The organism is Exiguobacterium sp. s189 (assembly GCF_018617615.1).
Classification (GTDB): domain Bacteria; phylum Bacillota; class Bacilli; order Exiguobacteriales; family Exiguobacteriaceae; genus Exiguobacterium; species Exiguobacterium aestuarii_A.
Genome location: NZ_JACSKM010000007.1, coordinates 1 through 57,671 on the forward strand (window position 1 = coordinate 1; position 57,671 = coordinate 57,671).

General features: G+C 45.8%; 63 protein-coding genes and 2 tRNA genes (1 of these 65 running past the window's edge). 54 read left to right on the forward strand and 11 right to left on the reverse strand.

What is annotated here, in order from left to right:
- Positions 1-113: 113 nt before the first annotated feature.
- The 3 genes from KNO99_RS09715 to KNO99_RS09725 all read right to left on the reverse strand — a co-directional run bounded on the left by KNO99_RS09715 (position 114) and on the right by KNO99_RS09725 (position 4,075).
- Positions 114-284 (reverse strand): DUF1427 family protein, encoded by a 171-nt coding sequence (locus KNO99_RS09715; RefSeq protein WP_074033351.1) that lies wholly within the window; start codon positions 282-284, stop codon positions 114-116.
- Positions 285-377: 93 nt separating this feature from the next.
- A complete protein-coding gene (locus KNO99_RS09720) occupies positions 378-2,543 on the reverse strand; it encodes an RNA degradosome polyphosphate kinase (protein WP_214747931.1) in 2,166 nt (721 codons plus the stop codon).
- A gap of 2 nt (positions 2,544-2,545) precedes the next feature.
- Complete coding sequence (locus tag KNO99_RS09725) at positions 2,546-4,075, reverse strand: Ppx/GppA family phosphatase (RefSeq protein WP_214747934.1); 1,530 nt, start codon at positions 4,073-4,075, stop codon at positions 2,546-2,548.
- Between the two features lie 186 nt (positions 4,076-4,261).
- On the opposite strand from KNO99_RS09725, the gene KNO99_RS09730 reads away from it, so the two are divergent.
- Genes KNO99_RS09730 through KNO99_RS09745 form a run of 4 tightly spaced genes read left to right on the forward strand, consistent with a single transcriptional unit; the run spans position 4,262 to position 7,720 of the window.
- Positions 4,262-5,023, forward strand: coding sequence for a metal ABC transporter ATP-binding protein (locus KNO99_RS09730; protein ID WP_074033348.1), 762 nt, complete (start codon positions 4,262-4,264; stop codon positions 5,021-5,023).
- The gene (locus KNO99_RS09735) at positions 5,020-5,877 is read left to right on the forward strand and encodes a metal ABC transporter permease (protein WP_214747937.1); all 858 of its coding nucleotides are present in this window, start codon (positions 5,020-5,022) and stop codon (positions 5,875-5,877) included. The genes KNO99_RS09730 and KNO99_RS09735 overlap by 4 nt, the downstream gene beginning before the upstream one ends.
- Complete coding sequence (locus KNO99_RS09740; protein ID WP_214747940.1) at positions 5,870-6,295, forward strand: Fur family transcriptional regulator; 426 nt, start codon at positions 5,870-5,872, stop codon at positions 6,293-6,295. The genes KNO99_RS09735 and KNO99_RS09740 overlap by 8 nt, the downstream gene beginning before the upstream one ends.
- A 36-nt stretch (positions 6,296-6,331) precedes the next feature.
- Positions 6,332-7,720, forward strand: coding sequence for an NAD(P)H-hydrate dehydratase (locus tag KNO99_RS09745; RefSeq protein ID WP_214747943.1), 1,389 nt, complete (start codon positions 6,332-6,334; stop codon positions 7,718-7,720).
- Positions 7,721-7,759: 39 nt separating this feature from the next.
- Here KNO99_RS09745 and KNO99_RS09750 read toward each other — a convergent pair whose 3' ends face one another.
- A complete protein-coding gene (locus KNO99_RS09750) occupies positions 7,760-8,344 on the reverse strand; it encodes a hypothetical protein (protein ID WP_214747945.1) in 585 nt (194 codons plus the stop codon).
- A gap of 76 nt (positions 8,345-8,420) precedes the next feature.
- The gene (gene ispG, locus KNO99_RS09755; RefSeq protein WP_074033343.1) at positions 8,421-9,542 is read right to left on the reverse strand and encodes a flavodoxin-dependent (E)-4-hydroxy-3-methylbut-2-enyl-diphosphate synthase; all 1,122 of its coding nucleotides are present in this window, start codon (positions 9,540-9,542) and stop codon (positions 8,421-8,423) included.
- Between the two features lie 213 nt (positions 9,543-9,755).
- Here ispG and KNO99_RS09760 point away from each other — a divergent pair, with 213 nt between their 5' ends.
- Positions 9,756-11,456, forward strand: a complete 1,701-nt coding sequence (locus tag KNO99_RS09760) for a methyl-accepting chemotaxis protein (protein ID WP_214747946.1) — start codon at positions 9,756-9,758, stop codon at positions 11,454-11,456.
- Positions 11,457-11,473: 17 nt separating this feature from the next.
- On the opposite strand, the gene KNO99_RS09765 is transcribed toward KNO99_RS09760, so the two are convergent.
- Positions 11,474-11,932, reverse strand: coding sequence for a hypothetical protein (locus KNO99_RS09765; protein WP_214693050.1), 459 nt, complete (start codon positions 11,930-11,932; stop codon positions 11,474-11,476).
- Positions 11,933-12,112: 180 nt separating this feature from the next.
- On the opposite strand from KNO99_RS09765, the gene KNO99_RS09770 reads away from it, so the two are divergent.
- The 22 genes from KNO99_RS09770 to KNO99_RS09875 all read left to right on the forward strand — a co-directional run bounded on the left by KNO99_RS09770 (position 12,113) and on the right by KNO99_RS09875 (position 34,515).
- Positions 12,113-13,756: a Na/Pi cotransporter family protein gene (locus KNO99_RS09770; protein WP_214747948.1), complete on the forward strand. Its 1,644-nt coding sequence runs from the start codon at positions 12,113-12,115 to the stop codon at positions 13,754-13,756.
- Positions 13,757-13,863: 107 nt separating this feature from the next.
- Positions 13,864-13,937: transfer RNA gene (locus KNO99_RS09775), tRNA-Met, on the forward strand.
- Between the two features lie 7 nt (positions 13,938-13,944).
- Positions 13,945-14,018, forward strand: a tRNA-Ile gene (locus tag KNO99_RS09780).
- 113 nt (positions 14,019-14,131) lie between these two features.
- Positions 14,132-15,604, forward strand: coding sequence for an alpha-amylase (locus KNO99_RS09785; protein ID WP_214747950.1), 1,473 nt, complete (start codon positions 14,132-14,134; stop codon positions 15,602-15,604).
- 84 nt (positions 15,605-15,688) lie between these two features.
- The gene (locus KNO99_RS09790; RefSeq protein WP_074033338.1) at positions 15,689-16,297 is read left to right on the forward strand and encodes a superoxide dismutase; all 609 of its coding nucleotides are present in this window, start codon (positions 15,689-15,691) and stop codon (positions 16,295-16,297) included.
- A gap of 156 nt (positions 16,298-16,453) precedes the next feature.
- A complete protein-coding gene (locus KNO99_RS09795) occupies positions 16,454-18,517 on the forward strand; it encodes a peptidoglycan D,D-transpeptidase FtsI family protein (protein WP_214747952.1) in 2,064 nt (687 codons plus the stop codon).
- 153 nt (positions 18,518-18,670) lie between these two features.
- Positions 18,671-19,609: a PstS family phosphate ABC transporter substrate-binding protein gene (locus KNO99_RS09800; protein WP_214747954.1), complete on the forward strand. Its 939-nt coding sequence runs from the start codon at positions 18,671-18,673 to the stop codon at positions 19,607-19,609.
- 83 nt (positions 19,610-19,692) lie between these two features.
- A complete protein-coding gene (gene pstC, locus KNO99_RS09805; RefSeq protein WP_214747955.1) occupies positions 19,693-20,637 on the forward strand; it encodes a phosphate ABC transporter permease subunit PstC in 945 nt (314 codons plus the stop codon).
- Position 20,638: 1 nt separating this feature from the next.
- Positions 20,639-21,550, forward strand: coding sequence for a phosphate ABC transporter permease PstA (gene pstA, locus KNO99_RS09810; RefSeq protein WP_214747957.1), 912 nt, complete (start codon positions 20,639-20,641; stop codon positions 21,548-21,550).
- A 110-nt stretch (positions 21,551-21,660) separates the two neighbouring features.
- Positions 21,661-22,422 carry a phosphate ABC transporter ATP-binding protein PstB gene (pstB, locus tag KNO99_RS09815; RefSeq protein WP_224862754.1) on the forward strand — a complete coding sequence of 254 codons (762 nt, stop codon included), beginning with the start codon at positions 21,661-21,663 and terminating at the stop codon, positions 22,420-22,422.
- A gap of 16 nt (positions 22,423-22,438) precedes the next feature.
- Positions 22,439-23,101, forward strand: coding sequence for a phosphate signaling complex protein PhoU (gene phoU / locus KNO99_RS09820; RefSeq protein ID WP_074033333.1), 663 nt, complete (start codon positions 22,439-22,441; stop codon positions 23,099-23,101).
- A gap of 116 nt (positions 23,102-23,217) precedes the next feature.
- Positions 23,218-23,970 (forward strand): DUF4912 domain-containing protein, encoded by a 753-nt coding sequence (locus KNO99_RS09825; protein ID WP_214747960.1) that lies wholly within the window; start codon positions 23,218-23,220, stop codon positions 23,968-23,970.
- 15 nt (positions 23,971-23,985) lie between these two features.
- The gene (locus KNO99_RS09830) at positions 23,986-26,187 is read left to right on the forward strand and encodes a 1,4-alpha-glucan branching protein domain-containing protein (RefSeq protein WP_214747962.1); all 2,202 of its coding nucleotides are present in this window, start codon (positions 23,986-23,988) and stop codon (positions 26,185-26,187) included.
- Between the two features lie 84 nt (positions 26,188-26,271).
- A complete protein-coding gene (gene rpmG, locus KNO99_RS09835) occupies positions 26,272-26,436 on the forward strand; it encodes a 50S ribosomal protein L33 (RefSeq protein WP_255313299.1) in 165 nt (54 codons plus the stop codon).
- 54 nt (positions 26,437-26,490) lie between these two features.
- Positions 26,491-27,045, forward strand: a complete 555-nt coding sequence (locus KNO99_RS09840) for a 5-formyltetrahydrofolate cyclo-ligase (protein ID WP_214747965.1) — start codon at positions 26,491-26,493, stop codon at positions 27,043-27,045.
- A complete protein-coding gene (locus KNO99_RS09845; RefSeq protein ID WP_214747967.1) occupies positions 27,024-27,794 on the forward strand; it encodes a DUF92 domain-containing protein in 771 nt (256 codons plus the stop codon). Before KNO99_RS09840 ends, KNO99_RS09845 begins: the two co-directional genes overlap by 22 nt.
- Before the next feature lie 169 nt (positions 27,795-27,963).
- Positions 27,964-28,920, forward strand: coding sequence for an L-lactate dehydrogenase (locus KNO99_RS09850; protein WP_074033328.1), 957 nt, complete (start codon positions 27,964-27,966; stop codon positions 28,918-28,920).
- 122 nt (positions 28,921-29,042) lie between these two features.
- On the forward strand, positions 29,043-30,092 hold the full coding sequence (locus tag KNO99_RS09855) for a rhomboid family intramembrane serine protease (protein WP_251131025.1): 1,050 nt from the start codon (positions 29,043-29,045) through the stop codon (positions 30,090-30,092).
- A 12-nt stretch (positions 30,093-30,104) separates the two neighbouring features.
- Positions 30,105-31,127, forward strand: a complete 1,023-nt coding sequence (locus KNO99_RS09860; RefSeq protein WP_214747973.1) for a M42 family metallopeptidase — start codon at positions 30,105-30,107, stop codon at positions 31,125-31,127.
- On the forward strand, positions 31,124-31,318 hold the full coding sequence (locus KNO99_RS09865) for a YqgQ family protein (protein WP_012726602.1): 195 nt from the start codon (positions 31,124-31,126) through the stop codon (positions 31,316-31,318). Before KNO99_RS09860 ends, KNO99_RS09865 begins: the two co-directional genes overlap by 4 nt.
- Positions 31,319-31,411: 93 nt before the next feature.
- Positions 31,412-32,374: an ROK family glucokinase gene (locus tag KNO99_RS09870; protein ID WP_214747976.1), complete on the forward strand. Its 963-nt coding sequence runs from the start codon at positions 31,412-31,414 to the stop codon at positions 32,372-32,374.
- A gap of 224 nt (positions 32,375-32,598) precedes the next feature.
- Positions 32,599-34,515 carry an LTA synthase family protein gene (locus KNO99_RS09875; RefSeq protein WP_214747979.1) on the forward strand — a complete coding sequence of 639 codons (1,917 nt, stop codon included), beginning with the start codon at positions 32,599-32,601 and terminating at the stop codon, positions 34,513-34,515.
- A gap of 110 nt (positions 34,516-34,625) precedes the next feature.
- Here the strand turns inward: KNO99_RS09875 and KNO99_RS09880 are convergent, their stop codons facing one another.
- The gene (locus KNO99_RS09880) at positions 34,626-34,805 is read right to left on the reverse strand and encodes a DUF2759 domain-containing protein (RefSeq protein WP_214747982.1); all 180 of its coding nucleotides are present in this window, start codon (positions 34,803-34,805) and stop codon (positions 34,626-34,628) included.
- A 156-nt stretch (positions 34,806-34,961) separates the two neighbouring features.
- On the opposite strand from KNO99_RS09880, the gene KNO99_RS09885 reads away from it, so the two are divergent.
- The gene (locus KNO99_RS09885) at positions 34,962-35,582 is read left to right on the forward strand and encodes an MBL fold metallo-hydrolase (protein WP_214747985.1); all 621 of its coding nucleotides are present in this window, start codon (positions 34,962-34,964) and stop codon (positions 35,580-35,582) included.
- 31 nt (positions 35,583-35,613) lie between these two features.
- Here KNO99_RS09885 and KNO99_RS09890 read toward each other — a convergent pair whose 3' ends face one another.
- Positions 35,614-35,877 carry a DUF2626 domain-containing protein gene (locus KNO99_RS09890; protein ID WP_012726597.1) on the reverse strand — a complete coding sequence of 88 codons (264 nt, stop codon included), beginning with the start codon at positions 35,875-35,877 and terminating at the stop codon, positions 35,614-35,616.
- Positions 35,878-36,126: 249 nt separating this feature from the next.
- Here KNO99_RS09890 and KNO99_RS09895 point away from each other — a divergent pair, with 249 nt between their 5' ends.
- From KNO99_RS09895 to gcvPB, 13 genes are all read left to right on the forward strand, one after another.
- A complete protein-coding gene (locus tag KNO99_RS09895; RefSeq protein ID WP_074033321.1) occupies positions 36,127-36,513 on the forward strand; it encodes a Spx/MgsR family RNA polymerase-binding regulatory protein in 387 nt (128 codons plus the stop codon).
- Between the two features lie 58 nt (positions 36,514-36,571).
- Positions 36,572-37,378, forward strand: coding sequence for an ATPase, T2SS/T4P/T4SS family (locus KNO99_RS09900; RefSeq protein ID WP_214747988.1), 807 nt, complete (start codon positions 36,572-36,574; stop codon positions 37,376-37,378).
- A complete protein-coding gene (locus KNO99_RS09905; protein WP_214747991.1) occupies positions 37,360-38,337 on the forward strand; it encodes a type II secretion system F family protein in 978 nt (325 codons plus the stop codon). The genes KNO99_RS09900 and KNO99_RS09905 overlap by 19 nt, the downstream gene beginning before the upstream one ends.
- Before the next feature lie 14 nt (positions 38,338-38,351).
- Positions 38,352-38,654, forward strand: coding sequence for a prepilin-type N-terminal cleavage/methylation domain-containing protein (locus tag KNO99_RS09910; RefSeq protein WP_214747994.1), 303 nt, complete (start codon positions 38,352-38,354; stop codon positions 38,652-38,654).
- Positions 38,651-39,082, forward strand: coding sequence for a prepilin-type cleavage/methylation domain-containing protein (locus KNO99_RS09915; protein WP_214747997.1), 432 nt, complete (start codon positions 38,651-38,653; stop codon positions 39,080-39,082). Before KNO99_RS09910 ends, KNO99_RS09915 begins: the two co-directional genes overlap by 4 nt.
- Positions 39,069-39,305: a hypothetical protein gene (locus KNO99_RS09920; protein ID WP_214748000.1), complete on the forward strand. Its 237-nt coding sequence runs from the start codon at positions 39,069-39,071 to the stop codon at positions 39,303-39,305. Before KNO99_RS09915 ends, KNO99_RS09920 begins: the two co-directional genes overlap by 14 nt.
- A gap of 13 nt (positions 39,306-39,318) precedes the next feature.
- Positions 39,319-39,723, forward strand: coding sequence for a hypothetical protein (locus KNO99_RS09925; protein WP_214748003.1), 405 nt, complete (start codon positions 39,319-39,321; stop codon positions 39,721-39,723).
- Positions 39,699-39,998, forward strand: a complete 300-nt coding sequence (locus tag KNO99_RS09930) for a hypothetical protein (RefSeq protein ID WP_214692997.1) — start codon at positions 39,699-39,701, stop codon at positions 39,996-39,998. The genes KNO99_RS09925 and KNO99_RS09930 overlap by 25 nt, the downstream gene beginning before the upstream one ends.
- Positions 39,991-40,488, forward strand: a complete 498-nt coding sequence (locus tag KNO99_RS09935; protein WP_214748006.1) for a shikimate kinase — start codon at positions 39,991-39,993, stop codon at positions 40,486-40,488. The genes KNO99_RS09930 and KNO99_RS09935 overlap by 8 nt, the downstream gene beginning before the upstream one ends.
- Positions 40,475-40,813 (forward strand): hypothetical protein, encoded by a 339-nt coding sequence (locus KNO99_RS09940; protein ID WP_214748009.1) that lies wholly within the window; start codon positions 40,475-40,477, stop codon positions 40,811-40,813. The genes KNO99_RS09935 and KNO99_RS09940 overlap by 14 nt, the downstream gene beginning before the upstream one ends.
- Positions 40,814-40,961: 148 nt before the next feature.
- Positions 40,962-42,038, forward strand: coding sequence for a glycine cleavage system aminomethyltransferase GcvT (gene gcvT / locus KNO99_RS09945; RefSeq protein ID WP_214748012.1), 1,077 nt, complete (start codon positions 40,962-40,964; stop codon positions 42,036-42,038).
- 25 nt (positions 42,039-42,063) lie between these two features.
- The gene (gcvPA, locus tag KNO99_RS09950) at positions 42,064-43,401 is read left to right on the forward strand and encodes an aminomethyl-transferring glycine dehydrogenase subunit GcvPA (RefSeq protein ID WP_214748283.1); all 1,338 of its coding nucleotides are present in this window, start codon (positions 42,064-42,066) and stop codon (positions 43,399-43,401) included.
- Positions 43,401-44,876, forward strand: coding sequence for an aminomethyl-transferring glycine dehydrogenase subunit GcvPB (gene gcvPB / locus KNO99_RS09955; protein WP_371743085.1), 1,476 nt, complete (start codon positions 43,401-43,403; stop codon positions 44,874-44,876). Before gcvPA ends, gcvPB begins: the two co-directional genes overlap by 1 nt.
- 34 nt (positions 44,877-44,910) lie before the next feature.
- Here gcvPB and KNO99_RS09960 read toward each other — a convergent pair whose 3' ends face one another.
- Positions 44,911-45,291 carry a rhodanese-like domain-containing protein gene (locus KNO99_RS09960; RefSeq protein WP_083600098.1) on the reverse strand — a complete coding sequence of 127 codons (381 nt, stop codon included), beginning with the start codon at positions 45,289-45,291 and terminating at the stop codon, positions 44,911-44,913.
- 163 nt (positions 45,292-45,454) lie between these two features.
- On the opposite strand from KNO99_RS09960, the gene mntR reads away from it, so the two are divergent.
- Both mntR and hpt read left to right on the forward strand, forming a co-directional pair.
- Entirely contained in the window at positions 45,455-45,883 is a 429-nt protein-coding gene (mntR, locus tag KNO99_RS09965; RefSeq protein ID WP_074033309.1) for a transcriptional regulator MntR, read from the forward strand.
- A 176-nt stretch (positions 45,884-46,059) separates the two neighbouring features.
- The gene (hpt, locus tag KNO99_RS09970) at positions 46,060-46,587 is read left to right on the forward strand and encodes a hypoxanthine phosphoribosyltransferase (RefSeq protein ID WP_214748018.1); all 528 of its coding nucleotides are present in this window, start codon (positions 46,060-46,062) and stop codon (positions 46,585-46,587) included.
- A 24-nt stretch (positions 46,588-46,611) separates the two neighbouring features.
- On the opposite strand, the gene KNO99_RS09975 is transcribed toward hpt, so the two are convergent.
- Entirely contained in the window at positions 46,612-47,022 is a 411-nt protein-coding gene (locus tag KNO99_RS09975; protein WP_214748021.1) for an SA1362 family protein, read from the reverse strand.
- Positions 47,023-47,036: 14 nt separating this feature from the next.
- Positions 47,037-47,978, reverse strand: a complete 942-nt coding sequence (locus KNO99_RS09980; protein WP_214748024.1) for a DUF1385 domain-containing protein — start codon at positions 47,976-47,978, stop codon at positions 47,037-47,039.
- Positions 47,979-48,119: 141 nt separating this feature from the next.
- On the opposite strand from KNO99_RS09980, the gene aroQ reads away from it, so the two are divergent.
- The 11 genes from aroQ to dxs form a co-directional block, all read left to right on the forward strand.
- Entirely contained in the window at positions 48,120-48,557 is a 438-nt protein-coding gene (gene aroQ / locus KNO99_RS09985) for a type II 3-dehydroquinate dehydratase (RefSeq protein WP_214748027.1), read from the forward strand.
- Positions 48,553-49,620, forward strand: a complete 1,068-nt coding sequence (locus KNO99_RS09990) for a M24 family metallopeptidase (RefSeq protein ID WP_214748286.1) — start codon at positions 48,553-48,555, stop codon at positions 49,618-49,620. The genes aroQ and KNO99_RS09990 overlap by 5 nt, the downstream gene beginning before the upstream one ends.
- A 29-nt stretch (positions 49,621-49,649) precedes the next feature.
- Positions 49,650-50,216 (forward strand): elongation factor P, encoded by a 567-nt coding sequence (gene efp / locus KNO99_RS09995; protein WP_214692975.1) that lies wholly within the window; start codon positions 49,650-49,652, stop codon positions 50,214-50,216.
- A gap of 117 nt (positions 50,217-50,333) precedes the next feature.
- Entirely contained in the window at positions 50,334-50,783 is a 450-nt protein-coding gene (accB, locus tag KNO99_RS10000) for an acetyl-CoA carboxylase biotin carboxyl carrier protein (protein WP_214748030.1), read from the forward strand.
- A 7-nt stretch (positions 50,784-50,790) separates the two neighbouring features.
- Entirely contained in the window at positions 50,791-52,134 is a 1,344-nt protein-coding gene (gene accC, locus KNO99_RS10005; protein ID WP_214748033.1) for an acetyl-CoA carboxylase biotin carboxylase subunit, read from the forward strand.
- Between the two features lie 112 nt (positions 52,135-52,246).
- Positions 52,247-52,633, forward strand: coding sequence for a transcription antitermination factor NusB (gene nusB / locus KNO99_RS10010; RefSeq protein WP_214748037.1), 387 nt, complete (start codon positions 52,247-52,249; stop codon positions 52,631-52,633).
- A gap of 63 nt (positions 52,634-52,696) precedes the next feature.
- Positions 52,697-53,533 carry a bifunctional methylenetetrahydrofolate dehydrogenase/methenyltetrahydrofolate cyclohydrolase FolD gene (gene folD, locus KNO99_RS10015; RefSeq protein ID WP_214692965.1) on the forward strand — a complete coding sequence of 279 codons (837 nt, stop codon included), beginning with the start codon at positions 52,697-52,699 and terminating at the stop codon, positions 53,531-53,533.
- Complete coding sequence (gene xseA / locus KNO99_RS10020) at positions 53,526-54,872, forward strand: exodeoxyribonuclease VII large subunit (RefSeq protein WP_214748040.1); 1,347 nt, start codon at positions 53,526-53,528, stop codon at positions 54,870-54,872. The genes folD and xseA overlap by 8 nt, the downstream gene beginning before the upstream one ends.
- A complete protein-coding gene (gene xseB, locus KNO99_RS10025) occupies positions 54,847-55,071 on the forward strand; it encodes an exodeoxyribonuclease VII small subunit (RefSeq protein WP_214748042.1) in 225 nt (74 codons plus the stop codon). The genes xseA and xseB overlap by 26 nt, the downstream gene beginning before the upstream one ends.
- A complete protein-coding gene (locus KNO99_RS10030) occupies positions 55,068-55,946 on the forward strand; it encodes a polyprenyl synthetase family protein (RefSeq protein ID WP_214692961.1) in 879 nt (292 codons plus the stop codon). Before xseB ends, KNO99_RS10030 begins: the two co-directional genes overlap by 4 nt.
- A 123-nt stretch (positions 55,947-56,069) precedes the next feature.
- Positions 56,070-57,671, forward strand: the 5' portion of a protein-coding gene (dxs, locus tag KNO99_RS10035; protein ID WP_214748045.1) for a 1-deoxy-D-xylulose-5-phosphate synthase. It continues 291 nt past the right edge of the window; 1,602 of the gene's 1,893 nt are visible here — the first part of the coding sequence; it begins with the start codon at positions 56,070-56,072; the stop codon falls past the right edge of the window.

Below are 57,671 nucleotides of genomic sequence, written 5' to 3' on the forward strand. Positions count from 1 at the left end.
GGCTCCCTGCTTGCCCCTAGGAAAGCGAGCCGTGCCCGGCTTGGGCATAAAAAAAGACCGTAGACCTATATTTTGTCTACAGTCTGAAACGATGCCTGAGAGGCATCGTTTTTTTAGAATGGCCAATTTGCCACGACGAATTGATATACTTTCATCCCGAGGAAGACCCCGAAGATTCCGACGACACCTGGTAATACAGGCGGGGCTGGCAATGGCAATTTGAGTGCTGTAAAGATGGCACCACAGATTAAGCCAGCGAGTAATGAAAGCAGAATTTCTTGCATGTATGATTCCTCCGTCTCTTCTAATGAAAGCGCTTTATAATGACTGAACCGCATTCATTATACAATGACTTTCTCTTTTTGAGAAGTCTAACATCAGTCATCCGTCATTTTCTCATTTTCAGCTCGGAGTCGTAAAACTTCCCGCTCAGCCCAGTTTGAAGGTTCTCGTTCGAACACGCTAGGGATGTTGTTCCAGCGTCCTCCCGTATATTGGTGAATGATGATTTGAGACTGAATCTCTTCTTCATTACTTTCGCGTTTCACATATACATAACGACCATCAGAACGTTGCCTTCTCGCCTTCACGTTATCGACAAGTTGAAGTGCCATCATATCTTTGATGTACGTTTTATGCGATGCATTAAGGATTGGAAAGAGAATTTCAATCCGCTTCTTCATGTTGCGTGTCATCCAGTCTGCGGAAGAACAATACAAGTCTTCTTTTCCGTTTTGATAAAAATAAAAGATACGTGAATGTTCGAGATAGCGATCAATGATGGAGATGACTCGAATGTTTTCAGAGACACCTTTAATTCCGGGGCGTAAACAACAGATTCCTCGAACAATCAAGTCGATTTTTACACCTGCAGAGGAAGCATCATACAATTTTGTGATGATGGCCCGGTCTGTAATCGAATTCATCTTCGCAACGATTCTACCATTCCCATACTTCTCGTGTAGTTTGATTTCATCTTCAATTTTGTTGAGGAAGAAGTCTTTCATATCATCAGGTGACGTCTCGAATTGGTGCCAAGATGGTCGCTCTCCATAACCGGAGAGCCAGTTGAAGAAGTTCGTGGCATCCTCGGCAAGTTCCTCGTTTGTCGTCAAGAGCCCAATATCTGTGTACAGTTTTGCTGTAGAGTCATTATAGTTGCCCGTTCCGAGGTGAATGAATCGTTGCAACACACCACCTTCTAAAATACGTACGACGAGTGTGATTTTTGAATGCGTCTTAAGTTCTTTATAACCGTAAATGACGTGGGCGCCCGCTTTTTCAAGTTGTTTGGCCCATTGAATATTTTTCTCTTCGTCAAATCGTGCTTTCAATTCGACGAGGACGGTCACTTGTTTACCGCTCTCGGCTGCATCGGTCAAGGCCTTGATAATCGGAGAGTCCCCAGAGACCCGATACAGCGTTTGTTTGATCGCCAGTACGTTCGGATCTTTAGCGGCTTGGACGATGAATCGTACGATTGGGTCGAACGAGTGGTACGGGTGGTGAAGAAGATAATCTTGTTTGGCGATACTTTGGAATAAATCTTTTCCGGATTCGAGACCTTCCGGGATAAATGGGATCAACGTCTCATTGATCATGTCGTCATATTCTATCCCGATTTGACTATATATACCGAACAGGAAGGTCAAATCAATCGGACCATCCACAATGAAAATGTCACGGTCGTGCAAATCCAGCACGTCCTGTAGCATGAATAACAGTTCTTTTCGTAATGAGCGTTGCTGCACTTCGAGCCGGATGGCGACCCCATAGCGACGTTTTTTCAGCTCTTTTTCAATTTGTTTCAACACATCGCGACTCCCTTCCTCATGGAAAGGCATATCCGCGTTACGGGTAATCCGGAACGGCATCGTCGATTCGACGACAAACCCTTTAAATAAGGAATCGATAAATTGAATGATCAAATCTTCAAGCAAAATCAAATCGGTATGTTCCTCGTCATCTGTAGGCAGTTCAAGATAACGGGGTAGGACAGAAGGTACTTGAACGAGGGCGAGTCGCTTTTTCCCTTCGCCATTCGAAGCGATTTCGACGGCAATATTTAATGATTTTGATAACAGCATCGGGAAAGGACGGTAGGCGTCGACGGCAATCGGTGTGAGAACCGGGAAGACGTGTGTACGGAAATACTCTTTCACGAATTCTTGTTGTGTCTTGTTCAAATGTTTCGTGCGCAAAAAGCGTACGTTTTGATTGGATAATTGTTTCGTGATTTTCTTATACGTCGCATATTGTGTCTCGACAAGTTCTTGAGCACGCATCGAGATGGCTTTAATCTGTTGCTTCGGAGTGAGTCCTGTCTTGTCTTCCGGACGGTTAAACCCTGCGAGCACCTCATCTTTTAAACCTCCAACACGAACCATATAAAACTCATCTAAGTTTGAACTGAAGATTGCTAGGAACTTCAAGCGTTCCATGAGCGGATTTCGATCATCCACCGCTTCTTCGAGGACACGTTCGTTGAAATCGAGCCAGCTAAGTTCCCGATTGTTGAAATGTTCGTACGTATAGTCGGACATGTTTATTCCTCCTCGTTCAAGACAATCTCAATCGATTGGTCGATTGCGCGTTCTAAGTGTTTTTTATGTCGGGTGCTTCGTTGCAACTCAAAGCGGGCAGACCCGTTCGTATCAAGTGAGAGTGTAAGACCATCTTTTGAGCTAGAGACGTGGATGTCCGTGACGATTTGACGCTCGGTCAAATCGAGCGCGTCGACAAGTTTGACAATTGAACCAAGTAATTCAAGACTCTTCAACAACTTGTGGTCAAACCACTTCGGAAAAGCCTCGATATGTTGTTCTAACACGCGTTTTGATTTAAATGATGTAACGAGCGCGAGTGCGAGTCGATCTTCATTATTCAACCCTTTGAAATCATTCGTTGTGATCAAATGGAACGTGTGGTCGCTCTTATTGTTATGGTCGATATATTCACCGACATATGCGAGACGACAAGCACCCTCGAGTAGACCTGGTTCGAACGGTTTCGGTTTGATGGCCTTCTCTTCAATCAGTCCGGTATACAGCTGACGAGCCAATCGAATCAAGTGTTGGTGACGGGTCGGGTTCACATCATATTGTTTTTCAAAATGTCGAAAGCTTTCTTCTTTCACATCAGCAAATCGCACTTTATCATGCTCATGTAAATAGTTCTCATAAAACAATCCTTCTCGAAGTCCGTTATTGCTCATCGTGAATTCCGGAACTTTCAAATATTTCGCAAGCTCACCGATGGCTGTGACAGCCGGGGCGATGATGTCGACCCGATCTTTTGACAGTCCATCCATTCGCCCGAGTTGCTTGCTCGACATGCCGACGAGCTCATCCACGACTTCTTCGAGTTGATCGGAAGAAATCGTATATTGATGGATTCCTTCAAGTGGGAAATTCGACATGGTCTGTTCGACGCGAACTAAGTTACGGGCTGTCCCTCCGACGCCGACAAGCGGGACACCATGAGGTTCTAACCATTCGATTTCCTTAAATGCTTTCTTTAAGTATGAGGTCAACGCTTTGCGTTCGTCTTTTGTCATCGTATCGTCTTTCATGAACTCTTTCGTCAAGGTGACAGCACCAAACGGGAAGCTATGATAAAAGACAAGCTCACGATTCTGGAAATAGGTGACCTCCATTGATCCCCCACCGATGTCGACAGAGTAACCGTCTTCAACATACGTCGAATTGACAATGGCAGAGTACCCATAGAATGCTTCTTCATAATCACTTAGCAAGCGAATCGTCATACCCGTAGCGTTTTTCACTTGCCGTAAGATATCATCCGAATTGTTTGCATTTCGGATGGCCGCTGTCGCGACAGGAAGAACATCGGTAACGGTATGATAATCGTTCAATTCTTTAAAATGGCGTAGCGTATCGATCAAAGCAGCGATTCCGTCCTCTGTCATTTCATTCGAGTCACTTATATGACTAGATAAACGAGCTACTTCTTTCACGTTTAGTCGCTCGAAATATTGTCCTTCCTCGTTGACTTCAAAGATGACATTCCGAATCGAGTTGGACCCGATATCGATGACTGCTAGTTTCTTTTCCATAAAACCATCCCCTTCATATCTTTAGTGTAATCGACAAGGTTTTGGACGAACATATGATTTACGTGATTTTTAAACATTTAGATTAGCGAAAACGGTCTCGCTTGAAGGCGTGTCGGATATTCTGTATAATACAAACGCCTAGAAAGTAGAAATGATTACGATTTATCAAATGAGAGAAGGGATTAGATGACAGCATCCGTCGTCAAATTAAATGATGTGTCTTATTACTATGATGGGACACCGGCCTTACAACAAGTTTCGATTGATATTCGACAAGGGGACTTCGTCGCCATCGTTGGAGAAAACGGTTCTGGGAAGTCGACATTGATTCGAACGATTCTTGGTTTACTACAACCACAACAAGGGTCCGTTGAACTGTTCGGTAAGCCAATTTCGCAGTTTAAAGACAAGTCTCGTATCAGTTACGTTTCCCAAAAAGCGGCTTCATTTAACTCGGGATTCCCGGTTACCGTTGAAGAAGTTGTGGCGATGGGGAGATATGGCCGCCTCGGTTTATTTAAGCGTCTAAAAATGGAGGACCGGGCAGCGATTCAAAATGCGCTTGAGACGGTCAACATGTGGCAGTTCCGCCATCGTAAAATCGGGGACTTGTCAGGAGGTCAACAACAACGTGTCTTTATCGCGCGGGCAATGGTCAATCAACCTGATTTATTGATTTTAGATGAGCCTACGGTTGGTGTGGACCAGAAACACTTACAAGACTTTTATGAAGTATTGCATATGCTCAGAGAACATACGACGTGTACATTCGTCCTCGTCACCCACGATTTAAACGTCGTGACGGACCTCGTCACGAAAGTCGTCCATCTCGACCGTGGGCGTTTGGCATGTAATTGTGGTCTTCGAGAATATAGCGAGCTCGGTGAACTGGCGTCATCCATTAAACCATATCCTGTAAAAGTGCTTGTCCATGAGGGTACAACATGATTGCAGACCTTTGGACATACAGTTTTTTACGTTATGCGTTCATTGCAGCGCTTGTCATTGGGTTCACAGCACCGCTCATCGGCTCGTTTATCGTCGTCAGACGAATGAGTTTGATTGCTGATGCCCTGTCCCATATGACACTTGCTGGTATTTCATTCAGCTTATTTCTCGGGCAATACATCGCCTTATTTGCTGATCTCAATCCGCTCTATATGGGAACGTTGATTTCGGTATTGGCGGCGCTCGGACTCAATTGGTTAAGAAGTAAATATGTTCACTTTCAAGAATTATCGATTCCCATCATGATGTCAGCTGGTATGGGACTGAGTGCTATTTTCATCTCGCTCTCAAGAGGATTCTCCGTAGATTTGTCTACGTTATTATTCGGATCAATCTCTGCAGTGAGTCAGTCAGATATCACCTTGATTGTAAGTGTGGCGATCTTAACGGTCCTTGTGATCTTTATCTTCTATAAACAGTTATTGTTCTTGTCATTTGATGAAGAACAAGCGAAAGTCTCGGGACTTCCGAGCACAATGCTCCATCTATTGTTTATGTTCATTGTGGCACTTGTCATCGCTGTCAGTATGCGAATCGTCGGGACGCTTCTCGTATCAAGTTTGATTACGCTACCTGTCGCAGCGGCGTTACGTTTCACTTCAAGTTTCAAACAGACAATCCTTTGGTCAATCATCTTTGGTGAAGTTGCGACAATCGGTGGACTTGTCCTCGCTTACGACCTTGATGTCGCACCAGGTGGAGTCATCGTGTTGATCGCGGTCGGCATCTTAGCGGGTGTCATGATTCTTGAAAAAGTGATGAGTTTCAGGAAAAAGGAGGTACAATATGAATGAGACTGAGCAATTGAATCGTCTTCGTGCATCTTCTTTAAAAGTTACGCCGAAACGTCTTGAGATGTACGCCTTTCTCTCTGAAGAAGATCGCTACGTCAGTGCTAAAGACGTACTGGAATATATGCGGGATAAGCATCCGACGATGAGTTTTGATACGGTTTATCGAAACCTCAAATCTTTTGCTGAGGAAGGGCTACTCGAAGCGACAGAGCTTGAAGGTGAAAAGTCGTTTCGCGTCACATGTAGCGCATCGCACCATCATCACCATTTGATTTGTCGAAGTTGCGGAAAGACAAAACTACTTGATTTGTGTCCGATGCGTTTTGTAGAGACAGTGGATCCTGAATTCGAAGTGGTCGATCATAAATTTGAGATATATGGGTATTGTAAAGAATGTAAGCAAAAGGGATTGAATTGATTCAATCCCTTTTTTGTATCGAAAGGGGGAAGTTAGATGATTTACACAGCGAAAGAAATCAAACAGATCGATCAAACCGCCAGTCAAAACGGGATGCCCGGGACAGTATTGATGGAACGAGCGGCTTCGGCAATCGTGCCGAAGATGCAGATAGATTCCTCTTCAACGATTCTAGTGATTTGTGGGAAAGGCAATAACGGCGGAGACGGATGGGTTGTCGCGAGAGAACTGGCGATGAAAGGTCATGACGTGAGCGTTTGGTCACCACTCGGTGAGAGTAAATCGGAGGCGGCATCGACGCACGCGACTTATGCGGCATCATTCGTTCACATCATTGAACAACCGATTGCTACGGACGTCATCATCGATGCGTTGCTCGGTGTCGGACTGTCTGGACCCGTCTCAGGAAAAGCGAGAGACGTCATTGAATGGATCAATGAACAATCGGCAGAGGTGTTGTCGATTGATATCCCTTCCGGTATGCCGAGTGACCACGCTCGTGAGTTTGATGGTCTGGCTGTTCAGGCGACCCATACTTATTCTTTACACGGCTATAAGCGGACAGCTTTTTTGAACCGCACTGCACCTTATTATGGGCAGCTCGAACGAATTGATATCGGGCTCCCGCATACATCGGACTGGAACGTATTGACCGAATCTGATTTTGATCAATCGCTTTTAGAGAGAGACCGATTCAGTCATAAAACGGATTATGGGCACGGCATATTGATTGGAGGGAGTCGTCATCTTCTCGGGGCCCCATTTATGGCTGGCCGCGCAGCACTTCGCTCCGGGATTGGCTTGTTAAACCTCTCGATCCCAAGGGAGGCGAGTCCTCTCATTTCGACGTTACCTGAAGCGATGTACGACCAGCATACGGATCTCTTGGAAAAAACATACGACGCGATTGCAATCGGTCCTGGAATGGTGGAAGGTGAGGGTTTGGACTTGATTTGGCAACAAGTGACTCGGCAGTCGTGTCCTGTCATCGTTGACGCGGGCGCACTATCGACAAAGCGACTTGAAGCACGAGGACCGCTCATCCTCACCCCGCACCCTGGTGAATTTTCTAAATTGACAGGTCAATCGGTTGAAGAAATTGAAAGTGATCGTTTCACCATTGCTGCCGAATTTGCAATAGAGCACCGTGTCCACCTGATTTTAAAAGGGACGTATACCCTTATCGTGGCACCCGATGGAACAGGCGCGGTCAATACAGTGGAAGCCTCTGCCTTAGCCAAAGGAGGGAGCGGCGACGTGTTGACAGGAATTTTGCTCGCATTATGGGCGAGAGAAGGTGGGGCATGGTCACCAAATGAACAAGCAGTCCTTTGGCACGCGCTCGCAGCTAAATCGATCAGTCAAACGATTCATCCAGCAAGTGTACTGGCAAGCGACGTGATTGAAGAACTCGGCCGCATCTAATTAAAAAAGGCACTCCCGTTAGCTGAACGGGAGTGCCTTTTAGCGTTGGTTAAGAACCATTTGTTTTTCGATATGCGCAATCTGATGATGTGCTTCACGCCATGTAGAGATGCGTCTAACACCTTCAGGTAGCACTTTCCGATTGTAAGGTGCATCGAACAATAGGACAGGGATAGACGTTTCTTCGTGGATGGACACTGCATTCTCATAACGGTCCTCCATGAATAATTCGAGTGACAAGTCTTTGACGACATTGATTTTATCGTGTGATCCGGTCATCACGAGCGAATCGAGTGGAAGTCGGTGACTCGTAATCCATTCTTCTGTAACAGGACGAACCGCTTCGCTCCTTGCAGTGACGTAGTGAAGGTGATGTTGTTGTTTCAACTCCCATAATACGTCCAATACATCGGAATGGGGAAGGGAACGACGATAGATTGCTTCCTCATGTCCTTCTTCAATCATAAACTTCCAAAACTCATGCTGTTCCATCTTGGTATACGTATGCAGTTCATACTCTGTCGCACGATGATAGTCAATGGAGTAACCAAGTGATTCATTCATATATATAAAGCAACTTCTAGGGTCTGTTACGGTCCCATCTAAATCAATACCGATTCGCATCTCATCACTCCTCCTCACATGCCCTCTATTCTATCAAAAACCCGCACGGTTGCAACCGTGCGGGTAAGGTGATTCATTAATTTGATTGATTAGCAAGCTCTTGTTCTTCACGCTCGCGTTCAGCCATCTTTTCAGCAGCAATGGCGTCGATTTCTTTTTTCAATTCCTCAACCATCGTGGCTTCAGGAACTTTACGGATAATCTTACCGTGGCGGAAAAGAAGACCTTCATTGCGGGCACCGGCGATACCGATGTCAGCCTCACGTGCTTCACCAGGACCGTTTACCGCGCAACCAAGAACAGCAACTTTAATGTTGACGTTAATGTTTTGGATGTATTCCTCTACTTCTTTCGCGATCGAGATCAAATCGATTTCAATTCGACCACACGTCGGACAAGAAATCAATGTTGCGGCATTTGCAGCAAGACCAAATGACTTGAGCACTTCTTTCGCAACTTTTACCTCTTCGACTGGGTCATCTGAAAGAGAGACACGAACCGTTGAACCGATTCCGAGTGAGAGGATCGCGCCAAGCCCAGCTGCTGATTTAAGTGAACCAGAGAAAAGTGGACCTGATTCTGTGATCCCGACATGGAGCGGGTAATCAAACGTCTTCGCAGCGAGCGTATACGCTTCAAGCGCCAAGTTCACGTCAGAAGCTTTGAGTGAAATGATTGTGTTATAGAATCCGAGATCTTCGAGAATTTTCACGTGGTGCATCGCACTCTCGACCATTCCTTGTGCAGTCGGGTAACCATACTTTTCAAGGAATTGTTTCTCGAGTGACCCGGCATTGACACCGATTCGAATTGGGATTCCTTTTGCTTTCGCGGCGTTTACGACAGCTTCTACTTTTTCGCGTCGACCGATGTTACCTGGGTTGATTCGAATTTTATCGACGCCACTTTCGATGGCTTTTAGTGCAAGCTTGTAGTCGAAGTGAATATCGACAACGAGCGGGATGTTAATGCGGCTCTTGATTTCAGCGAGTGCGTCAGCTGCACGTTCGTCTGGACATGCCACGCGAACAACCTGACACCCAGCTTCTTCTAGACGCTTAATCTCGGCGACAGTTGCCTCGACGTCGTGAGTTTTTGTTGTAGTCATAGATTGAATGACGACTTCGTTCGATCCTCCGATAATCAAATTACCGACACGAATCGGACGAGTTAATGAACGATGCAAAATTTCTGACATATACGTAATCTCCTTCTTTTGGAAAGATTCCAATCGATTTAAGAAAATAAGGTTTCTTCATTATCATAACGAAAAGAATGTGAAAAAGCATCTAGGATGCGTAACGGATGTGTGCTCTTTACAAACTCTAACGTTATCTTAACATCTACTTTATAATTTTCCACCGTCTCAAGACCGATATAAAGGCGAGAATAGAAAAAGAGGTGGCAACATATGAAATGGGGCTTCAAACGGAATCAAATGAAGAAAGCGAGACGAAACAATCGACCGAATCGGCATTATAAAATGGCACACCGCCTCCAATGGACGCTCATGCCGATTATTTTACTAGTCTTTATCATGACGTTTGGTTGGTTCGCGTTAAAGTCTGAACAACTATTGTCCGCAGAAATCGAGCAACGTCTCGTACGAGAAGTCAAGGTCATGCGAGAAGCAGTAAAGACATCCTACAGTGCATACGTTGCAAACGAGAAGCAACTGAACCGTTCATTAAAATCCACTTATATGCAACAAGCTTCTATTTTATCGGGGGATGAATTCGAAGCCGCACAATTTTTAGTGCGTGGACAGTCTATTGAGCAATTGAGTGGACCAAAAGGGATGGAGAGAACAGAAACCCTGGAGAAAGTCGCATCGAAGACGAAACCGGAAGTGACAGAAACGGAGCGATACTTAATGGCATCTATCTCCATTCCTGAGTTGAAAGCGGATTATGTTCTCGTTGTAACGAAAGAATCGACACTTGGTCCGATGAATGAGCTACGACGATTGATCATTTATATCTTATTGATTTCGATGATCGGGATGGCAATCCTATTTACACGATTGATTCAGCGCGAAGTCAGACCGTTGAGTATACTTGCCAATTCATTGCGTTATGCCGTAGAATCGCGCCGATTCGATGATGTGTCACTCGGAGCAAAATCAAAGGAGATTCATATTCTCGAAACGGAGTTCAATACGTTCATTCGCTTATGGAATCAATCTATGGAAATGATGGGGAAGACGGCAAATGCGTTCCATCAAAGTCTTCCTGTCTTTAAACGGGAATTGATGAATAGTCATCATCAAGTGGAACAGTTCCAAGAAGTCGCAACCACTGTAGAACATACGAGTGATTCGTATCAGATGGTAACGAGCGACACTACATCAAAAATGAAGGAAGTGACCGAACAAATCGAAATGCTCGGACGTCAAATGGACAGTGTCGATGAGCGAGGGAATCGCTTGAAGTCCATTTTACATGATGAACTTGAAACGTTTTCTTCTGTCAAAAACGCAAGTGAGTATGTTGAACACCAAATGGGGAATATTCAGAAAAAATTAATCGAAAGCGAAGCCAACTCGTCAAAAGCGGATGAAGCGCTGAAGAGTATCCTCTCGGTTTCGGCAGCCACAAAGATGTTATCGCTAAACGCATCAATCGAAGCAGCAAGAGCGGGCGAGCATGGGAAAGGATTTGCTGTTGTTGCCAGTGAGGTGGGGAACTTAGCGAAAATGACAAATGAAGCGACACTTCTCGCGGTACATGCAATCGAAGCGCTGAACGAGGAGCGAAAGGATTTGTTAGGGGAAGTCAATGACTTTATCAATCAAGTGCATGGATTAAAAGATGCCGTTTCACGAGTAGAGAGCGGAATCGGAACGATCGATCACGAAATCAAAGTGCAGGTAGGTGAGTTTCAAACCATTACGGATCATACCTCACACACAGGTAGACAGCTTTTACAATTAATCGAATCAAATGAGCAACTACGAGAAATCAGTTCGTTACTTGAACAAAAATTGGGAGAGCTGAGCGAGGGAGTCGATCGGTGGTCACACGTTCAATCTGCCTTACGATCTGCGGGCGCAGATTTAGAAGACCAAAGCGAAGCGTTAAATCGAACGCTTGAGGATCTTTCACCAAAATAAAAAACAACGACGAGCGTTCACGAAGACGCTCGTCGTTGTTTTTTTTGAGGTACTTTTGTTAAAGGATAGGTGATATATCCAAGTCCAATCACAAAGCCAATCGAAATCAATGAAGAGTTCATGTGATACAAAATCACTAATAAAATTGTTGGTACAAGTGTCATCGACACTGCGTATGGCCAAGCTTGGCGGTAAGCCCACATGTTTTTGGAATAGACTCTTGTAAATAATTGAACATATAAAGCCATGAAAGCGACCCAGATTAAATAGAAAAAGAAGATGGCGAATCCGTGTAAGAAGAGCCACATCGGAATGAAAAAGTCAGGACGAATCACAATAAAGTCCAAGACGGTAATGAGTAACGTCAACACAAAAGTGGCTCCCATATAGGCGTGAAGCGGAGCGAGGCGGAGACGGAGGGCTCGTTTTGACGGCACTACGCTCGTTCGAATAAACGTAAAAATGGTGGACAACATGCTAAAAACTCCAATCTGTTATATTACAACATCCATAAAATCATTAAAAATAGTACAGTGTTTTAATAAAACTTTTACATAAAACGTGTTTACATGAAGATGCCGATGAAGGCATAATGAGTAGGGCATTAAAAACCAAGCAAATCCAACCAATTCTTAATTAAAAGGAGTACAAAAATCGTGGAATACAATTTGCAAGAAATGTTATTCATGTTTTTTGGAGGTCTAGGGATCTTCCTCTTCGGGATCAAATCGATGGGAGACGGACTCCAAAAGTCTGCAGGGAATCGCCTGCGCGACATCCTAGATAAGTATACAACGAATCCATTCCTTGGTGTACTCGCCGGGATTATCGTTACTGTATTGATTCAATCTTCTTCAGGTACAACCGTTATTACGGTCGGACTTGTTAGCGCCGGCTTCATGACACTCCGTCAAGCGATCGGGGTCATCATGGGGGCAAACATCGGTACAACGGTGACGGCATTTATCATCGGATTCGATGTCGGTGAGTATTCACTGCCGATGATTGCAATCGGTGCAGTCTTACTCTTCTTCTTTAAGAAAGAACGTTTCCAACATCTTGGACAAGTCATCTTTGGACTTGGTGCATTGTTCTATGGTCTAGAGTTGATGGGAGACGGCATGCGTCCGCTCCGCTCAAGTGAATATTTCATCGACTTGACGCAATCAATGAGTGACAATCCGTTCCTCGGTGTCATCGTCGGTACTGTATTTACAGTCATCGTCCAGTCATCATCTGCAACAATCGGAATTTTACAAGAGCTCTATGCAGGTGGTTCAATCGACTTGGGTGCCGCTCTTCCAGTATTGTTTGGTGACAATATCGGTACGACGATCACAGCTATTTTGGCATCAATCGGTGCATCGGTTGCCGCACGCCGCGCAGCTGCAGCACACGTTATCTTTAACTTAATCGGAACGACGATCTTCATGGTCTTGTTAGTTCCGTTCACAAACTATATTTATTGGATTACAGACTTCTTGGCAATTGAAGACAAGATGCAAATTGCATTCGCACACGGAACGTTTAACGTCGTCAACACATTCGTTCAGTTCTGGTTCATCGGTTCGATTGCTTGGCTCGTGACGAAGTTGGTTCCTGGTGAGGACTCGATTGTTGATACGAAAGCACAGCATTTGGATCCAATCTTCATTCAACAGTCTCCTTCGATTGCAGTGGAGCAAGCGAAATACGAAGTCATCCGCATGGGTGATTTTGCAAAACTTGGTCTCGATGAAGCGCGCAACTATTTGACAACAGGGGATAAGAAACACTCTGAAAAGTCTGCGCATATCGAAGAAGCGTTAAACTCGTTGAATGCGAAAATCACAGATTACCTTGTGAAATTGGCTGCGGTTGATTTGACAGAGCAAGAATCACAAGAACACAAGACGCTCATGCATGCGATCAACGACATCGAACGTATCGGTGACCACGTTGAAAACATCATTGAGTTGATTGACTATAAGACTGCTACGAAAGTGACACTTTCGACAGAGGCTCAAAAAGAATTGACTGAAATGTATGACCTCACACGCGAAACGTTAGAGAAATCACTTCAGACGTTAGCGAGCGGTGACATGGTCGAAGCACGTAAAGTCATCGAAATGGAAGCGAAACTCGATATGCTCGAGCGTCAATTCCGTAAAAACCACGTTGTTCGTTTGAACACGGGTGCTTGTGATGGACAAGCAGGTATGTTCTTCGTCGACATGCTCTCAAACCTTGAGCGCATCGGTGACCATGCCATGAACATCACAGAAATCACGCTCGAAGATGCGAACGAAGTGACGGTATAAAGATGAGGCACTCCAACTACATGTTGGAGTGTTTTTCTTTTTAATGGAAAGGAATTTCCCTTGACAGTATGGAGCATATTCAGTATATTATTACTGTATAACAACATGGCGGTGTAGCTCAGCTGGCTAGAGCGTACGGTTCATACCCGTGAGGTCGTGGGTTCGACTCCCTCCGCCGCTACTTATAAGGACCCTTAGCTCAGCTGGTTAGAGCAGACGGCTCATAACCGTCCGGTCGTAGGTTCAAGTCCTACAGGGTCCATTTGAAACAACTTTCATTTTGTGAAAGTTGTTTTTTTGTTTTCAATCTAAAATTCGTGGGTAAATAGTCGTTAGCATTTTGTTTTTTGAAAAATATGAAATGAGGCGGACAAAATGGAACGAAATCACACCATGATGCAGTTTTTTGAATGGCATGTCGAAGCGGATCAAAAACATTGGAAGCGGTTAAAAGAGAGAGCGGAAGATTTAAATAAAGCTGGGATCACGGCGCTTTGGTTACCTCCTGTTACAAAAGGTCAAAGTGGCGAGGATACGGGTTACGGGATTTATGATTTATATGATTTAGGAGAATTCGATCAAAAAGGGTCGATTGCCACGAAATACGGAACGAAAAAAGAGCTTCTTGAAGCGACAACCTATTGTCAGCAAGAACTCGGGATGCAAATTTATATGGATGTCGTCATGAACCATAAAGCAGGAGCAGATGCGACCGAGAAGTTCGAAGTGCTCGAAGTGGATCAGAATGATCGCACGAAAGTGCTGTCTGACGAGCCTTTTGAAATCGAAGGATGGACAAAGTTTGATTATGAAGCTCGTGATGGGAAGTATTCTACATTTAAATGGGACTTCACACATTTTAACGGGACGGATTATGATGCAGCGACAGACCGTTCTGGCATTTTCTTTATAGTTGGAGAGAATAAAAGATGGAACGACAATGTCGATGACGAATTCGGTGTCTATGACTATTTGATGTTCGCAAACATCGATTATCATCATCCTGAAGTTCGGGAAGAAGTATTGAGCTGGGGTAAATGGTTCATTGAGGAAACGAAATGTGACGGATTCCGATTGGATGCAATCAAACATATCAACTATGACTTCGTAAAAGAATTCAGTCAGACGATGCGTGAAGAAAAGGGAGATGAATTTTATTTCGTCGGAGAGTTCTGGAAGTCAGATCTTGACGCATGCCGTGAATTCCTCGATAACATCGATTACCACGTCGATTTATTCGATGTTCCGCTCCACTATAAATTACATCAGGCGTCAGAGGAAGGGGCCGCATTCGATATGCGCACCATTTTTGATGATACGCTCGTCCAGTCACACCCGCTCCATTCAGTGACATTTGTAGACAATCACGATTCGCAACCGGAAGAGGCGCTTGAGTCGTGGGTAAAAGATTGGTTCAAACAAATCGCATACGGTCTCGTCTTGCTTCGTAAAGATGGCTATCCATGTGTTTTCTACGGGGATTACTACGGCATCGACGGTCCCCGCCCGACTGATGGGATGAAACTCGCCATTGACACACTTCTTTATGCTCGTCGGGAAAAGGCTTATGGGGAACAGGATGATTACTTTGATGATGCAAACGTCATCGGTTGGGTACGCAAAGGTGTGGAGGAGATCGAACGTTCAGGATGTGCCGTTCTCATCTCCACTTCGGACGAGGCTGAAAAGCGAATGTTCGTCGGGGAAGAGCGAGCTGGCGAAACATGGGTCGACTTGACGAATACACGAGAAGATAAAATTGAGATTGATGATGAAGGATTTGGGGTATTTAAAGTGGCGGCGGGATCTATTTCAGTCTGGGCGTTACCAGAAGAAGATGTAGAGTGAAGCATTACAATTGAGTCGACCGTCACAAATCTGTTACATTTATAACGAACGTTGTTCAAAACACTTTTAAGGGGGATTTTAGTAATGGCTAAATTTGAATTACCACAACTTGATTACGCATATGATGCACTCGAACCACACATTGACGCACGCACGATGGAAATCCACCACACGAAACACCACAACACTTACGTCACAAACGTAAACAATGCACTCGAAGGAAAAGACGTGGAGTACTCTTCACTCGAAGACTTGCTTCAAAAAATCGATTCGCTTCCTGCTGACATTCAAACTGCTGTCCGTAACAATGGTGGCGGCCACTGGAACCACTCGTTCTTCTGGAAACTCTTGAAGAAAAACGAGAACGGGACACCTTCAGGCGATCTCGCTGCTGCAATCGACGAGTCGTTCGGTAGCTTTGATGCATTCAAAGACGAGTTCACAAAAGCTGCAACTACTCGTTTCGGTTCAGGATGGGCATGGCTCGTCGTGAAGAACGGCAAACTCGAAGTGACGTCTACACCAAACCAAGATTCACCGATCATGGAAGGCGTTACGCCAATCCTCGGACTTGACGTTTGGGAGCACGCTTACTACTTGAACTACCAAAACCGTCGTCCTGACTATATCAATGCATTCTTCCACGTCATCGACTGGGATTATGTTGCGAAATTGTACGCTGACGCAAAATAAGTCGTTTGTCCCGAGATTCTTCATAGAGTCTCGGGTTTTTTTGTGTCTTTCATTAATTTGTAAACAAATTATGATATAGTGAAAAACGGACAAAATAGTAGATGACCGTGTACGCTATACTATAGAAGGAATCGATTTTGGAAGGAGATAACGGACTTGGCAAAAAATCGTGTGAAAGTGCCGAAGAAACGGCGAAACCACTTACCGTTACGTTTGAATTTGTTATTTTTCATCGTCTTCGTTCTATTTGCGACCTTAATCTTTCGATTAGGTGTCGTTCAAATCGTGAATGGGGAGTTGATTGCACGTGAAGTTCAAAAAACTGAGTCAAGTAAGATTAAATACGAGGTACCGCGAGGGAAGATTTATGACCGTAACGGTCAAGTGCTCGCGGATACGATTTCAAACTACTCGATCATGTACCGTCGTTCGCAAGTGACGAAAGCGGATGAACGCTTAGATGTCGCCAAAAAGTTATCGGAAATCGTCGATATTCCGAAAGAAGATCGCAAAATGACGGAACGTGACCGTAAGGATTACTGGATTGCAACGAATCCAGAACTCGCACAAGAACGTACACAAGCATTGATGGAGGAGTTACCGGAAGATGAGCGGGCTGCCTTGTCCAACCAAGATGTGGACCGGCTCTTGCTCGACTCCATTACAGAAGAAGAAATCACGTTCGATGATGCGACAGAAGAAATCATCGCGATCAAACATAATATGGAGAGCGGCTATGCGCTCGACCCACAAGTCATCAAAATCGGTGCAAGTCCGAAAGAGATGGCAGTCATTGAAGAAAATTTAGAAATGTTGCCAGGCGTGAGCGTCGAGCCATACTATCAACGGGACTATCCGTTCGATGAGACGTTCAAGAGTTTCTTAGGAAGCTATCGTCAAATCCCGGCAGAACAACGAGCTTCATATCAGGCGAAAGGATATGGACTGAACGACCGTGTCGGGACGTCCTACTTGGAGCAACAATATGAAGACGTCCTTCGCGGGACGCCTGCATACGATGTGTTCACGACGTATAAAGGTGAACCGGTCGGAGAACCGACTCGCGTGAGTGGGAACCCGGGGAAAGATATTGTATTGTCGACTGATATTGAATTCCAAAAAGAAGTCGACGAGATTTTGAAAAAAGCGATTCGGGCCGGACGTTCGGGAAGTCCTCATTTCGACCGAGCGTTTGCTGTTGTCATGAACCCGCAGACGGGTGAACTCCTCGCCTTGTCAGGTCAGGAGCTTGATTTAGAGACAAACGAATTCAAAGATGTCTCGACAGGTACCGTGCTCCGTGCCAGCCAAATCGGGTCAACCATCAAAGGGGCGACGGTCGCTTATGGATTCGAAGAAGGTGTCGTCGAGCCGGGAGAATATATTTATGACGCACCGATTCGAATCGGATCGTCGACCAAAGCCTCTTACCGTAACATGGGAAACATTAATGATTTAGATGCACTCGCGATGTCGTCAAACATTTATATGTTCCAGATTGCCTTGCGTTTGGCTGACTATTATTCGACTGGACAAATTGTCGGGGAAAACGTCACACAGGCGTTTGAAACGATGGAACATTATTATAAACAGTTCGGACTCGGAATCGAGACGGGAATTGATTTACCGTTCGAGTCGACCGGATTCCGTAGCGTTCCCGACCGTGTCACGCTCCTCATGGATATGTCAATCGGACAGTATATCTCGTATACGCCAATCCAGTTGGCACAATACACCTCTGCGTTAGCGAATGGCGGTTATCGCATTCAGCCGCATTTACTGAAGGAAATCATTGAACCAGGTTCGCTCGATGAAAACAAGAAACAAGTCGTCAGCACGTTCCAACCGAACGCGTTGAATAAAGTCGATATTCAAGACGAGTATATTGAGCGGGTTCGTGAAGGATATCGTCAAGGGGTTGAATCTTCATCCGGTTCATCTCGAATTTTGCAACAGACAGGGATGACTGCGGCCGGTAAGACAGGGACGGCACAGGCTATTGCTGAAGGTGCAGACGGTCAGGCGAAACGTAATGCAAAAGGTGAACCAGTCAAGACGCTTAACTCGAACCACGTCGGTTGGGCGCCGTTCGATGATCCTGAAATCGCATGGGCAATCATCATGCCTGGACTAGAGGCGGAAGGAATCAACACGCGGGTCGCGCACGATATTATGAAAGCTTACTTTAACTTAGAAGATGTGAATGCAATGCTTCAATGAAAGAAGTCACTTCGGTGACTTCTTTTTTTGTCTTTACAATTCTTTTACGTTCCGTTTATTTCTCGTTAATAGAAGTTCATTAGGATATTAATTGTAGGACAGAACAACAGATCCACAACAAAAATCAAAGCAAACTCAAGGAGGACGTCACAAATGTCTTGGATGAAAAAATCAGCTTTACTCGCTTCAATCACTTCGGTCGCACTCGTAGGTGCAGCCTGTGGGAACAATGAAGAAGGAAGTGGCGCTGCTGAAGGCGATGCGCTCTCAGGAAAAGTCGTCATGGACGGATCATCAACTGTATTCCCAATCATGGAAGCAGTCGCAGAAGAATATTCAGCTGAACAACCAGAAGTTGAAGTGACAGTCGGTGTCTCTGGTACGGGTGGTGGCTTCAAACGCTTCGTGACGGGAGAGACAGACTTCTCGAACGCATCACGTGAAATCAAAGAAGAAGAAGCAGCTGAAGCTGAGAAAAATGGTGTGGAATTTACACAACTCTCAGTCGCACTTGATGGTCTTTCACTCGTTGTGAACCCAGCAAACGATTGGGCACAAGATATCACAATTGAAGAATTGAATAAAATGTGGACAGATACAAGCGTGAAAACGTGGAAAGACGTTCGCTCGGACTGGCCAGATGAGGAAATCTCATTCTTCGCACCAGGTAAAGATTCAGGTACGTACGATTTCTTCGACGAGAAAGTTCTTGATGAGACAGATATTCGTCAAGACGCACAATTGTCTGAAGATGACAACGTACTCGTCACAGGTGTAGCTGGGACAGAAGGGGCAATCGGATTCTTCGGATTTGCTTACTACCTCGAGAACCAAGACACACTTCGTGCCTTGAATGTTGAAGGAGTAGAGCCGACACATGACACAATCAACGATTTGTCTTACCCGCTCTCGCGTGAAATTTACACGTATGTCAACAACGCTTCGTTGAAAGACAAAGAGCAAGTAGCTGACTTCGCACGCTTCATGAACGAAAATGCAGCTGACCTTTCTGAAGAGGTTGGTTACGTAAAAATGGAGCAAGCGCGTTACGACGAAAACATGAAGATGATCGATGAGATCGCTGGAGAATAAGATGATACGTGGCAGAAGGTGAGGGTAGCTCTCACCTTCTCGCCATGCTTTCTAGTATGAAGAGGTAGGGAGCGATACACGAGATGAATGAACCAAACAAAGAGCTCTCGATTCGAGAGATGATTCAACAAAATAAACAAAAGAAATATAGTACGACGAACGTGTTTGATAAAATCATGCCGTTCTTATTATTCTTGAGCGCATTCGTATCGGTCGTCACCACAATCGGTATTGCGTTCACACTTGGCTTTGAGCTATTCAAGTTCTTTGAACGAGTGCCTGTCGCTGAATTTTTAGGAACGACAGAATGGTATCCGCTTAGTGCAGACCAGCGCTTCGGGGTATGGGCCCTTGTGATGGGAACACTCCAAATTACTGTGATTGCGATGATTGTTGCCGTACCGCTTGGACTGGCGTCTGCGATTTATTTGAGTGAGTACGCTTCGGAGCGAGCGCGTCGTGTATTAAAGCCGATCTTAGAAGTGTTGGCAGGTGTACCGACCATCGTATTCGGTTTCTTCGCGTTGTCATTCATCACACCGATTTTGCAAGCGTTGATTCCAGGACTTCAAATTTACAATGCGCTTAGTCCTGGTATTGTCGTCGGGATCATGATTATTCCGATGATCGCTTCGATTTCTGAGGATGCGATGAGTGCGGTGCCGAAGAAAATTCGAGATGGCGCGCTCGGTCTAGGTGCAACACGCCTTGAAGTGGCGACGAAGGTCGTCATGCCGGCAGCGACATCTGGTATCATTGCTTCAATCGTTCTCGGAATGAGCCGTGCGATTGGGGAGACGATGATTGTAACGATTGCGGGTGGGTCGCAACCGAACTTCGAGTTCAATCCGCTCAATGCGATTCAGACGATGACAGCATATATCGTTCAAATCGCAAAAGGTGACGCAGGTTACGGAACAATCGAATATTACAGTATCTATGCGGTCGGTGCGTTGTTGTTCGTCTTCACTCTGTTGATGAACTTGCTCGCAAACTGGGTGACGCGCCGCTTCAGAGAGGAGTACTAATATGGCTTTACCGAACAGTGAGTTCAAGAATACGAAGAACCTGATGGATCGTGAAACGGTGTCTGAACGAATCAAACGCCGTTTACAACTGAATGAAATTTTCAAATATGTCTTTTTGGCAGGACTCGTCTTTGCATTAGTCGTCTTGTCGACATTGATCTATGACATCGTCTCAAAAGGGGCGGGCTGGGTCGACCTTGATTTCTTACGTAACTTCCCGTCACGTCGTCCTGAAGATGCTGGTCTATATCCTGCATTAATCGGGTCATTTTGGTTAATGTTATTGATCGTACCAATGGTGTTCGTCATTGGTGTCGGTGCAGCCATCTATCTAGAAGAGTACGCACCGAAGAATCGAATGACTTCATTTATCGAAGTCAATATTTCGAACTTGGCTGGTGTGCCTTCAATCGTTTTCGGATTGCTCGGATTAACGATATTCGTCCGTGTCATGGAATTAGGAAACTCGGTTATGGCAGGTGCGTTAACGCTCGGACTCATGAGTTTACCGATCGTCATCGTAGCCTCACAAGAAGCATTACGGGCAGTCAAGATGGAGTTACGACACGCTTCTTTAGCGCTAGGAGCTTCAAAATGGCAGACCACGTTCAATGTCGTCTTGCCGTCAGCGATTCCTGGGATTATCACAGGAATCATTCTAGCCGTGTCTCGTGCAATCGGTGAAACAGCACCGTTGATCATGGTCGGTGCAGCAACATTTATTTCAACAACACCAAGCGGAATTTTCTCTGACTTCACGGCGCTCCCAATCCAGATCTATAACTGGACGAGCCGACCGCAAGCAGAGTTCCAAAACTTGGCCGCGGCAGGAATCATCGTACTCATGACAATGCTCATTGCGATGAACTCTGTAGCGATTTATATCCGAAACAAATATACGAACCGACATTGAGTCGTTTTTGCAGATGAATGAGGAGGAAGCTCGAGATGATGAAACAACAAGAGCTCAATAAAGGAGATCAAAACGTGAACACAACTACGACAGAACCGACAACAACTGAGATGAAAAAAGATAGCGCTTATGTCGTCAACAATTTGAACTTATGGTACGGCGAAGACCAAGCTTTGATTGACGTCAACCTCGATATTAAAAAGAATGAAGTTACGGCAATCATCGGACCATCTGGGTGCGGGAAATCAACATTCATTAAAACGTTGAATCGCATGGTAGAACTCGTACCATCTGTTCGAACGAATGGTGAAATTTTGTATCATGGTCGGAACATCTTCGACCGTGGATATAAAGTAGAAGATTTACGTACATCGGTCGGAATGGTATTCCAACAACCAAACCCGTTCCCGAAATCAGTATATGATAACGTAGCGTACGGCCCTCGTACGCACGGCATCAAAAATAAAAAAGTACTCGATGAGATCGTCGAGCGTTCACTTCGTGGCGCTGCCATTTGGGATGAAGTGAAAGATCGTCTGAACGAAAACGCATACGGACTTTCTGGTGGACAGCAACAACGTCTCTGTATCGCCCGTACGTTAGCGATCGAACCTGACGTCATCTTGATGGATGAGCCGACATCTGCCCTTGATCCGATTTCTACGTTGAAAGTGGAAGAACTCGTTCAAGAGTTGAAAGAGCAATACTCAATCATTATCGTCACGCATAACATGCAACAAGCTGCCCGTGTTTCGGATAAAACGGCCTTCTTCTTAAATGGAGAAGTTGTCGAGTTCGATGTAACAGATAAGATTTTCTCGAATCCATCTGACAAACGGACGGAAGACTATATTTCTGGCCGTTTCGGTTAAGGAGGAGACTAGATTGATGGCACAAAATCGCACATTTTTTGATACGAAATTAACTGAATTAGAAGATAAAGTAGTTCTTTTGGCAAACTTGACGATGCGACAAACGGCAACGGCAATCGAAGTGTTAGAAAAACATGATCTTGAGTTGGCGCAAACGGTAATCGACAACGACAATGAACTCGATGATTTAGAATTAGCAATCAACGACGAAGCGATTTTATTGATTGCTAAGCAACAGCCTGTTGCGACTGACTTACGTCGTCTGATTGTAACGATGAAATCGGCGACAGACTTAGAACGCATCGCGGATTACGCGACGAACATCGCCAAAGCTGTGACGCGAATTGAACATGTTCCTTATTTACATGATATTCAACCACTCAAGCAGATGGCTGAACAGTTGATTGACATGCTCGAGCTGGCAACGCGTGCGTATCGTAAAGGAGAAGTGAGTCGTGTCCGTGAACTCAATGAAATGGACCGTGTAATTGATGAAATCAATCTAACGGTGATTAAACAATACATCGGTTCCCTTCCGGCAATGACGGTCGGAACGAACGATGTATACGAGTTCTCAAACATCGCTAGATATCTCGAGCGGATGGGCGATCACGTGACAAACTTCGGAGAACATTTAATTTTCCTTGAAAAAGGGAAACATTATGATTTGAATCAATAAGATTAGTGGTAAAGAACAACAGTGCTGTTGTTCTTTATTTTTTTTGGGCAGGAATTCATTAAGAATGAGCGAATACTAGTCTACATGGATTTTTACATGAAGGGAGCCATACAGAGATGGAAGAGAAAATCGTATCCTTGAAGCAACAAGGACTTACGTTGAAACAGATTGCGGCAGAACTAGACGTCCCGATTGGCAAAGTCCAATACGCATGGCGAAAATGGAGAAATCAGCAACAAGAGTTGCAGGAAGTTGTCCCTGTGAAACAAAAGAGCAATAAGAAAGCGAAAGCGAAAGCGCCAGGATCCACTTCGCGTAAACAAGTTGCCACAGCGAAAGAAATGGTCGATGTGAACGTATCGCCACTTCTTGCGAAAGGACCAGAAGGATACTGGCAGTTGCCAGACCGATACAACGTAGACTTTTTACATGCAGTCGTACAATCACCGAACTCGGTTTATGTGTGCTGGGAAGTATCTGATTTGGTTAAAGAGACGTTAGAGCTTCAGTTTATGAGACGATGGGAAGAGCTACCGAAAGCATTCCGTATTTTAGACGTGACCTTATTGGATTATGCGAGTGGTCATGCGAATCGATCGTATACGTTCGACCTACCTGAAATGACGAATAGTTGGTTCGTTCGTCCTCTCGATCCGAATACGACATATGTCTTCGAATTCGGGATTCGCACGATGGAGGGAGAATTTTTACCAATCGTGGCATCAGCACCGCTTGATACACCGCGTGCAGAACCGGCCGGCATCGGACGTTTTGCGGAACCGGTGAGACGTTGGCAGTACGGGGAAGTAGATTCTCCTGAGTTATTAGATACATTACCAAAATATGCGGCATACCGTCACGTACGTTAAGGAGGACATTCTTACATGAAACCAGGATACTTTTCACTCGTCCTTCATGCTCATTTACCGTACGTTAGGCATGAAGAGAAGCACCGTTTAGAAGAAAGATGGGTATATGAAGCCATCTCAGAAACGTATATTCCAATCCTTTGGCAAGTTGACCGCTTGAAGCGGCCATTGCATTGGACAGTCAGTATTTCGCCACCAGTTGTGGAAATGCTCGCTGACCCGCTCATCCAAGACCGATATGTCGAGCACATCGATGAGATGCTCGAATTGATTGCGTTAGAACTTTCAGAGGGAAGAACGGATGAGGAGACGTCGACGCTACATTTCTATGAACAGCGTTATCACGACTTGAAAAACACGTTCCTTCATTGGAATAAAAACTTGAATGAAGCGTTCCGTACATATCGTGAAGCGGGATATATTGACATGGTGACTTGTACGGCGACCCACGGCTTCAACCCACATCTCTTCACGGAGCAGGCGGCACGGGCTGAAATTCGGACAGGTCTTAACTGTTTCGAACGTCACTACGGGTTCCGTCCGACAGGGATTTGGTTGCCAGAGTGTGCGTATACACCAGGCGTGGACCGAATTCTCTACGAGGAAGGAATCCGATACACGTTTGTCGATGAACATGCATTGCTCGATGCGGACCCGACTCCTGAAAAAGGCATTGGTGCTCCGGTCTATTCTCCACATGGTGTCGCATTGTTCCCACGAGACCAAATCATCTCGGGTAAAATCTGGAGTTCGATGATTGGATATCCAGGTCACCCTGACTATCGAGAGTTTTATCGAGATTTGGCCTACGACCGAGATTGGGACTACATTCAATCGTTCATGCATCCGGAAGGCATTCGATTCGACACAGGATTAAAAATGCACCGCATCACAGGCGACACCGATCAAAAAGACTTTTATGTACGTGAGTGGGCTGAACATCAAATCGAGAACCATGCGACAGACTTCGCTCAAACGTTAGAAGGGCACCTGGAGGCACATGGCGGACAAACGTTCCCACCGTTCTTGGTCACAGCACCGTTCGATGCGGAATTGTTTGGCCACTGGTGGTTTGAAGGTCCTGAATTTCTTGGGAAAGTCGCAGATCGACTCGAAGAATTTGGAATCGAAACGATCACGCCAGCAATCTTCCTTGAGCGTCACTTTAAAGATTTACAAACCGTCCATGTTTCCATGAACACATGGGGACGAAAAGGCTACGGTGAAGTTTGGATCAATGAACGAAATGAATGGATGCTCCGTCACCTGCATATGATGGAGATGCAACTCGTCAAAGACGTAGCAGATTATCGTGATCAATCGGATTTGACGAATCGTGCGTTAAAGCAATTGATTCGCCATTATGTGTTGGCTGTATCGAGTGACTGGGCGTTTATCTTAGATGGGCAAACGACAGCACAGTATGCGGCTGAACGCTTCAGGGAGCATACACGACTCTTCGCCGAACTTGAAACGGCGCTTTATCAAGGCACTGTCTCGAACAAGTTGCTCGATGATCATTATGCGGCGTATCCATTCCTTCAAGACGAAGATCTTGATGTCGATTCATTCCTCTCCCCGCACGACTATTACGTGACGACTGAACGAGATGCAGAAGAGTCGGCAATTCTTATGCTGACACCCGAATATCACGGTCATATCGTCGGTGGACTTGGTCAACGTGTCGTCGAGGAAGTGGAGGCGAGAGCAAATGAGGGAGAAACCGTCTATGTGCTGACGCCGTATCACGATGAGTTACCGGAATACGAACGACACGGAAACGTTCATGTGTATCGAGTTCGTCCGACTAGCCCATTTTTAGAGCACGTCATGAATCAGGTTGCCACGCAAAATATTGCGTATGTCAAACTCGTTCATGAACTTTCGAAACGGGTATCATTCAAAGTGATTCATCACTTTGATTGGATGACGATTCCTGCTGCAAGAGAACTTGCGCAATCACTCACGCTTCCGTTATACTCAACTATGTTGTCCTTTGAAGCGACACGGAACCCGCACGGGCACGGTGGTTTATTCGATGCAATCCATCGTATTGAAAACAGTGTGTTCTCGTCAGCGGAGTACGTCTATGTCGGCGAAGAGCTCTCGATGAACGACCTGAAACAATGGTATAAAGTAAGCGAGAATGTCAACACATGCCTACCTCTTGAATCTTCTCCTTATGGACAGGAATCAATGAAAAAGAACGTGAAATAACCTTGCTTTTTCATAAGAAACTTGGTAGGATAATTGAGTATGCTTAGACTGTAAAGCAAAAGCACTTGATACAACATCATTAAGATGGGAGTGAAAGAAATGCGCGTTAAAATTACATTAGCTTGCACAGAAACAGGCGATCGCACGTACATCACGAAGAAAAACAAACGTAACAACCCAGAGCGCCTTGAGTTGCGCAAATACAACCCACGTCTCCGTCGTCACACGCTTTACCGCGAAGTGAAGTAATGAGGGACCGGCCGTCACATATGTGGCGGCTTTTTTTGTAAGGAGGAATGCGTTGTGGAAGACAAAGCAGCGTTAAGACGAACGGTTCATCAGTATATTAAACAAATGAATAATCGCCAACAAGTTGACCGAGTCATCCATCAGCGGTTGTTCGCAACAGAGATATGGAAAGAAAGCCAGACGATTGCCGTGACATCGTCACTTCCGCTTGAAATCGATACATCGCCAATCATTCATGAAGCGTTTGAAGCAGGAAAAACGGTGTGCGTCCCGAAAGTAACGGAGCAGGGGTTAACGTTTCATAATATTCATTCAGTAGATGACCTTGAGACGGGCGTCATGAATATTTTGGAGCCGACGACCCCGCCGACGACGAAAAGCATCGACCTCTGTCTTGTGCCGGGAAGGGTATTTGACCGTTCAGGATATCGAATCGGTTGGGGTGGAGGATACTATGACCGATTTTTACGTACATATGAAGGGGAGACGGTTTCATTAGCGTACTCCGTTCAATTGGTCGATCAAGTGCCGACTGAACCACATGATCTACCTGTTCAGTGGATTGTGACAGAAAAGGAGATGATTCAATGTTCGCCATATTTGTTGTAACTTGTATCGTCGCCTTTCTCGGGTATCGGTTGCACTCCTTGACGCTCTCGGGAGCCGTCTTGACTGTAGTGACGGGGGTGTTGATTGGGTTATCGTTTGGTTGGTTCGGCCTCTATTTACTCGGTGTATTCTTCTCGACGTCTTCTCTTGCATCGAAATATCGATCTCGTGATAAACAAAATGTAGATGACATTGTCGAAAAAACGGGAGCGCGCGACGCCATTCAAGTGTTAGCAAACGGTGGGGTAGGGATTCTTTGTGCCCTCGGTTACTTACTGACAGATGACCTCGTCTATCTTTATATGTACATCGTGTCTATTGCGGCAGCGACGAGTGACACGTGGGGATCTGAATTCGGTGTCCTCGCAAAACGTAAACCGCGTTTCATGTTCACGTTTAGAGAAGTTGAGCCGGGAACGAGCGGTGCCGTTTCAACATTTGGGACGGTCATGTCGATTGTAGGGGCGTTCGTGATCGTCTGTTCTTCTCTCCTGTTTGTCGAATTGAACATGGCATTACTGTTGGCGCTTTGGGGAATCGGACTGAGTGGGAGTGTCATCGATACATTGCTTGGGGCGACGGTTCAACGGAAGTTTCGTTGTACGGTTTGTGGAAAGCTGACGGAAAAGAAAGTTCATCATCAAGTTCCTACAACATATGTGTCAGGGTGGCGTGTACTAGGGAATGATGCAGTCAATTTTTTATCCGTTCTCGGAGCGGCGTCTATTTGTTTTTTGGTGTTCGGATGAGGGTAGTACAGAAAATGAAGATGTTTCAATCTAATGTGAAAGTTGTCACAATATCGCCAAAGTGAAAACGGTTTCCACTGTAGTTAGGGTTTGTGAATGATGTTACAATCTTGTTGTAACAGAGATATCAAAAACATGAAACAGATTGATCGAAGGGTGGAGAATCAATATGGAAACATTAAATCATGCTAAAGTAACGCGCGTCGCACTCGTAGGGGCAGGGGCAGTTGGAGCGAGTTTCGCGTACCAGTTAACGACAGCAAGCCTTTGTGAAGAACTCGTCATCATTGACATCAACAAGGCAAAAGCAGAAGGGGAAGCGATGGACTTGAACCACGGCGTCTCGTTCGCGTCTTCACCGATGCGTGTGTGGGCAGGAGACTACGCAGACTGTGGTGTAGCAGACATCGTCGTCATTACTGCAGGTGCACCGCAACGTCCAGGGGAGACTCGTCTTGACCTTGTTGAAAAAAATGCGAAGATCATGAAGTCGATGATTTCAGATATTATGGATTCTGGTTTTGATGGCATTATCATTATCGCCTCAAACCCTGTCGACATTATGACGCATTTGGCATGGAAGTATTCAGGACTCCCTAAACATCGCGTCTTCGGCTCAGGTACTGTTCTCGACACGTCGCGTTTACGTTACATGCTTGGCGACTATTTCAATGTCGACCCACGTAACTGTCATGCCTATATCATGGGTGAGCACGGTGACACCGAGTTTGCTGCTTGGAGTAATGCTCGTATCTATGGAAAGTCTGTTGAGCAGTTGCTTGAAGAGCATGATGAATATAACTGGCAAGACCTTGAAGACATATATGTGAACGTACGTGATGCGGCTTATCACATCATCGAACGTAAAGGTGCGACATACTATGCTATTGGACTCGGATTACTCCGTTTGGTCAAAGCGGTTCTTCGTAATGAGAACACGTTGCTGACAGTCGGTGCTCATCTTGATGGGGAATACGGTTTACACGATATTCATATCGGGGTACCGGCCATCATCAACCGTCAGGGCGTGCGTGAGGTCGTTGAGATTGAGTTGTCGGAAGAAGAACATCAAAAAATGCAACATTCTGCGAACGTCCTTATGAAAACGATGGAACCTGTCTTGTAATTGCGATATATGAGTGACCCGTAGCCGTAAAGGTTGCGGGTTTTTTGTACGTTTGAGGCAAGCCACGACTTTGTCGTGAGGTACAACGTGATTTACAATAGAATGAGAGAGGAGGGATTTTGTTGGCGACTTGCTTCTGGGAAGACATTTATCAAGCGGTCGAGAACGGTGGACGCATTGAAGGGATATTAGAACCGTCCCGTGCAGTCATCTTGTTTGATACAAAAGCAGGTGATCGCTATGACCTTTACGTTCAAACTGAAAAAGCATGGGCGAATCATGTCGGTACTGATATTAACGCAATCTTGAGCGCCTTTCGTCTGTCTCGTATTGGACGAAAGCGTTTGACGATTCACATATATGGTGACCGTCTCGTTGATGAAGAGCGGGTCGACTCCATGACGTTCCCGATTCCAGCGAGAGTGACATTATCTCGCTCGATTTGTACACCTACGATGGAGGACGACCGTTTTCGACTGCTCGCGGTTGCAATGGATCGAAAGAAGAAAGCGGAGTTAAAGAAACGATTCTCCTTTGGTAAACCGCAAGTAGTTTACGGCTTGATGTTCATCACGTTTTTAGTCATGTGGCTAGCTGAATCGGTCGGTTCGACATTCGACCCGAACACGTTGATCGCATTCGGTGCGAAAGTGAACCCGCTCATCGAAGAAGGGGAATGGTGGCGGTTAATTACGCCAATGTTTCTGCATATCGGATGGTTCCATTTTGCCATCAACATGTTTGCGCTCTGGTCACTTGGTCCGCTCGTTGAACGAATGTACGGCTCTCTCCGCTTTCTCATCATCTACGTGGTCGGTGGGATTTTAGCGACGACAGCATCGTACGCGTTCAGTGAATCCATTTCAGCGGGGGCATCAGGAGCCTTATTTGGTCTGGTCGGTGCCTTACTCTATTTTGGACTGCGGGATCGTTCGCTCTTTATGAAGACACTCGGACCTCCGCTCTTTATTATGTTAGGATTAAATGTAGGACTCGCGTTCGTATTGGGTGCGAACTTGGATCATTTTGCACACGCGGGTGGTTTACTAGGTGGATTCGTCGTCTCTGGTGTCGTCGGATTGCCTGATGAGAAAAATCGAACACAACGCATCTTATTTTCTGTGCTCACGGCCACGTTATTTGGTCTACTATACGGGTATGGATCTTGGTAAGGGGAGAATATGATGATTGATACACTGAAAACATTAGTTGAAATCCCGAGTCCGTCTGGCATGACGGAGGAGGCGATCGGATTTGCAGAAAATGAACTTCAAGCACTCGGTGTGAAGACGTCTCGTTTACATAAAGGGGCGTTGCTCGCAACGTTCCCAGGACGTTCGGACGAAGCGCGTCTTTTGACGGCGCACGTCGATACCCTTGGGGCGATGGTCAAGGACATCTTGCCGAGCGGACGCTTACGACTCACGCAAGTAGGTGGATACGCTTGGACGGCGATCGAAGGAGAAAACTGTCTCATTCATCGCGAGGAGGGCGAGGCGATCGAAGGAACCATCCTCATCCATCAGTCGAGTGTCCATGTGTATAAAGACACGAATTCGGCAGAGCGCTCTGCATCAAACATTGAAGTTCGATTGGATGAGAAAGTCCATTCTCGTGAAGATGTGACGGCACTTGGAATTGAAATCGGTGACTTTGTCTCATTTGATCCACGATTCAAGGTGACGTCTTCCGGATACATCAAATCTCGTCATTTGGACGACAAGGCTTCTGTAGCCATCTTGTTAGACTTAGCTAAAGATTTGGTGAGCTACGAGTTGCCGCATACGGTCCACTTCCTAATCTCGAATTATGAAGAAGTCGGATTCGGTGGAAATGCCGGCATTCCTAAAAATGTTGTAGAGTACATCGCCGTCGATATGGGGGCGCTCGGAGATGGGCAACATTCAGATGAATATACGGTTTCGATTTGTGCCAAAGATTCATCTGGACCATATGATATCAGCTTGCGCCGTAAGTTTACTTCGTTATGTAAGGCACATGAAATCGCTTATAAAGTGGATATCTATCCTTATTATGGCTCGGATGCGTCGGCTGCGATCCGTGCAGGTTACGATGTGAAGCATGCCTTGATCGGTCCTGGAATTGAGTCAAGTCATAGTTATGAACGGACACATGTGACGTCTATGGAAGCGACAAGAGAATTGTTAAATCGTTATGTCTTGTCAACGATGGAGGAAGAAGCATGAAAAATTTTTATGATGTCCAACAGTTTTTAAAGTCGTTCGGGACCATTATTTACATCGGGGAGCGGGATGCTGAAATCTCACTGATGATGATGGAACTCGACGAGTTGTATGAAGGGGGCATCATCGAGCAGCGTGTATACGATACGGCGAAAATCATTTTGACCCACGAATTGAAAAATTCAACAGATTGACAGAAATCCCCTTAGTGCAAAGGGTTGCACTGAGGGGATAATAGTGTACACTATTCAATGAAAGCGATTTAGTTGAGATGAGGAGTGAACGGTATGAAATGGTTATTAGGGATCGACATCGGTGGTACAACGGTGAAGATGGCTGTTTTAGACATGAATGGCATCATTTCTGATAAGTGGGAAGTTAAAACGGATATTCGAGAAAACGGTGTACATATTCCAAAAGACATCGCAGCCTCATTTGAAACGTATTTAGAGGCGTCAGGTAAGAAGAAAGAAGACTTCGCAGGTGCAGGTATCGGAGCCCCTGGATTCATCAATTTCTCTGAAGGTATTGTCGAGTATTCACCGAACATCGGATGGAAAGACTTCGCTCTTGTGAGTGAGTTCGAAAAAGCGGTCGGACTCCCCGCTGTCCTCGAAAATGATGCGAATGCAGCTGCCCTCGGTGAGATGTGGAAAGGTGCGGGTGAAGGTGCATCAGAATTACTCGCCATCACGCTCGGTACAGGCGTCGGTGGTGGTGTCATCACGAACGGAAACATCGTTCATGGTACGGCTGGTATGGCTGGAGAAATCGGTCATATCACCGTCGAGCGAGATGAGGCGAAAGCTGTAAAATGTGGCTGTGGCCGATTAGGGTGTATCGAAACGATTGCCTCTGCGACAGGCATTTCACGTTTAGCGTTGCAAAAACGAAAAAATCAAGATACTTCGTTGAACGAATTGAAAGAAGTGACGGCACGTGACGTATTCGAAGCTTATAAAGCTGGGGATACAATCGCGACAGAAGTGATTGACGAGATGACAGAATATCTCGGATTGACAATCTCGAATATCGCCAACACACTCAACCCGAAAATGATCGTCATCGGTGGCGGCGTCTCAAAAGCAGGGACAGCATTGCTTGAACCGCTCGATGCTCAGTTCAAGCGTTTCGCACTCGAACGTGTCTATGAGTCGACGACGTTTAAAATCGCTGAACTTGAAAATGATGCCGGAGTCATCGGTTGTGGCTGGTTAGCACGTAAACACTTCCTTCCGACACGCGTATAAAACTGACACGTCTGCACATTGCAGGCGTGTTTTCTTATGGGAAAGGGTATGGGATATTGTAAAATTTGTAACGTCACAGTTGATTTTTTATTAAAAAAGGGGTAAGATTTGGACTTGATACTGGACGTGTACTATTCAAATCGAATTGTACAATGTATGAACAAATATAAAAATAAATGGCTATAAAAACATGCCGAAAACTGAAAAGAGGAGGAGACCGTCAGATGAATTCATCTCAACGCTTCTCGAAGCTATCGACGAGACTGAACGATACGGTCCGCGCTTCGTTTCAAGAATATCGTCTATTTTGGATATTTACGTTATTGCTTTGGACGAAGACGTATATCGTCTATCAATTTTTCTTCAACATTCCGATTGAAAACACCGCACAAGCTTTTATCCTACTGATCAGCCCGATCAGTTCGACATTATTCTTGTTTGCCTTCCATTTCTTCTTTAAAGGAAACAAACAAAAATGGGTGCTCTACACGCTTTACGCGCTCGCATCCTTCATCTTGTTTGCGGATGCCGTATATTATCGTGAATTTACGGACTATTTAACGATGCCGGTCATTATGCAACCATCGAACATGGAGACGCTGTCGACATCGTTCACATCACTTCTTGAATGGAAAGACTTAATCATTCTTGGTGACGTTTTTGTCTTACCGTTTATCTTATGGCGTATGAATATGAAAGAGAATGCCGCTTCACATCGTCGCGCGCTCGTGACGTTCGTTGCAGCTGTATCGGTATTCTTGTTCAACCTTTCATTGGCGGAAACAGAACGTCCGGAATTGTTGACTCGTTCATTCGACCGTGAGCTATTAGTGAAAAACATCGGAACATTTAACTTCCATGTGTATGACGCGATGCTTCAAACGAAAACATCTGCTCAAAAAGCGATGGCTGATGAATCTGAGCTTGCAACGATTGAACAATTCACTCGTCAAAACTATGCTGCACCGAACCCTGATTTGTTCGGTAAGTATAAAGGGAAAAACGTGATTGTTGTGTCGTTCGAATCTGCACAAAACTTCACACACAATATGAAAGCGCCGAACGGTGAATTTATCACGCCAAACTTGAACAAACTGATTGAAGAGTCTCACTATTGGCCAAACTACTACCACACAGTAGGTCAAGGGAAGACATCAGATGCGGAGTTTGCGCTCGATAACTCGCTATATGGCCTACCGCGTGGTGCTGTATACTTTACGAACGCGGACAACGAATATCAAGCACTTCCAGAGTTGATTAAAGAAGATAACTATTACTCAGCCGTCTTCCATGCGAATAATAAATCGTTCTGGAACCGTGACCAAATGTATAAAAATATTGGTGTCGATCAATTCTTTGATGAGAAGAGCTACGATCTCGGAAACCCAGAAGACATGACAGAATGGGGTCTCTTAGATGATAGTTTCTTCGAACAATCGATCCCGATGCTTCAGGAGTTGCCTGAGCCGTACTATGCGAAGTTCATCACATTGACGAACCACTTCCCATATACGATGCCAAGCGAAGACTATGAACTCGTACCGAAGTTCGAGACAAGTTCGACAACGTTAAACAACTTCCCGCAGGCGCTTGCATACCAAGACTATGCACTCGGTCTCTTCATCGATCAATTGAAAGAGAACGGAATGTGGGAGGACACGATTTTCGTTGTTTATGGTGACCACTACGGTATCTCGACGAACCACAACAATGCGATGGCAGAGTTGCTCGGTAAAGAAGAATTGACACCATATGATGTGGCGAAATTACAACAGGTTCCGTTTGCGATTCACTTGCCGGATCAAGAAAAAGGTGAAGTGCATGAAACGATCGGAAGTCACGTCGACATGAAGCCGACAATCTTGCACTTACTTGGAATTGATACGTCGGATACAATCGGATTCGGGAATGACTTGTTCTCTGAAAACCGAAATAGTCGTGCAATCTTCCGAGATGGTACGGTTGTGACGGATGAATATGTATGGACACAATCTACTTGTTACAATGCTACTTCTGGAGAAGTGGTTGAGGACACAACGCTTTGTGGTCCAATGACGGAAGAAGCAGAAAAGATCTTACAAATGAACGATGATTTGATCTATTCCGACCTTCTCCGCTTTAAAGAACAAACAAATGAATAACCTAAAAACGAACCAAACCACTATGTGATTTGGTTCGTTTTTTATATTGAGAAATGATGGGCACAAAAAAAGCGACCGAAGTCGCTTGATGATTGCTTGATACGAATCCATTAACCTGGAATACCGCCGTAGATCAACGTGGCAACACCAAAGAATCCGAATACGAGTACAGTTAAGCCTGCAACTGCGAGTGGAAAGAATTGGCGTTTTTTGAATGAACGAATCATTCCCCATATAGCCACAATCGCGACGATGACAGAAATCCATCCGAACGGTTCATACAAATGCATGACGAGTTCCCCCTTTAATTATACGTCATGAAATTCATAAAATTTCACTGAAATATCATTATTATTTTATCCGATTATTGAGGCGCTGTCGAGCAAAGGTTGACATCGATACAATTTTGCCACAATATTGTTTTGAATGAGAGGGGGATCTATCATATGCAAGTGAAGAAGATTACGTCAGGCTTAGCGCAGGAGAATGGATACGTCCTTGAAAAAGAAGGCAGTGTCGTCATCATCGACCCAGGAACGGATGACTCAAGATTTTTCGAGGTGATCGATCGTCTTGGTACACCCGCTGCGATTTTGTTGACTCATGCCCATTTTGATCACATTGGAGGAGTGGATGCACTCCGTGAACGCTATAAAGTTCCAGTATATGTCCATCGTCTCGAAAGTGATTGGTTGACGAATGGAGAAAAGAACGGAGCGCACGCTTTCAATCTTCCTGTACCGGCGATGAAGCCGGCTGAAAAGGTATATGAAGGCGATACGTTGACTATCGGCAATTTTACATTCGATCTTTATCACACCCCTGGTCATTCACCAGGTAGCGTCGTGTTATACATGGCGGATGAAAAGATTGCGTTTTGCGGTGACTTGATTTTTAAACAATCAGTCGGTCGTACCGATTTATTCGGAGGCGATCAGGCAACGTTGATGGGATCCATTGAACGCATGAAGCACTTGATTCCGGGTGCGACGGTTCTTTATCCAGGTCACGGACCAAAAACAACGCTTGAAGAAGAGAAGCAAACAAATCCATTCTTCAAGCAATAAAAAAAGATTGTCTCCGACGAGACAATCTTTTTTACATTTGGAAGTTGCTCCAATACGTAAAGACAACGAAGAAAATTGTCAAATACGCGCCGAAGACGTATACATATGTTTTTTCAGTAAGCTTTAAGTAGCCAAGTGCGACGAAGAAAATCGTTTGTGCTAAGAAGACAAGTCCCATAACGATAAAGTCACCAGTATGTTCACTACTACTTTGGTCGCCGCCTAGTGCGCCTACGAAAGCAAGTGCCGCCACTAGCCCAGTCCAGAAGCCTAGGACACGAAACATTCTTGCCATGTTAATCCCCCCATACGTGCATTATTCCATTCTCATTCACTATTTTACCAACACATTCGAAAAAATGCTATGGAAACGTGAGAATTGAGCAAAATAATCGTGAAAAATATGTGAAATCAATACGGAAAATAAAGTTGTACAAAAATTATAAAAAGTTGTACAAAATGTGTACAAACGGGGTATAAGAGATGTATAATCAACTTATACAAAATGAGCGAAATAAAAAGTTGAAATGAGGAGGAATATAAAATGGCATCAGAATTAATGTTTTACACGTACCCGAGCTGTACTTCTTGCCGGAAGACGAAAGCGTTTTTACAGGAACAAGAACTTCAAGTGAGTGAACGTCACATTTTCAGAGATGCACCAACTGTCGACGAACTACTACAACTCCTTGCGATTAGTGAAGAAGGTGTAGATTCTCTTCTTGCTACTAGAAGCCAAGCCTTCAAGCAACTGGACGTTGATGTTGAGGATTTGAAGCTGAGCGAACTACTCAAGCTGATGAGTGAAAATCCGAAATTGTTAAAACGTCCGATTTTAACAGATGGAAAAGAAGTCATTGTTGGTTATGACAAGGTTTCAATCGAAACATATGCACGTCGTCATCATGTCGTTTCGACACAAGTTTCATAAGACAAGTCCACTTTCAACAGAGTGGGCTTTTTTTTATGCTGTTCTCGAGGTGAACGAAATGAAGGAGCTTATTGAACAACTGATGATTATGGCGAGAGAGGCGGGTGCAAGCGATCTTCATTTTATACCGAGTACGCATGAAGTGAAGATTCAAATCCGGTCAGATATGAGACTGCTTAATCTTCAGTCGATGGATATCAACCAATACGACCGGCTCACACTTCATATGCGATATTGGTGTTCGTTACCGGACACGAATCAACGTGTGCCTCAGTCGGGCGTGTATGAACTTGATCAAGAAGTCATCCGCGTAACATTTCTCCCATCATTTACGCAAACATTGATGTCTTGGAGGGTACCGAATCAAGCGTTTGAGCTTCATCACTTGTTGAGACCAGGAGACGTTGAACGTTTTCAAAAAATGTCTGCATCGCGACATGGTCTCCTGTTAATCGGAGGGGCTACTGGTGCGGGCAAGACGACAATTTTGTACGCGTTGCTCAATCACTTAAAGCGTGAGCGGATCGTCACGATTGAAAATCCTCCAGAACAAAAGATTGATGGGGTGATTCAACTCGAAGTGAATGCAAAAGCAGGGTTGAGTCATCGACAGTTATTAAAAGAAACGTTACGTGCCGACCCGGACATCATTGTAATCGGAGAGGTACGGACAGAGGAAGAGTTAAACGTCGCCTACGATGCTGCACTCAGTGGGCATTTGACAATTACTACATTTCATACAGCGACGATTCAGGATGGGGAGAAACGGCTTGAACAATTACTCGGAAAATCGTCAGTGACAAGACATTGGTGTGTACTAACGCGTGATCAGGAGGTGACGTGTGAATGGGCAACGCTTCAGTAATACCACCGATTCAATTGATTCACCGTTTTCTGCGTCTTCAATCCCGAGGCGTATCGTTGAAAGCCACAATGGAGACGCTTGAATATCATGAAAAAGGAAACAGGAAAGCGGACGTTCGAGAGATGAGGGCACGACTTGAATCCGGTACTTCCCTAGCGGACGTGTTCTCGCTAATTATCACAAATCGTCAAATGCAAGAAATATTGATGACAGCCGATCGGAACGGGCGGTTTATGGATGGGTTATCTCAAGTCGTTTTAGTTTTAGAAATGCGGATGCGGCTGAAGGAGGAATTGAAGCGACTCATTCGGTATCCTTTAATCATTTTCTTTATCCTCCTCAGTCTTGGGATGGTCTATGCGTTGTACATTTTCCCAAAGCTGATGGGGATGGTTGATGTGTCCACGTATGATAGAGCAGGTTCAATTTTACTATCGAAATGGTTCTTTCCAGCTCTGTTTTCTGTATTTGTGATGCTTGGGATCACGGTCTACATGCTACATCGACAAGGTGTAGAACTACCGTTTTACGTATGGAACCGTGGTAAAACTCTGTACCTGACTTATTTGTTTGTCAGCGAATTGTCGTTGTTACAACAGACAGAAACGAACATTAGGCAAATTATCAGTCGACTCGCCAATGAAAAGGGGGAGATGGCTGAAATGGCAAATCGGATTCACAATCGGTTGTCTGCCGGTGAAGGAATCGAAATGGCTGTCAAACAGGAACGGTTTATTGACTATGAAGTGGTTAGTTTGTTAGGAGTGGGGTCGATGAGTGGAGAACTCGGTGAATTGATGTCACTTCATCGAGAACTAGTATTCGAAGAAATGGAACAATATAGTCGTCAATTAATCGAAAAAGTAGAGCCGGCACTTTATGGAGTGCTCAGCGTCATGGTCGGCACTCTATTCTATACGCTTTACTTGCCTGTAAAACTTATCATGACTCAATTATGAAAGGGGACATTCACATGAAGGAAGAACAAGGATTCACGCTTGTTGAGATGGCTGCAGTCTTACTCATTATTTCAATTTTACTGTTATTGCTCGTACCGACGCTGACAGAAGGGAAGTCACGGGCGGACCAAGTGAGTTGTGAGGGAAGTGTCCGAATCGTCGAGTCAGAAATCAATTTGCACTATGCCGAACATAAATCATACCCTGCCACATTAGAAGCGATTGAGCGTGCTTCTGAATCGGATCCACTAGTGTATAGTTGTCAATCGTCAGCCTACACGTATTCTCCACTTGATGGTTCGCTGAAGAAACAATGAAAGGCTATACGTTTGTCGAGATGGCGTGGGTACTCGTGATCATTTCCTTCCTCCTGCTGATCAGTAGTCCTGTAGTGAAGCCTTTTGAGCGACTTGAACTAATTGATTTTACAGATACGTTAGTGACGAATATTCAAGAAGCGGGACAATACCCGTACATTTCGGAAAATGGAAGTTGCGTGCCGAAGTTGATTTGGGTGGCTAAACAGCGAAGGTATTTAATCATGTGTGGAATGACGTTAGTGCGAAGGGTGGACGTACCGGAAGGAATCATTGTTTATCTTCCGACCTACAATACCATCACCTTCTCCCAGGCAACAGCTTCCTATGCAGGACAGTGGAAATTTGTCAGTGGAAAAACATCCGTCACGTTTAAATTTCGACTTGGAACGTATGAACCGGAGGTGATCATCCATGAAGGGGGATGAGAAAGGATTCTCGTTATGGGAAGTGATTGTGAGCCTAGCGGTTGTAATGGGCTGGGTACTCATTTTGACGTCGTTTGTGACACAAGGAAATGACCAAGTCGCAAGGTTGCGTGACACGTTGTTCATTTATGAACGATTACAAGGAGAGGTGCTGCTTGAAGCCGCTGAACCGACTGGGCGTGAAGAAGTGTGTGAAAAGGGTTTTTGCTTACCGACGCTTTGAACCGGGGTTTACCATGCTAGAAATGACGGCAGTATTGTTGATTCTTCCCATCTTTATATTATTGTTGGTCGAATTGCTCACGCTTGGTCAACGCCTTTACGAACAACCGAAGTGGGACCACCATACGACTCCCCAACTCATCGTGCGTCGTTTGCAGAACAGCAAAAATTGTCGCGTCGATGATGGGCGATTAAGAGGTGATTTTCTTAAGGTAGATGAAGAAGTGTGGCCATGGACAATCAAACAGTTGAACGGAAACTTGGTCATGGTCGGAGACGGAGGAGGGAACTTGTTATTTTTAAGAGGAATCGATCAGTATCGCGTCGAAACGGTCGGTATGGGATTTCGAATCTCTTGGGAAGATTCAACTTTCGAGAGGGAGCGGTACGTCATGTGTATGAAAGAGGATTCTTTCTAATCACCACGTTGACAATCGTCGTGTGGTTACTTGGTACTGCATTATTTTGGTATACTGATGTAGAACGAACGACGAGACGAATCTCAGATGAGATATTGGCCATACGTTTTGAATCCCACTTGTTGTTGGCAAAAGAACGTTGTGGCAATCAACCAGTAACACTCACCAAACCGACGGGGACGGTGACATGTCGTCCGATTGCACCGAATCGAACGGAAGTGGAGATGGTGTTGACATCTGGTGAACGTCATAAAGAGGTGATTGCTTATGAATAAGAAACCGTTTTATATCGTGGGATTTATGGGTACAGGTAAGTCTACCTTGTTCAATTTTATGCAAGAACATGGAGACGTCGTGGACCTCGATGGAGAAATCGAAACCTGGATTGGAACCGACATCGCTACATATTTTGACCAATACGGGGAGTCAGCGTTTCGCGACGTGGAATCAAAAGTGCTTCAGCGGATTGATGCTGACTTTGTCCTCACGGGTGGTGGTGTGGTCGAACGCTCTAAAAATATACGTTGGATGCGCGAACACGGTAAACTCATTCATTTAGACTTACCATTTGAGGAATGCTGGTCACGGATCAAAGATTCGAATCGACCACTTGTGAAACAAGGAGAGTCGGAAGTTCGGGCATTATATAACCGACGGACCACTCTTTATCAAGAAGCGGACGAGACGATTGATGCGTCTCAGACACCGCGGTGTATTGCAGAACAGATTATCCGGATGAAGGAGGAAAAGTATGATTTGGATTAACCTTGCAATTCTTTTATTCGCCATCATTGGACTTGGTGTATATGGATATTTGTTATTTAAAAAACAGATGAAGCCGACGTTTGGAAGATTAAACCGTTTGACGGAACGATTTAAGATTCGTGCTGACGTCATCAACCAACAAGTCACTGAAATCAAAGGACATGTGGACGCGGTCAACCGTTCTGTTACGCAAATCAAAGATTTCGGCATCAAAGCTAAAGACGAATCGATTGAATTGAAACAGGCGGCAGTCGGACTGACACATGAAATCAAACGTACGGCGGGAATCGAACGCTCTGACGTTTCCACCGAGACAAAAATATGAAATAATGAGGATGAAAACGTTTTCGTTTTTCATCCTTTTTCTTTTTCGCTTTTTTAACTATGCAGAAAGAATAAAAATTGTTAAAGTGGAATGGAAAACGAAAGATTTCAAAAACAAAAGCATTTTATGTTCGGGATTGGGGGATATTATGGAAAAGGTTACTTTGAAACGTACGCCTTTGTTCGGATTGGTTGAACCGAAGGCGAAGATGGTTGATTTTGCGGGGTTCGAAATGCCGATTATGTTTTCTTCGATCAAAGAAGAGCATCAGGCTGTACGTCAAAACGTGGGGATGTTTGATGTATCTCACATGGGAGAAATTCGGATTGAAGGACCGGACGCTTTAGAACAAGTGCAGAATCTTGTGACGAATGATGTCTCAAAGATTAAAGTCGGTCAAGCTCAGTACAACCTTCTCTGTCTCGAGAATGGTGGCGTAGTGGATGACTTACTCGTTTACCGGTTAGATGAAGATGCTTATTGGCTCGTCGTCAATGCCTCGAATATCGAAAAAGACGAGGCGCACATTCGTCAATTTGTTAGTGGCGACGTCACTGTGACGAATGAGTCTGATGAATATGGCCAAATTGCCATTCAAGGTCCAAATGCGGAAGCTGTTCTTCAAACGATTACGAACGTAGCGCTTGACGAAGTTGGTTTCTTTAAATTTATAAACGGCGATGTGGCCGGTGTTGCTTCGATCATTTCGCGTAGTGGTTATACAGGAGAAGACGGATTCGAGATTTATGCGCGGGCAGAAGGGATTTCAGCAATCTGGGAAGCGCTTGAAGCAGAGGGTGTTACACCTTGCGGGTTAGGTTCACGAGATACGCTACGGTTTGAAGCGTGCCTTCCGCTCTATGGGCATGAACTAGATGAGTCGGTCACTCCGTTCGAAGCGAACCTTAATTTTGCGGTTAAATTAGATACGGACTTTATTGGGAAAGAGGCGCTCGCCACACAAAAAGAAAACATCCCGAATCGGATGGTGGGCTTGAGATTGCTTGGTCGCGGAATCGCACGTCAAGGCGCGCAAGTAGAAATCGACGGGAACGTCGTTGGAGTCGTTACTACTGGTACGATGCCTCCGACAGTCAATGAGTCGATCGCCTGGGCACGTGTGGATGCACGTTATAAAGATGAAGAGCGATTTGTCATCGACATTCGTGGCAAAAAGATTGAAGCCGAACGCGTACCGACACCTTTCTATAAACGAACGAAATGAAACAGGGGGATTCAGAATGAATAGAATGGAATTTCGTTATTTACCGATGACCGAACAAGATGAGCGAGACATGCTTCAAACGATTGGAGTGGATTCCATCGAATCGTTGCTCGCGGATATTCCAGAGTCGCTTCGCGAAAAAGCGTCGCTTGCAGCAATCGGGTCACCACTTCCAGAAGTGGATCTCGTTCGTCATATGACGAAACTAGCGGATAAGAACAAACATACAAAGTCATATCCAAGTTTCCTCGGAGCCGGGATGTATGATCATCTTTCACCGACCGTGATGAACCATATGCTTTTACGTTCTGAATTTTATACGGCGTACACGCCATATCAACCTGAAATCTCACAAGGTGAGCTTCAGGCGATGTTTGAGTTCCAGACGATGATTTGTGAGTTGACTGGAATGGATGTCGCAAACTCGTCGATGTATGACGGAATTACGGCTCTTGCTGAAGCGACTTACCTAGCGAGTGCGCAGACGAAGAAAAAACGCGTTGTCGTTTCTGGAGCGGTACATCCTGAAGCGAAAGATGTCATTCGCACATATGCGGATGGTCCAGGACTTTCTGTCGAATATACAAACGTCACAAATGGGGTGACGGATGTAACTGACCTCGATTTAACAGATGCTTCATGTCTCGTCGTACAATATCCGAACTTCTACGGTCGAATTGAAGATTTGGAACAATTGGCGAAACAAGCGCATGATGCAGGTGCACTGTTCGTCGTATCAAGTAACCCGCTTGCATTAGGCATTTTGGAATCACCAGGTGCGCTTGGAGCGGACATTACGGTCGGGGATGCTCAACCGTTCGGGATTCCACAAAGCTTTGGTGGTCCGTCTTGTGGTTATTTTGCAGTGAAGAAGTCGTTGATGCGTAAACTACCTGGTCGACTCGTAGGACAAACGGTAGATGAGGATGGAAAACGTGGATTCGTCTTGACGTTACAGGCGCGTGAACAACACATTCGTCGTGACAAGGCAACCTCAAACATCTGTTCGAACCAGGCGCTCAACGCATTGGCTGCCTCGATCACGATGTCCGCTTTAGGGAAATATGGCATTCGAGACATGGCTGTCCGGAATATCCAAACAGCCCATTACATGAAAGAAGCATTGAAAGCAGCAGGATTTACAATCGTTGACGAAGGACCAATGTTTAATGAATTCGTTGTTGATTTCGGACGCGATGCAGAAGAAGTATCTCGTCACTTGCTTGAACATGGAATGATTGGTGGACTTCCGCTCGGAACGTATGAAGAAGAGCGCCAGTCACAGATGCTAGTCTGTGCGACAGAGTTACGTACAAAAGAAGAGATTGATCAGTTTGTCGAAGTGGTCGGGGGGATGAAATGATGCAACACGAACAAACGCTAATTTTTGAAGTATCACGTGAAGGACGAACAGGATATAACTTACCGACGCCAACCGTTCCGGAAGTTGACCTCGAGTCATTATTGCCGGCGACGATGATTCGAAAAGAAGTGGCTGAACTTCCTGAAGTATCTGAGCTCGACGTCGTTCGTCATTACACGGCGCTCTCTACACGAAACCATGGAGTAGATTCAGGGTTTTATCCGCTTGGTTCTTGTACGATGAAATATAATCCGAAAGTGAACGAGGATATGGCGCGCCTTCCTGGATTCGCGCACATTCACCCATTACAGCCCGTTGAGACGATTCAAGGTGCGCTTGAACTCATGGTCGACTTACAAGAGCAACTTGCGGAAATCACTGGGATGGACGAAGTGACGTTGCAACCAGCAGCAGGGGCGCATGGCGAATGGACGGGGCTCATGTTGATCAAAGCGTTCCACGAACGCAATGGGGATACGGCTCGTACGAAAGTACTCGTTCCAGACTCGGCACACGGAACGAACCCGGCTTCTGCCGTCGTCGCTGGATTTGAAACGGTGACGGTCAAGTCGGATGAGCGTGGTTTGGTTGACTTGGATGATTTGAAATCAAAAGTTGGTGCAGACACGGCTGCCCTCATGCTGACGAACCCGAATACGCTCGGATTGTTTGAAGCGGACATCCTCGAAATTTCAAAAGTCGTTCATGAGGCTGGTGGGAAGCTTTACTATGACGGTGCGAACTCGAACGCGATTCTTGGAATCGCACGTCCAGGAGATATGGGCTTTGACGTCGTTCACTTGAACTTGCATAAGACATTCACGGGTCCTCACGGAGGTGGTGGTCCGGGTTCAGGTCCAGTAGGGGTAAAACGTGATTTGATTCCGTTCTTGCCAACACCGATCGTCACGAAGACAGATGAAGGGTTCGGCTTAGACTATGACCGTCCGCACTCGATTGGTCGAATCAAGCCGTTCTATGGAAACTTCGGAATCAATGTTCGCGCGTATAGCTACATTAAAACGATGGGAGCAGAAGGATTGACGCGTGTATCGCGTGAAGCCGTGCTCAACGCGAACTATATGTTTGCTCGATTGAAAGATGCCTTCGACGTACCATACGATACGTATTGCAAGCATGAATTCGTCTTGTCAGGGAAGCGACAAAAGGCACTCGGTGTCCGTACGCTTGATATCGCGAAACGATTGCTCGACTTCGGGTACCACCCACCGACGATCTATTTCCCATTAAATGTGGAAGAGTGTATTATGGTGGAACCGACTGAAACCGAATCAAAAGAAACACTTGATGCGTTCTGCGATGCGATGCTTCAAATTGCAAAAGAAGCGGAAGAAAATCCAGAAATCGTACAGACGGCCCCGCATACGACGGTCGTTAAACGTATGGATGAGACGCTCGCTGCTCGGAAGCCTGTTTTAAAATATGAACGTCGTGAGGCGTCATCCGTGAAATAAAAAGAGCGGGTCGATTCAATCGACCCGCCGATTTTTATGCTTTTTTAATTTTGCCTTTCCAGTTCTTGAAGCCGCCTTCAAGCATGTAGATATTGTTATATCCATTTTTCATGAGTAGTTTGGCCGCCTGGTTAGAACGTGAGCTTCCTTGGCAATAAATTAAGATCGGTTGGTCTTTGCGTAATTCTTTCATACGCATCTTGAGTTGACCGACCGGGATGTTTCGAGCACCGACGATGTGACCACCTTTGTATTCATTCGGTTCACGTACGTCAATCAATTGCCCTTTGCGGAGTGAAGCACGGAATTCTTCTTGTTTCATTTTTTTCAACCCGCGAGCTGGCATGAAGCGCCATACGATGTAGGCGATCAAGGCAACCCATAGGAGGATGACGAGGATTGTTTCGATTCCCATAGATGTTCTTCCCTTCTCTTTCAAAGTTACCATATCTCATTATAATGAATTTAAGGTCACGAGACAATGATTGACTGAATGAATTGGGGCTTTCCCTTTCGATTTCAGCTTCGTTAGGATAAAATATAAAGTGGAAACCGGAACATTAGGGGAGGTCGTGCCCATGCCGACACCGAGTATGGAAGATTATTTAGAACGGATTTATTTACTCATGTCAGAAAAAGGATATGCGCGTGTTTCTGACATTGCCGAACATTTAGGAGTTCATCCCTCCTCTGTCACCAAAATGGTTCAAAAATTGGACCGTGAAGAATATCTGGTGTACGAAAAATACCGCGGCCTCATGCTTACGAAGAAAGGTCAAAAAGTAGGGAAACGACTCGTCGAGCGCCATGCGATGCTCGAGTCTTTTTTACGTCTGATTGGAGTCGACGAAGCGGATGTATACGAGGATGTGGAAGGAATCGAACATCACCTCAGTTCAAATACGCTCGATTGCATGACGCAGTTTGTAGAGTTCTTTGAAGACAAACCTGAACTAATGGATCAATTCAGAGAATTTCGTGAGCAAGAGCGAGCGGCAGAAGAATAATGTATCGAAAAAACGTCAATTTCTTGCGATTGACGTTTTTTTGTAGGGTAAACAGGACTTAAATACGAACGAAAACATCTATTTTATCTACTAATGTATATTTTTAAGTTGAACATATGATAAGATGAATCGTGGATTCACTAAATAGGGGGTGACGGCGAACATTCGCCGAGCTGATGGACATTCAAATTAAAGGAAAACTGTTTGATGAGCAGCAAATTCGAAATCGGGTACAAGAATTAGCAGAAGAAATTGAAAAAGATGCAGATGGGACGCCGATTGTCATTGTTGCGGTCTTAAAAGGGTCAATGGTATTTGCTGCTGATTTAATGCGTTATATGAAAGGGAGTGTACAACTCGACACAGTCGCGACGTCTTCTTACGGGAAAAAGACCGTTTCGAGTGGGAGTGTACAACTACGTAAAGACCTTGACTTGGATGTGGAAGGAAAGTATGTCGTCATCATCGAGGATATCATCGATACAGGGCAGACGTTGAAGTTCTTGTGCAAACATATGGAACTCCATCAACCGAAACAGCTGAAAATCTGTACGCTTCTCGATAAACCAGCTCGACGTCTCGTGCAATTAGATGCAGACTATGTCGGCTTTGAGATTCCGGATGAGTTTGTCATCGGGTATGGCATCGACTATGCCGAGCAGTATCGCAACTTACCATACATCGGATATGTAGAGACTACGTAAAAAGGAGCGCCGCGGCGCTCCTTTTTACATGTTGGCTTTCTTTTTCTTCTTCCCTTTTTTTCCTTCGATCACGGTGAGGTGCGGGGGATTGCTTCGATGTCCGTTCGATCGTTTGGACAACTTCGTGACATTCGACCCCGGCTTCTTGTGTTTCTTATTCTTCACGGATGCGGAAGGTTTGACTTGAGGTCCACGGTTCCCTTGCATCCGTTTCTTAGAGGCTTGAGCGGTTTTACGATAGCGCATATCCTCTGGGGACATACGTCGTCCGATGAAAACGCGGTAGATCACATAAAAGACTAACCCGAATATCCCGATGAACAACAATTGTCTAAATAATCGACCGGGATCGGTGGCGAGCATATGCCCGACCCCGATGAAGCCTAAGATAAACACGATTGTTGCAGCGGTCGAACCAATTCTTTGTCTGATCATGGTGCTTCCTCCTCTTATCCCTCTCTATGAATGACCGATTCTCCTAACTCTTTACGTTCCCATGTCTCGAATGCTTCGATTGCGACTTGAATCTGTTCATCGCTCGGCTCTCGAGTCGTCAATAGCTGGAGAGACAGACCCGGTTTTCCGAGGAATGAAAGAAAGCGATGTTCACGGAAACGGTTGGTGAATTGAAGGACTTCAAATGAGATTCCGATGACGACAGGTAAGAGCGCAATTCGGCTGACGAGTCGTAGCCAAAGTGGATCGATTGGGACGATCATGTACACGCCAATCCCGACGAAAACGGTGAACAAAATAAAACTCGACCCACAACGGTAATGAAGACGTGAGCTCTTTCGAACTTGTTCGACCGTAATCGGACGTCCGGACTCATAACAGTTGATGACCTTGTGTTCAGCCCCATGATATTGGAAGACGCGTTTAATGAGTGGCGTCAACGATATCAAATAGAGGTAACTGAGCAACAATACTAATTTTATTCCCCCTTCAAGGAGGTTTTGAACCACGTGTCCGGAAAATAACGGCACGTCTTGAAACATCGAGGCAAGAAGAGCTGGGGTCACGTTAAAAATCAATTTCCCAAAGACATAAGAAATCACACCGATGATGGCAATGAAGGCAATCATCCACATGCTCTGCTTCTGTTCCTCGTTCGTACTGACATCTTCACTCGGGTCGACGTCATAACGATCGCTTGCAAAATTCATATGCGCTGATCCGTTCTTCAATGATTCATATAATGCGACAATTCCTCTCAAAAACGGTACCTTTTTCAACGATTGGACCCACGGGACGAGGATGCGCGCTTGCTCGAACGTTTCGATGGAACCGTCTTTTCGCCGAATGGCGGATGCGCTCTCGGAGCGGCCTTGGAACATGACGCCTTCCACGAGTGCCTGTCCTCCGACAGGAATGTTTGGTTTAGAATTCATTCACTTTCCTCGATTCTTACAGAGTTGTACTTGAATTATACCGCGATTTATAAAAAAAACGAAAGGGTGGAAGGCTCGATTCACGTTCTTTCGATAAATTTGTTACAATAGATAAGACTTGACGAACGAGGGGGAAGAAGATTGCGGATTCTAGTGTTGAATGGTCCGAATTTAAATTTATTGGGTCGCCGTGAACCGAACGTGTATGGGGACGTGTCGTTAAAGGGTTTAGCTGCCGAATTGATGCTTGCTGCACCGGATGACGTCGAACTCACTTTCATTCAATCCAATCACGAAGGAGCGTTGATTGATGCGCTACATGATGCCTACGACTATGAAGGTGTCATTTTGAACGCGGGTGCTTATACGCATACATCAATCGCGATTCGCGATGCCATATCTGCAATCGCTGCCCCGGTCGTTGAAGTACATATCTCGAACGTGCATGCTAGAGAATCGTTTCGCCACGAGTCAAAACTCGCTGGCGTATGTCTAGGTGTCATTACCGGCTTCGGACTGACGAGTTACACGTTGGCACTGCATGCACTAATCGAACATTGGAGGAATCGACATGATTGAACGCGTAAACAAACTGCAAGCACAGTTAGAGGCAAACGAGATTGACGCATTGCTCGTCACAAAACGGGAGAACATTCGTTACTTATCAGGCTTCACCGGATCAAGTGGTGTGATCGTCATCACGGCGAAATCTGCAAGCTTTATCACAGACTTCCGTTACACGGAACAGGCGAACGATCAAGTAAAAGGGTATGACATCATTGAACTTGATACGTCACTCATCAAATCGGTAGCAGATGTTGTGTCACGTGAGTCAATCGCACGCCTTGGAATCGAGCAAGACGCGATGACAGTCGGTCAATATCGCGCTTATGAAAAAGAAGTGGATGCAAATCTGATCGAGACGTCTGGAATCGTTGAAAAACTGCGCTTGATTAAGGATGAATCAGAGATTAAGATTATGAAGGAAGCTGCGGCAATCGCTGATGCAGCGTATGCACATATTCAGACATTCATTCGTCCGGGTCGTACCGAGAGAGAAGTCGCAAACGAACTCGAAATGTTCATGCGCTCAAAAGGTGCTGATTCGTCATCGTTCGATATGATCGTTGCCTCTGGTCTCCGCTCGGCACTTCCGCACGGCGTTGCGAGCGATAAGGTCATCGAATCTGGCGAACTTGTCACACTTGATTTTGGTGCTTACTATAAAGGGTACTGCTCAGATATTACGCGTACACTCGCGGTCGGACCGATTTCGGACGAGTTGCGTCAAATCTATGACACAGTGCTTCGTGCCCAAGTCGCTGGTGTGGAAGGTACACGTGCTGGCATCACAGGGATTGAAGCTGACGCATTGACACGAGACATTATCAAAGAAGCAGGATATGGTGAATACTTCGGCCACTCGACAGGTCATGGTCTTGGCATGGAAGTGCACGAGGCACCTGGATTATCATTCCGCTCGGAAACAGTACTCGAGCCAGGGATGGTCGTCACGATTGAACCGGGTATTTACATTAACGGTGTCGGCGGTTGCCGAATTGAGGACGATGTCGTCGTTACGGAAGACGGATGTTACCGTCTGACGCAGTCGCCAAAAGAGTTAATTACGATTGAGGCTTGAGTCTCGTCTGAATTTAGGAGGAAATCAACATGGTATCAGTTAACGATTTAAAAACAGGATTGACAGTCAAAACATCTGACGGTTCGATTTGGCAAGTCATCGAATTCCAACACGTAAAACCAGGTAAAGGTGCAGCATTCGTTCGTACAAAAATGCGTAACTTGCGCAATGGAGCGATCCAAGAAACAACGTTCCGCGGTGGAGAAAAAATCGAGCGTGCGCACATCGAGCGTAAGCGTATGCAATATCTCTATCCAATGGGCGACACGTATGTCTTCATGGACAATGAATCATACGAGCAACTTGAGTTGACGAGCGAACAAGTGAAAGCAGCGCTTCCTTACTTGCTTGAAAACATGGAAGTTAGTATCGCGGACTACAATGGTGAGATTCTTGGAATCGAGCTTCCGACAAGCGTCGTATTGACTATCATCGAAGCAGACCCAGGCGTCAAAGGGGACACAGCATCGAACGTGAAGAAAAACGCGACAGTTGAAACAGGTCATGTGATTCAAGTACCACTTTTCATCGAGCCAGGTGAAAAAGTGACAGTTGATACACGTACTGGAGAGTTCATGGGTCGTTACAACGGTTAATCTGAGAGAGTGTTCATTCGAAAGAATGGGCGCTCTTTTTTTCTCGTTGCATTCACTGGTCTGACCAGTTATAGTGAAGAGGAGATTAGTACCAGGTATAAACAGGGGGTAAGAAAGATGCAAATCGATCAAATCAAAGAGCTCATTCAACTATTGGACCAGTCAACGGTTCATGAAATGGAGCTTGAAACATCTGATTTCAAACTGTCATTAAAGAAAGAAGCGCAAGCGGTCATGAGCGCGCCTGTGATGCAGACACAAGCAATCGCGCCACCTGCGCCTGCTCCTCAAGCAGAAGAACATAAAGAACAATCGACGCCGGAACAAGCGTCTTACCGTACAATCACCTCTCCAATGGTCGGAACGTTTTATTCCCGTCCAGCTCCGGATAAAGAAACCTTCGTCAACGTAGGTGATCGAGTGGAGTCAGGACAAATCGTCTGTATTCTAGAGGCGATGAAACTGTTTAACGATGTCGAAGCGGAAATCAGTGGCGAAATCGTAGAAGTGCTCGTCGCAGATGGCGATCTCGTCGAATTCGGTCAACCGCTCTTCAGCGTGAAGTGAGGTCGTTATGAAATTATTAATCGCTAACCGTGGAGAAATCGCGGTTCGAATCATACGTGCTGCAAAAGAATTGAATATTCCGACGGTCGCTGTTTTTTCAGAAGCAGACCGTGAAGCGTTACATGTTCATTTGGCCGACGAAGCATACTGTATTGGACCAAATCCGTCCAAAGACTCGTATTTGAACATTCCAAACATCTTGTCGGTCGCATGTGCCGTGGACGCGACGATGGTGCACCCTGGATACGGATTTTTAGCTGAAAATGCTGAATTTGCCGAGATGTGTGAGGCGTGTGGCATCCAATTTGTCGGGCCGAGTAGCTATGCCATCCGCAAGATGGGAATCAAGGATGAGGCCAAACGAACGATGATTGAGTCAGGTGTGCCGGTCGTCCCGGGTTCTAGCGGTGTCGTCACGGATGAAGAGGCCGTAGAACTTGCGCGCGAGATGGGCTATCCGGTCATCATCAAGGCGACGGCAGGTGGTGGGGGACGCGGTATTCGGGTCGCCCGAAACGAAGACGAACTCATCCAAGGGTTGGTCGCTACACGCAAAGAGGCGAAGCAGGCGTTCGGTAACGGAGACGTGTATCTCGAGAAATTTATCGAGTCGTTCCGTCACGTAGAAGTGCAAGTTCTCGCTGACCAATTCGGGAATGTGATTCATTTAGGCGAGCGTGATTGCACGATTCAACGACGGATGCAGAAGCTCGTTGAAGAAGCGCCATCACCTGCGATTGACGAAGCAACACGTCAAATGATGGGAGATGCGGCAGTCAAAGCGGCGAAAGCGATTCAATATTCTGGAGCGGGGACAATCGAGTTCATCTATGTTCCAGAATCCAATGAGTTCTATTTCATGGAAATGAATACGCGGATTCAAGTCGAGCACCCGGTCACGGAGATGATCACCGGATTCGATCTCGTGCAAGCACAATTAGAAGTGGCACTCGGGCATCCGCTCGCCATCTCTCAAGAAGACATCACGTTCTCTGGGCATTCGATTGAATGCCGGATCAACGCAGAAGACCCGTTCATGGACTTCCGTCCGATGGCGGGGAAAATCGATCAATACATCGTCCCAGGTGGTATGGGCGTTCGGGTGGACAGCGGTCTATATGCAGGAGCGATGATCCCTCCGTTCTACGACTCGATGGTCGCCAAATTGATCGTACATGCGCCGACGCGCGACGAGGCGATTTTAAAGATGTTACGCGCTTTAGACGAGTTTACGGTTTCGGGAATCAAAACGACGATTCCGTTCCATCAACAAGTGATGGCACATGAACAGTTCCGAATCGGTACATTCGACACGAAATTTGTCGAAAAAGAAATGTCATTGGCGAAATAACAACAACCAGGAAGCCCGAACATTATTTCGGCTTCCTGGTTTTTTGTACTGAATTTATGAGTGCTTTATGCTAAACTATCACAATGAAAGCATGTAAAAGGAGAGTAACTGAATGAAACGTCATGAAGCACGAGAGAAAGCGATTCAAACGCTTTTTCAAATCGAAGTATCTAAATTAGAGGTAGACGAAGCAATCGAGTTCGCACTAGACGGTGAGGAGTCGGATCCATTCTACGAACAACTCGTCACAGGAACGCTAGAGCATCAAGAGGATATTGACGCTTTGCTCGTCGAAAACTTGAAAAACTGGCGCTTGGATCGTCTAGGGAATGTCGAACGTACGATTTTACGAATGGCGACGTTTGAATTGCTCTATGTCGAAACGATTCCAGAGAACGTTACGATCAACGAGGCGGTCGAACTTGCGAAATCGTTCGGAGACGAAGAAGCCGGTAAGCTCGTGAATGGCGTACTCGGCAACATTATTAAAGAAGACTAAAAAATAGAGATAAGACACCAGACCAACTACAGAAAAACCTAAAGACAACGGGGGATGAGAGAGATGGCAGTAGTGATCGACGGGAAACAAGTGGCAGCATCATATCGAGAAACGTTAAAAGAGCGTGTGACAGCACTTCGTGCACGCAACATCGTACCGAAATTGAAAGTAGTATTGATTGGGGATGACCCAGCAAGTCATAGCTATGTACGCGGGAAAGAACGGGCAGCACAAGAAATCGGAATCGATTCGCAAGTGCTCCGTTTTGATGAGACGATTAGCGAGAAAGAATTGCTCGACTTGATTGACTTGATGAATGAGGATGAGGAAGTACACGGGATTCTCGTGCAACTTCCACTACCAAAACACATTGACGAATCACGAGTCATCATGCGCATCTCTCCTGAGAAGGATGTAGACGGCTTCCATCCTGAGAACGTCGGAAAGATGATGCTCGGTCTTGATACGTTGCTTCCATGTACACCACACGGCATCTTGCATCTCGCAAAGACACAAACTGAGATCGCTGGGAAACACGTCGTGGTCGTCGGTCGCAGTCAAATCGTCGGAAAACCAGTCGGTATGTTGTTCTTGAATGAGTCTGCTACGGTCACGTACTGTCACTCGAAAACGAAAGACCTTGGAGAAATGACACGACAGGCTGACATCTTAATTGTCGCAGTGGGGCGTGCAAGTCTCGTTACTGCAGACATGGTCAAACCTGGTGCGCTTGTCATCGACGTCGGCGTCAACCGTGTCGAAGGACGTCTCGTTGGCGATGTCGACTATGAGGCCGTTAAAGAGAAGGCGAGTGCGATTACACCGGTTCCTGGCGGTGTCGGTCCAATGACGATCACGATGCTTATGCATAACACGGTCGAGGTAGCGTCACGTGGCTAATCCACTTCCGGTCTCCGAAGTTGTTCGATATGTGAAGCGACAACTCGATGATGATGTCTTGCTTCGACAAGTCGCGGTCATTGGTGAGATCTCGAATTTTAAACGCTATTCATCTGGTCATTGTTATTTCACCTTGAAAGATGATGCGTCCCGCATGAAAGCCGTCATGTTCTCTCGAGATGCGAAACAGCTTCAATTCGAACCGAAAGATGGAATGAAGGTCATCGCCGTCTCAAGAGTGACTATGTATGAAGCGACCGGTGACGTTCAATTGTACGTCGAACTGATGCGTCAAGACGGAATCGGTTTATTATACGAACGGTATGAGGCGAGAAAACGTGAACTTGAGGAGAAGGGTTGGTTTGATGTAGACCGAAAACAACTCCTTCCGACGTTTCCTGAGCGGATCGGAATTGTTACTTCTCCGAAAGGAGCAGCGTTACATGATATCGCGACCACACTTCGGCGTCGTGCGCCCCACGTTGCCATCACATTCGCCCCTGTGGCCGTACAGGGCGAAATGGCTGCCCCACAAGTGGCATCTGCCATTCGTTGGATGAATGAACGGACCGACTGTGATGTACTCATCGTCGGCCGTGGTGGCGGCTCGATTGAGGAATTGTGGGCGTTTAATGAGGATGTCGTGGTCGAAGCCATCTATGCGTCGACCATCCCGATCATCTCTGCTGTCGGCCATGAGACGGATTATACGCTCGCTGATTTTGTCGCAGATGTTCGGGCAGCAACTCCGACAGCGGCGGCCGAACTCGCCACAGCGATGATTGACGCACAGCGGAAAGATGTAGAGCGTCTAGACAACCATCTGCATAAAGCCGTTAGGATTCAACTCGATGATTCTCGGAACCGTGTAGACCGGATGATTAACAGTTATGGCTTGAAATCACCACGCTATACGATTTCTCAAAAACGAGAACGTTTTGCACAATCGGAGATTCGCCTTGAGCAAGGGATGAAGCGACATCTTTCCGAAGCGACTCATCAACTCCGTCAGTTGTCACAACAGCTTGATGTGAAACGGTTCTCAAAAACCTTGTCGCAACAAGGAGAACAGGTCAATCAAATGGTCGATCGACTTCATCGGACGAAACCATTAGAACAATCGAAACGACAATTTACACAACAGGTAGGAAGATTGCATGCGGTCAGTCCGCTCGCCGTCCTATCACGGGGCTACACGTTCATTGAACAAGATGGAGCATACGTGCAAAATGTGAAAGAATTACGCGATGGAGACATCTCGATTCGTTTTCGGGACGGTCACGCTGTCGCTGAAGTGAAGGAGAGGATTGTTGGTGACGAAACAAGAACAGACGTTTGAAGCGGCACTTGAACGACTCGAACAGATTGTCGCGCAACTTGAGACTGGTGACGTACCATTAGAGGAAGCGATGACTTTATATGAAGAAGGTGTCCGGTTATCTGCTTTGTGCCAGACAAAACTCTCGGCCGCTGAAAAGAAAATGGACGAAATATTCGAGTTAGACGGTACCCTTCGTGAAAAAGGAGGGTCTGCATGAACCGCACGGATGATTTGAACAAGTGGAAGCGAACTGTCGAAGAATCGATGCGTTCGCTCATTGAGGCGAGTGACATGCCGACGCGACTTCGCGATGCGATGGTCTATTCATTAGAAGCGGGCGGAAAACGAATACGTCCCGCGCTTGTCTATGCTGTTCTAGAAACGTACGGTGTTCCACTCGAGCGAGGTAGCGAGGTAGCGGCGACGCTCGAGATGGTCCATACATATTCGCTCATTCACGATGACTTGCCGGCGATGGATGATGATGATCTTCGCCGGGGTCGACCGACGAATCACCGACAGTTTGATGAGGCGACTGCCATTTTAGCAGGAGATGCGCTTTTGACGGATGCGTTTCGCATTCTCACACAGATGTCGCTTCCTGCTGGAGAAATCGTCGAAATCATTCGCGTTTTCGGTCTAGCAGCTGGTAGCTCTGGCATGGTCGGCGGTCAATTGGACGATATGCTCGCTGAGAAACGGAGTGACGTCACGTTACAGGAACTCCAGTCAATTCATGAACGAAAGACGGGTGCACTGCTTGTCTATGCGCTTGAGGCGGGTGGGATCCTGGCCGGTGTGTCAGAGGAAGATCGGACACAATTAAAACAATTCGGTCGACATCTTGGCATCGCATTTCAGATTCAAGACGATATCCTAGATGTCGTCGGAGACGAGAAGGCAATCGGGAAACGTGTTGGTTCGGATGAAGAGAACGAAAAAACGACGTATCCGAAACTGCTCGGATTAGACGGGGCGAAGCGTGCACTCGATGCAGAAGTAGAGGCGGCGACCTTTGCTATCGAATCACTTTCGATTCAAGCTCCGCTATTATTAGACTTGTTGGCGTTTGTGGTGAAACGAAATCATTGATCCCGGTGACACGATGAGCACATCGTGTCACCTTTGTTTTGGGGAATGTGTGGCATCTACCGTCACATTCTTGTAAAATGTAAGGTACGAATCAGTAAAATGTGAGGAGAAAGGATGGTCATTATGGACTTGACATCCATTCAAGACCCGTCATTCCTGAAAAGGATGTCTGTCACCGAACTCGAATCACTCGGCTCAGACATTAGACGATTCTTGATTGAAAAATTGGCAGTGACGGGAGGGCATTTAGCGCCAAACTTAGGAGTTGTTGAGTTGACGCTAGCCCTGCACCGTGTATTTGACAGTCCGAAAGACCAACTTGTATGGGACGTCGGTCATCAGGCGTACGTTCATAAAATTTTGACAGGACGTACGAGCCAGTTTGATACCCTTCGACAATACAACGGGTTATGTGGGTTTCCTAAACGTTGTGAGAGTGAACATGATGTATGGGAGACTGGCCACAGTTCGACGTCGCTTTCAGCAGCAATGGGGATTGCAATCGCAAATGAATTAAAAGGACGTGCGAATGATCGTGCCATTGCCATCATCGGTGATGGAGCGTTGACTGGAGGAATGGCGCTCGAGGCATTGAACCACATCGGTGCCGAGAAGCAGAATGTCATTGTCATCTTGAACGACAATGAGATGTCTATCGCGCCGAACGTTGGGGCGATGCATAATATGCTCGGTCGAATCCGTGCGTCACGTAAACTGAAGCATGCACGTGAAGAGATGGAATCGATCATCAAGCACATTCCACTCGTCGGCAATTCACTCGAACGAAGTGGGGAGCGAGTAAAAGATTTATTGAAATCTGCACTCATTCCAGGCACATTTTTTGAAGAACTCGGTTTCACTTACTTTGGACCGACTGACGGCCATGATTTGAAAGACTTGCTTGAGACACTCGAATATGCGAAAAAAATCGATGGACCGGTTCTCGTTCACGTCATCACGAAAAAAGGGAAGGGTTACCGTCCCGCTGAGTTAGACGGTGTTGGAACGTGGCACGGTTTAGGACCTTACAAGATTGAGTCAGGTGAAGTAATCAAAGGGAAGCCAAAAGGACCGAGTTATTCGAAAGTCGTCGCAGAGACGATTACGAAAGTGGCAGAGTCGGATGATCGGGTGACGTTGATCACGCCTGCAATGAGTGTCGGTTCGAAACTCGACTGTTTCACAAAAAAATTCCCGGAACGCATGTTTGACGTCGGGATTGCCGAACAGCATGCGGTAACGCTAGCGGGAGGTCAGGCGACACAAGGTTTGAAACCGGTCGTCTCGATTTACTCTACATTCTTCCAGCGTGCGTACGACCAACTCGTCCATGACATTTGTCGTCAAAACTTGAACGTTGTATTCACGATTGACCGTTCAGGACTTGTCGGGGCAGATGGAGAGACGCACCAAGGTGTATTCGATATCGCTTTCATGCGTCACGTACCGAACATTCGAATTTTGATGGCGAAAGATGAAGAAGAGTTACAACAACTCGTTTACTCTGCGCTTCGTTACGATGATGGACCGATTGCAATCCGCTTCCCTCGTGGCGAAGGGATTGGCGTGCCGATGAGTGATACGCTCCAAGAAATCTCGCTCGATGATTGGGAAGTCGAGGCGGAAGGAACGGATGTCGCCATTTTGACGTTTGGACCACAAGTTCAAGATGCTTTGGAAGTACGTTCATTATTAGAAGGCAAGCTCAGTGTGCGTGTCATCAAT

Bases quoted from the DNA above. Each gene is read 5' to 3' on its own strand.
- gcvPB (WP_371743085.1), top strand. From the start codon at position 43,401: ATGCAACACGAACAAACGCTAATTTTTGAAGTATCACGTGAAGGACGA.
- accB (WP_214748030.1), top strand. From the start codon at position 50,334: ATGCAAATCGATCAAATCAAAGAGCTCATTCAACTATTGGACCAGTCA.
- gcvPA (WP_214748283.1), top strand. From the start codon at position 42,064: ATGGAATTTCGTTATTTACCGATGACCGAACAAGATGAGCGAGACATG.
- rpmG (WP_255313299.1), top strand. From the start codon at position 26,272: ATGGGAGTGAAAGAAATGCGCGTTAAAATTACATTAGCTTGCACAGAA.
- KNO99_RS09975 (WP_214748021.1), bottom strand. From the start codon at position 47,022: ATGATCAGACAAAGAATTGGTTCGACCGCTGCAACAATCGTGTTTATC.
- KNO99_RS09785 (WP_214747950.1), top strand. From the start codon at position 14,132: ATGGAACGAAATCACACCATGATGCAGTTTTTTGAATGGCATGTCGAA.
- KNO99_RS09885 (WP_214747985.1), top strand. From the start codon at position 34,962: ATGCAAGTGAAGAAGATTACGTCAGGCTTAGCGCAGGAGAATGGATAC.
- folD (WP_214692965.1), top strand. From the start codon at position 52,697: ATGGCAGTAGTGATCGACGGGAAACAAGTGGCAGCATCATATCGAGAA.
- pstB (WP_224862754.1), top strand. From the start codon at position 21,661: ATGAAAAAAGATAGCGCTTATGTCGTCAACAATTTGAACTTATGGTAC.
- KNO99_RS09890 (WP_012726597.1), bottom strand. From the start codon at position 35,877: ATGGCAAGAATGTTTCGTGTCCTAGGCTTCTGGACTGGGCTAGTGGCG.
- KNO99_RS09865 (WP_012726602.1), top strand. From the start codon at position 31,124: ATGAAAAATTTTTATGATGTCCAACAGTTTTTAAAGTCGTTCGGGACC.
- KNO99_RS09900 (WP_214747988.1), top strand. From the start codon at position 36,572: ATGAAGGAGCTTATTGAACAACTGATGATTATGGCGAGAGAGGCGGGT.
- KNO99_RS09765 (WP_214693050.1), bottom strand. From the start codon at position 11,932: ATGTTGTCCACCATTTTTACGTTTATTCGAACGAGCGTAGTGCCGTCA.
- pstC (WP_214747955.1), top strand. From the start codon at position 19,693: ATGAATGAACCAAACAAAGAGCTCTCGATTCGAGAGATGATTCAACAA.
- KNO99_RS09845 (WP_214747967.1), top strand. From the start codon at position 27,024: ATGTTCGCCATATTTGTTGTAACTTGTATCGTCGCCTTTCTCGGGTAT.
- KNO99_RS09850 (WP_074033328.1), top strand. From the start codon at position 27,964: ATGGAAACATTAAATCATGCTAAAGTAACGCGCGTCGCACTCGTAGGG.
- KNO99_RS09825 (WP_214747960.1), top strand. From the start codon at position 23,218: ATGGAAGAGAAAATCGTATCCTTGAAGCAACAAGGACTTACGTTGAAA.
- KNO99_RS09870 (WP_214747976.1), top strand. From the start codon at position 31,412: ATGAAATGGTTATTAGGGATCGACATCGGTGGTACAACGGTGAAGATG.
- KNO99_RS09735 (WP_214747937.1), top strand. From the start codon at position 5,020: ATGATTGCAGACCTTTGGACATACAGTTTTTTACGTTATGCGTTCATT.
- KNO99_RS09720 (WP_214747931.1), bottom strand. From the start codon at position 2,543: ATGTCCGACTATACGTACGAACATTTCAACAATCGGGAACTTAGCTGG.
- KNO99_RS09800 (WP_214747954.1), top strand. From the start codon at position 18,671: ATGTCTTGGATGAAAAAATCAGCTTTACTCGCTTCAATCACTTCGGTC.
- KNO99_RS09725 (WP_214747934.1), bottom strand. From the start codon at position 4,075: ATGGAAAAGAAACTAGCAGTCATCGATATCGGGTCCAACTCGATTCGG.
- KNO99_RS09925 (WP_214748003.1), top strand. From the start codon at position 39,319: ATGCTAGAAATGACGGCAGTATTGTTGATTCTTCCCATCTTTATATTA.
- KNO99_RS09920 (WP_214748000.1), top strand. From the start codon at position 39,069: ATGAAGGGGGATGAGAAAGGATTCTCGTTATGGGAAGTGATTGTGAGC.
- efp (WP_214692975.1), top strand. From the start codon at position 49,650: ATGGTATCAGTTAACGATTTAAAAACAGGATTGACAGTCAAAACATCT.
- KNO99_RS09730 (WP_074033348.1), top strand. From the start codon at position 4,262: ATGACAGCATCCGTCGTCAAATTAAATGATGTGTCTTATTACTATGAT.
- accC (WP_214748033.1), top strand. From the start codon at position 50,791: ATGAAATTATTAATCGCTAACCGTGGAGAAATCGCGGTTCGAATCATA.
- KNO99_RS09940 (WP_214748009.1), top strand. From the start codon at position 40,475: ATGATTTGGATTAACCTTGCAATTCTTTTATTCGCCATCATTGGACTT.
- KNO99_RS09895 (WP_074033321.1), top strand. From the start codon at position 36,127: ATGGCATCAGAATTAATGTTTTACACGTACCCGAGCTGTACTTCTTGC.
- KNO99_RS09980 (WP_214748024.1), bottom strand. From the start codon at position 47,978: ATGAATTCTAAACCAAACATTCCTGTCGGAGGACAGGCACTCGTGGAA.
- nusB (WP_214748037.1), top strand. From the start codon at position 52,247: ATGAAACGTCATGAAGCACGAGAGAAAGCGATTCAAACGCTTTTTCAA.
- pstA (WP_214747957.1), top strand. From the start codon at position 20,639: ATGGCTTTACCGAACAGTGAGTTCAAGAATACGAAGAACCTGATGGAT.
- KNO99_RS09915 (WP_214747997.1), top strand. From the start codon at position 38,651: ATGAAAGGCTATACGTTTGTCGAGATGGCGTGGGTACTCGTGATCATT.
- gcvT (WP_214748012.1), top strand. From the start codon at position 40,962: ATGGAAAAGGTTACTTTGAAACGTACGCCTTTGTTCGGATTGGTTGAA.
- KNO99_RS09790 (WP_074033338.1), top strand. From the start codon at position 15,689: ATGGCTAAATTTGAATTACCACAACTTGATTACGCATATGATGCACTC.
- KNO99_RS09880 (WP_214747982.1), bottom strand. From the start codon at position 34,805: ATGCATTTGTATGAACCGTTCGGATGGATTTCTGTCATCGTCGCGATT.
- KNO99_RS09875 (WP_214747979.1), top strand. From the start codon at position 32,599: ATGAATTCATCTCAACGCTTCTCGAAGCTATCGACGAGACTGAACGAT.
- ispG (WP_074033343.1), bottom strand. From the start codon at position 9,542: ATGTCAGAAATTTTGCATCGTTCATTAACTCGTCCGATTCGTGTCGGT.
- KNO99_RS09960 (WP_083600098.1), bottom strand. From the start codon at position 45,291: ATGGGAATCGAAACAATCCTCGTCATCCTCCTATGGGTTGCCTTGATC.
- KNO99_RS09935 (WP_214748006.1), top strand. From the start codon at position 39,991: ATGAATAAGAAACCGTTTTATATCGTGGGATTTATGGGTACAGGTAAG.
- KNO99_RS09750 (WP_214747945.1), bottom strand. From the start codon at position 8,344: ATGCGAATCGGTATTGATTTAGATGGGACCGTAACAGACCCTAGAAGT.
- KNO99_RS09860 (WP_214747973.1), top strand. From the start codon at position 30,105: ATGATTGATACACTGAAAACATTAGTTGAAATCCCGAGTCCGTCTGGC.
- KNO99_RS09905 (WP_214747991.1), top strand. From the start codon at position 37,360: ATGGGCAACGCTTCAGTAATACCACCGATTCAATTGATTCACCGTTTT.
- KNO99_RS09830 (WP_214747962.1), top strand. From the start codon at position 23,986: ATGAAACCAGGATACTTTTCACTCGTCCTTCATGCTCATTTACCGTAC.
- mntR (WP_074033309.1), top strand. From the start codon at position 45,455: ATGCCGACACCGAGTATGGAAGATTATTTAGAACGGATTTATTTACTC.
- KNO99_RS09740 (WP_214747940.1), top strand. From the start codon at position 5,870: ATGAATGAGACTGAGCAATTGAATCGTCTTCGTGCATCTTCTTTAAAA.
- KNO99_RS09760 (WP_214747946.1), top strand. From the start codon at position 9,756: ATGAAATGGGGCTTCAAACGGAATCAAATGAAGAAAGCGAGACGAAAC.
- KNO99_RS09745 (WP_214747943.1), top strand. From the start codon at position 6,332: ATGATTTACACAGCGAAAGAAATCAAACAGATCGATCAAACCGCCAGT.
- hpt (WP_214748018.1), top strand. From the start codon at position 46,060: ATGGACATTCAAATTAAAGGAAAACTGTTTGATGAGCAGCAAATTCGA.
- phoU (WP_074033333.1), top strand. From the start codon at position 22,439: ATGGCACAAAATCGCACATTTTTTGATACGAAATTAACTGAATTAGAA.
- KNO99_RS10030 (WP_214692961.1), top strand. From the start codon at position 55,068: ATGAACCGCACGGATGATTTGAACAAGTGGAAGCGAACTGTCGAAGAA.
- KNO99_RS09715 (WP_074033351.1), bottom strand. From the start codon at position 284: ATGCAAGAAATTCTGCTTTCATTACTCGCTGGCTTAATCTGTGGTGCC.
- KNO99_RS09910 (WP_214747994.1), top strand. From the start codon at position 38,352: ATGAAGGAAGAACAAGGATTCACGCTTGTTGAGATGGCTGCAGTCTTA.